This is a genomic window from Lysinibacillus fusiformis, from assembly GCF_003049525.1.
GTDB classification, from domain to species: domain Bacteria; phylum Bacillota; class Bacilli; order Bacillales_A; family Planococcaceae; genus Lysinibacillus; species Lysinibacillus fusiformis.
Map to the genome: position 1 here is coordinate 1 of NZ_PYWL01000019.1, position 55,051 is coordinate 55,051.

Here is a 55,051-nt window from a genome sequence, read left to right on the forward strand (position 1 = left end):
TCGCTCGACTTGCATGTATTAGGCACGCCGCCAGCGTTCGTCCTGAGCCAGGATCAAACTCTCCATAAAAGAAATTTGATTAGCTCAAATTGTTTTGCTGGCATCAATTTTGATGTCCAAAATTTTGCTTCGTTCACTAGCTAAGCTAGCTACTAAAAACTTTATTGATTACGTTTTGCTTGTTCAGTTTTCAAGGTTCATTTAGTTGCTACGTTTTTGATAGCAACTCTTAAATTATAATATACTCAGTTATCATTGTCAACAACTTTTTTCAAAAAGTTTTTCGTTTACAAGAGACAACTTTTAAATCTTACCACAACCACATTTCAGTGTCAACAACTTTTTCGTTTGTTGAATTTTTATGATGGTGTTGTTCTTACGTCGTTTTAACGACAAGTAATAATTTATCATGTTCGTAATTACTTCGCAAGTATTTTTTTCATAGAAAATGATATTATTGAAAAAACATGCATTAGTAAGCTATTTTCTACACTTATGAGAATGTAGATTTTATATCATTCTCTGTTCTAACTTAAATGATTTGTTTTACTATACATTGCTTTCTTTTAAAACTCAACAAATTAAAGACTAAAACATAGAAGCAGGAGTTAAAAGCATCTGCTTCATTTTCTCCTGCTTACTCAACTAAAAAACCTCATCGTTTGTTATTCAAGCTTCGCGCTACTACTTTAAGCCATCATCTTGTGGATCAACTATATTTAAACACCACAGGAAATTATCCCACGCGGAATACCAGCCACTAAAAATTTCAGAAGAATCATCCCAGCGAACATCAAACTTCTTATGTCCGTCTATCTCTACTAAATATAAAGTAAGATTCTCGTCTTTTTTGGCAACTACTAATTTCATTCCATGCTCAAGTTCTTCTTCTGTAAATGGAACATCCGATACAGAACGTAATTGAGCCTGTTCAAATACTTGTTTGTTAATAATTTTGTAATTCATTATATGCCCCCAATAAAAATACTTCTTTTTTATCTACTGTCGTTTATAAAAACATAGAACTATAAAAGTATAACCTAAATATAATCCACGTTTAAACAACTTAATTTTTTTAATACAAAAAAGAGGAGAATTGCCTTATCCAGCAAATTCTCCTCTTCATTCTATTCTTATCTTACTGTTAGAAAAGATGCTACGACTATTTAGTAATATGACGCATTGTCGGGAATAATAATACATCACGAATGGAAGGTGAGTTTGTTAATAGCATGATTAATCGGTCAATACCAATGCCTAGTCCACCTGTTGGAGGCATACCATATTCCAAAGCTTCAATGAAATCATTGTCCATTTCATGTGCCTCATCATTACCAGCTGCTTTCTCTGCTAATTGTGCTTCAAAGCGCTGACGTTGATCGATTGGGTCATTTAATTCTGTGAAGGCATTTGCATGCTCACGACGAACAATAAATAGCTCAAAGCGATCTGTGAAACGCTCGTCCTCTGGATTTTTCTTTGCAAGAGGCGAGATTTCCACTGGGTGCCCATATACAAATGTAGGTTGTACAAGTGTTTCTTCTATTTTTTGCTCAAAGAATTCATTAATAATATGACCTACTTCATGAACATCTTTCACTTCTACTCCATGTTCTTTAGCAAGAGCCTGAGCTTGCTCTTTTGTCATCGGCTGCCAGAAGTCTACACCAGTTGCTTCTTTTACGGCATCAACCATGTGAACTCGTCTCCAGCCCACTGCAAGGTTAATTTCATCTTCTCCATATTGAACTGTAGTCGTTCCAAGAACTTCTTGAGCAACGTGTGCTATAAGGTTTTCAGTAAGAGACATGATATCTTGATAGTCAGCGTATGCTTCATAGAGCTCAATCATTGTAAATTCAGGGTTATGTCGTGTCGAGATCCCTTCGTTTCGGAATACACGTCCAATCTCATAAACCTTTTCTAAACCACCCACAATTAAGCGTTTTAAATGCAGTTCGATTGCGATTCGCATATATAATTCCATATCAAGTGCATTATGATGAGTAATAAATGGACGAGCAGCCGCACCACCAGCAATTGTATGAAGCATTGGTGTTTCTACTTCTAAATATCCAGAGTTATCAAGATAGTTGCGGATAGCACGGATAATTTTAGAACGTGCTATAAATGTTAATTTGCTTTCTTCATTCGTCATAAGATCTAAGTAGCGTTGACGATAACGTTGCTCAACATCCTGTAAACCATGGAACTTCTCTGGCATAGGACGTAGCGCCTTTGTAAGGAATGTGAATTCCTCTGCCTTTACTGAGAGCTCGCCAACCTGTGTGCGGAATACATTCCCTCGGATACCTACGATATCTCCCAAATCAGCTTGTTTAAATAATTCATACGCTTCTTCACCTACATGGTCTTGACGAACGTAGATTTGAATTTGGCCACCCAAATCTTGAATATGTGCAAAGCCAGCTTTTCCTTTACCGCGCTTCGTCATTATACGACCCGCAATAATAACCTCTTGCAGATTTTCTTCTAGTTGCTCTTTTGTTTGATCTGCAAATTGTTCCTTTACTTCTGTTGACAAATGCGTACGTTCAAAACGGCTACCAAATGGATCTTGTCCGTTCTCTAATATAGTCGTCATTTTTTGGCGTCTCACCAAAAGCTGGTCATTTAATTCTTCTATGTTTGACACTTGTTTCACTCCTTAAATAAATAGCGTTTACGTCCATAATATTTCTATTGTACACAATTTTAATGCTGTAATCATCTGTTTCAGTTTATTTTCAATACAAGATAAGATAATTAATAATTCTAAAAATTAAAGCGCGCAAAAAAAGCGTCTCTGTCAAAACTTGAGACGCTCACGGTATCTTTATCTTAAATAATTAATTCTTTTGCTTCAGGGATCATGAGATTGGACTCGGATTCTGCATACTCTTGAACAAGGCCATTTAATAACGCGCGAAGCTCTGCTGCCGTTTCTGTTTGGTTAATAGCGTTACGTGCTTTACCATTACCTCTAATTCCCTTCAAATACCAAGATGCATGCTTACGCATTTCACGAACTGCTATACCTTCTCCTTTTAATTGGAGCAGACGTTCAAAGTGAAGTAGACAGACGTCCATTTTTTCACGTACACTCGGTTCTTCCTTTAATTCACCAGTTTCTAGGTATTGAACTGTACGATAAATCATCCATGGGTTACCCAAAGCGGCACGACCAATCATCACTGCATCTACACCTGTAGTTTCTAGCATACGTTTAGCGTCCTGCGGCGTTTCTACATCACCATTACCAAGAACAGGGATTTTCACATTTTCCTTTACCTGACGAATGATATCCCAATTCGCCTTCCCTTCGTACATTTGTACACGTGTACGACCATGAACCGCTACCGCTGACGCACCAGCACGTTCAACAGCCTGGGCATTTTCAATAGCGAAGATATGCTCATCATCCCAACCAATTCGCATTTTTACGCTAATAGGCTTTTTCACTGCATCCACCACAGCGGCTACCATTTCATACACTTTATTAGGATCTAAAAGCAAGCGAGCTCCCGCTTCACATTTAATGATTTTATTAACAGGGCACCCCATATTGATATCTATAATATCAGCGGATGTATTTTGATCTACATACTTAGCGGCCTCTACTAATGTTTCTTTATCTCCACCAAAAATTTGTAGTGACAGAGGATTTTCACGTTCATCGATATAAAGCATACCTAATGTTTTTTCGTTTTTTTGAACAATGCCCTTATCACTAATCATTTCAGCATATACAAGCCCTGCTCCGAACTCCTTAACGGTTAATCGGAAAGCAGAATTACAAATCCCTGCCATTGGAGCTAATACAACACGGTTGTCCATGACAATATCGCCAATTTGAAAGGGCTTCTCTGTTGTTTGACTCAACGTTGTCTTCCTCCTATATAGGCATGTACCTATTTATCCTTAATTTAAAATTATATAAAGCGCCTACCTAACTCACTATAAGAGGTTCGTTAGTTGGCTGCCACAAGTTTATACCTTCACGCTCACAGTCCATCTGTTGCAATAAATGATGTGCTTGTTGTAGCTGATCTCCGAAAGGTGCTGGAGTAATCTCTACCAGTGGCACTAAGACGAAAGCTCGCTCATACATTCTTGGATGAGGAACAAGTAGGTTCTCTGTTTCAATATTTTCTTGATTGTAAAGTAAAATGTCAAGGTCGATGATTCGTGGACCCCAACGAAATTCTCGCACACGCCCTAACTCTTGCTCAATCGATTGGCAAATCTTCAGCATTTCAGTAGATGATGCATCGGTTTTGAGATGAACAGCAATATTCAAAAAGTCTGCCTGATCTGTATAGCCTACAGCTGCCGTTTCATAAACAGATGAAACACGAACAACCTCAATGTTCTCCTTCTCTCTTAAAAGAGCAACAGCTTGTTGAAGGTTTTCATATCTCTCACCCATATTTGTTCCTATTGATAAATAGACATCCTTCATTAAAAATCACCTCTCGTTACCTCAACAGACACTTCTTTGTAATAGCCGTGGATTGGTGGGTCTGGCTTGATCAGCTCTACACGAACGCCCTTTATTTTTTCAGGGTATGTTGTTAAAATCACGTTTGCCATTTTCACAACAAGTGCCTCAATAAGCTTAAAAGGTTCTCCTTCTACAATATCACGACACAAAGCATAGACCTCTGCATAATTTACCGTATAAGCGAGGTCATCCGTTTCTCCAGCCTTTGTCATATCTACAGCCAGCGAAACATTTGCTCGAAAACGTTGACCAAGAGTTGTTTCTGCCGCTAATACACCGTGGTAACCATAAAACTGCATATCTTTTAAATGAATATAATCCATTATGCCTCCTCCTTATACAGTCGTTTCCCTACTAGTACATCAGCCATATGCGCTGCACGTGCCATTTCCTTTACATCATGAACGCGTATCATATTACAGCCCTTTTCAATTCCATAAACTACCGTTGCTCCCGTACCTTCAAGACGTTCATTAACTGGTAGCTTCAAGACATTGCCGATCATGGATTTACGTGATGTTGCTAAAAGCACAGGATAGCCCATCTCCACTAAATCCTTTAAGTGTTGCATCATGGCTATATTCTGCTCAGTGTTTTTAGCAAAGCCGATACCAGGATCTAGGATAATATGATGATCAGGAACCCCCGCTTGATGTACGATAGCAATACTTTCATCTAAATCCGCTTTCGCCGTTGACCAAAAATCAACACCATAATCCATATTTTCACGATTGTGCATTAAAATTATTGGAACATGTAAATCAGCTGCAACCTGTGCAATTTCCGGTTCAGCTTTTGCTCCCCAAATATCATTTATCACATGCGCCCCCGCCTCAATGGCAGCTCGCGCTACGTTTGCTTTATACGTATCAACCGAAATAATGGCATCTACTTCTTTCAATAATGCTTGTATAACAGGTACAATACGTGTAATTTCATCTTCATCTGAAATACGCTCATAACCAGGACGTGTAGACTCTCCGCCTACATCAATAATTTTAGCACCATCCGCTACCATTTTTTTCGCTTGAGCTACCGCAGCTTCGACACTGTTGAACTTTCCTCCATCAGAGAAGGAGTCTGGTGTAACATTTAAAATACCCATTACAAACGTTTCTTTTGTAAAGTCTAATGTAATACCATTAATGGTTAATGGTTTTATATATTTATCTAGCATACAAACGCTCCCTCTATCGTTGCTCCACTTCTTGAGCAAATGCATCATGTAAACACGAATAAACAGGTCCTTTATTACCTAATAATTGCTGGTTCTCTATATGAATGATCGGTACAAGCTCCTGCACGGAATTGGTAATAAAGCATTCCGTACTTTGTTGTAAGTCTTCCTTCATATAAAAGCCTTCTCTTACTTCAATACCAAGAGCATCGGCTTTTTTTATAACCCAAGCTCGAACAATGCCAGGTAGTATGCCTGTTTCCAAAGAAGGCGTATATAGTATATCATTTTTTACCCAAAAAACATTTGAGGTTACACCTTCTGCAACGTAGCCGGCTTCCGTTAAAAAGAAACCTTCTTGCTGTGCCAAAGACGGCAGCTCGAAACGGCCAAGCACATTGTTGCCATAATGATGTGATTTGACGCGCACCCCTTGTTCAGGCGAATTACGTGGTGTAGTAAGCCACTGAGCTGTCTTTTCAGTTCCACGAGGTGTATCCAGTAATTCTTTACGAAAGATAATGACATTGGGTTGCATGTATTCTGTTGGCTGCAAACCAATATTATGTTCACCTGCTGAAACATTAAGACGGAAATAGCCATCCTGACCACCAGCTTGCTGATTTAATTGTTGCACAACTTCAAATAAAACACTTTCAGGATAGGTTAAATGAATGCGATATTGTGATAAAGCCTGCTGTAATCTTTTCATATGTGCATCCCATTCAAATATCTGCCCTTCATATGTTCGGAACGTTTCAAAGAAGCCCAAACCATATAAAAAACCATGGTCAAAAGGGGAAATTCGCAAATCCTCGGCTGCCATATAGCTTCCATTCATCCAGCACTGCATCTATTTAACTCCTTCTACGTACATTTCTATAAATTGACGAAGGAGTTGTTTACCTTGCTCAGTCATAATAGATTCTGGGTGATATTGTACACCCTCTATTGGATACTCCTTGTGACGAAGCCCCATAATTTCTCCCTCTTCTGTCCAAGCGGTTACTTCTAGACAAGTCGGTAGTGTCTCTTTTTCTACAATGAGAGAATGATAGCGAGTAGCTTGAAATGGGTTTGGCATAGCTCTATGTAAACCAACTTCAGCATGTAATACAGGGGATATCTTCCCATGCATAAGGCGCTCAGCCCGTATTACCTGACCACCGAACACTTGCGCAATAGCCTGATGTCCAAGACAAACACCTAAAATTGGAATATTTCCCGCGAAATATCGGATAATATTCAGACTTTCACCCGCTTCATTTGGACTACACGGCCCCGGTGAAATAACTATCATATCTGGTGCAAGTTGCTCTATGTCCTCTATTGTTAATACATCATTTCGTTTTACTATTACTTCATGACCAAACTCACCCAAATATTGTACGATGTTATAAATAAATGAATCATAGTTATCGATCATTAAAATCATTTTGCTCGCCCCTCCGCCATGGCCTTTGCCTGCCACATGGCCTTCGCCTTATTTAAAGATTCCTGATATTCTCTTTCTGGAACAGAATCAATGACAATACCTGCTCCTGCCTGAATATGCGCGATCCCATCTTTTATAAATGCTGTACGAATCACAATATTAAACTCCATGTCCCCAGTATAGCCGAGCCAGCCAATAGAACCCGTGTATAAGCCACGTCTTACAGGCTCTAATTCTTCGATAATCTCCATTGTTCGTATCTTTGGTGCACCAGTAATAGTACCGCCTGGGAACATTGCACGGATAACATCAGCGTTTGTTTTGCCTTCCGCTATTTCTCCCCGAACATTAGATACAATGTGCATAACATGCGAATAGCGTTCAATGACCATGAACTCATCTACTTCTACTGTTCCATAGGTTGATACTCGCCCTAAATCATTACGCTCTAAATCTACTAACATCACATGCTCTGCGCGTTCTTTATCATTGTCAATTAATTCTTGAGCTAATGCTAAATCTTCCTCTTCAGATTTCCCTCTTGGACGCGTTCCCGCAATGGGTCTTGTTGATAATTCTTGACCCTGGCGTTTAACTAAAAGCTCAGGTGATCCAGAAACAACCGCAAAATCAGGGGCTTCCATATAAGCCATGTAAGGTGACGGATTAAAGGCTCTTAATGCCTCATATACATCCATCGCTGTCGTATTTAAGTTTTTAGATTGACGAACTGATAAATTCACCTGAAACACATCACCTTGTGCGATATAGGTTTGAATTTTCTGCACCGCCGCCTCAAAGTCAGTCCCTGCGAATGACACAAGCAATTCACTCTCGTCATTGACTACTTCTATAGCATTGGTCTTTTCAAATTTACGCGTAGCAAGTCCATCACGGGCTGCAACTTGCCAATTAGTAGCCCATTCTTCTAAGTCAACAACACAATCTTCTAGCTTCATTAACGTGACCGTATTGTGTTTCACATCATGTACTGCCCAGCTATCAAACAAATAAAAATAAATATCTGGTATTTGTAGATCGTCATTAGCTGTATTAGGAAGCACTTCAATATTGCGCGCATAATCATATGTTACAAATCCAATAGCTCCCCCCTGAAAAACTGGAAGTTCCGCATTATGGGGAACCTGGTATTCCGCCACGAGTTCTTCCAACAATGCAAGAGATTCACCTGGTAAAACTTCGCTTCTGCCATTTCTCCAATTTACTAAAAGTCCGTCCTCTACCGATTGTGCGGTTGCTAATGGATTCCAAGCAGCTATTGTAAAATGACCACCACGTCCACTTTCTAAAAAGACATGCGAATCTTGTGTCTCAGTTTGCTTTTTATAACTATAAAAAAATGAATCTGCATCCATCTCTACTGTTTTCGTCAAAATTGTCTTCAAGTTAGCTTTCCCCTTTTAAATCATTTGATGTGATTCCATCTTAACGTGAATATTACATAGATGCGAATATTTTTATAAGGCTCTATGAAATTCTAAGCGCACTAAAAAAGACTCCTTATCAGGAAGGAGTCTTTTTTCTATTAACTTAAATTAGTCTTCAAATTGATAGAGAGGTGTTGATAGATAACGTTCACCATTCGAAGGAACAATAGCAAGGACATTTGAACCCTTACCTAAACGTTTTGCGGCTTCAATTGCAGCATAGATCGCAGCGCCTGACGATATACCACATAAAATACCTTCTTCACGAGCTACTTTACGAGCTACTTCAAAAGCTACCTCGTTTTCAACAGGGAATACAGACGAATAAATCTCTGTATCTAAAACTGTTGGCACAAACCCTGCTCCAATCCCTTGAATTTTATGAGGGCCAGGCTGACCACCAGAAAGAACAGGCGAATCTTTTGGCTCTACAGCGATAATTTCAACATTGGGATACTTTTCTTTTAATACGGCACCTGCACCTGTAATAGTACCACCAGTACCAACTCCAGCTACAAATGCATCTAGTGTTAAGCCATCGAATGCTTCAACAATTTCAGGGCCTGTAGTTAGGCGGTGAATAACAGCATTCGCTGGGTTCGTGAATTGTTGTGGTAGGAAATAGCCATGCTCTGCAGATAATTCTTCTGCTTTAGCAATAGCGCCTTTCATACCCGCTGGTCCAGGAGTCAATACAAGATCCGCACCATAAGCACGAAGTAAGTTTCGTCGCTCTAAGCTCATTGTTTCTGGCATCACTAAAATTGCTTTATAGCCTTTAGCAGCAGCAATCATAGCAAGACCAATACCTGTATTACCAGATGTCGGCTCGATAATCGTACCACCTGGTTGTAATGTTCCATCTTTTTCTGCCGCTTCAATCATGGCTAACGCTAAACGGTCTTTCACTGAGCTTCCCGGATTAAAATATTCTAATTTTACATAAACAGTACCTTCATTTTCACTTGTTGCATGATTTAATTTAACGATTGGTGTTTTACCAACTAATTCAGCTATCGAGTTCGCTAATCTACTCATTTAATAATCCACTCCCAATCCCTACTATTTTTATAGGTTTTACTTATTTTGTATTTTATCAATTTTTCCATTCGATTGTCAATAAATAAAACTTGTATTTTCAGAATATTTATCTACTGTCAATGGATGGCGCCTTTGCTAGTCCATCAAACATCGCATAAAGACAAAAAGAATCTGCACCATTTGTCGGGTAAGTCCATTCTGATGACATCCACTGTCTGCAAGTTTTTTAGACTTATGCTACCCGCAAAGAACTTGCAGATTCTTTCATTTATTATTTTTCTTTTTTAGATTCTCCATAATACCATGTAGCATTAAATTCAGACCAAAACGCTTCAGGTGTAACAGATTGTGGCAACTGCTCTAAAGCTAATTCACGCTCGATATGTTCTTTCACATCGTCATATGTAAAGGATTGTCCCTCTAAAACCTCTTGCACCTGTACAATGCCATAATGACCATTATCTAACTTAAAGGCTTTACTTACCTCATTTGCCTTTGTAGATTTCACAGCATTAATAATGGCAGGATCCACGTTTTCCTGATTTTCCGTCAGGAAGCCAACGTCTCCCCCTAAACTCGCCGAAGCACTATCTAAGGAAATCTCACGGGCTAGCACTGAAAAATCAGAGCCATTTTTTAACTCACCCAGCGCCTCATCAGCCGCTTTCTTGGCGTCAACCTCAATAAAATTGGTACGATAGCTTGTTTTTGTATTGTATAGTCCTTGATTTTCCTCATAGTACTTTTCAATACTCTCTTCACTTATCACTACATCTTTTGTGAGTACCTTATCTAAAATAAGTTGTGAACGAATTTTTTGGCGTAGTTGCTCCGCTGAGAGATTTTGCATTGCTGTATCAAATTTATCTTGAGCAGAACGCATTAAGGCTAATTCGAGATCAATTTCTTGATCAGTAACTTTAATTTTATATGTCTTTGCTGCCTTTTCCATTACAGATTCATTGACTAAATTTTGTAGTGTTTCTTTGCCATATCGCTCTTCCATAGCAATCATCCACTCTTGGCGCGTGATAACATCCCCGTCAATGGCAGCGACTTGTTCATCGCTACCAATTTCCTGACTTTTATTTGGGATAGCCCATGCAATGAACCATAAAATATTACCTAATAACAATACCGCAATGACAGACAGAGCTGGTTTTGTTTTTAAACGGCGCTGTAGTAAAGGGGTTTGGTTTGGTGTTGTAGTGGCAGAAGGTCGTCTATTACGATTTGAGCTCATCAATAAACCCTTCTAACTCTTCTTTTGAAAAATGATAGGTCTCTAAGCAGAAATGACATTGTGCATCTGCACTGTCATCCTCTTCAATCATTTCTTTAATTTCAGCTATTCCTAGACCTAAAATTGCTGCACCAAACCGCTCTTTTGAACATTGACATTTAAATTCAACAGGCATGGAATCTAAAATTTGTAGATGGCCATTTCCTAATACAGCTTCTAAAATTTGCTCAGGTGTAAAGCCTTTTTCAATCATTTTCGAAACTGGCTCTATTGTAGCAAGATGCTGTTCGATTTCATTGATTGTTTCCTCTTCACAGCCTGGCATTAATTGCAGAATAAATCCTCCTGCAGCAAGAATTGTGTTGTCCGGATTAACTAATACGCCTAAACCAACTGATGAAGGTACTTGCTCAGACGTAGCGAAATAATAAGTAAAATCTTCAGCAATTTCACCTGAAACAATTGGTGTTTGGCCTGAAAACATATCTCGCAAACCAAGATCCTTAACAATTGTTAGAGCTCCTTCAGTCCCAACGCCTGCTCGCACATCTAGCTTACCTTGCTCGTTTAAATCGAAATGAACATGAGGATTCGTGACAAATCCACGTACTTCTCCACGTGCATTACTATCGATTACCATTGGACCAATCGGACCATTACCCTCAATCTTGATTGTAATCTTCTCTTCACCTTTTAACATAGCACCCATCATTACAGCCGCTGTCATAGAGCGCCCTAGAGCAGCTGATACAACTGGCCATGTATCGTGACGACGTTGTGCTTCTCCAACTGTTGCTGTTGTACGGGCTGCAAATACACGTACCTGTCCATTAAATCCTAAACCTCTAACTAAATAATCATTCATAAATGAAATGTCCCTCATTTCTTATTGGTTACGTTTATACAGTTTATATAAACCCTTTAACGTTAAAAACGGATCCACAACATCAATAATTTGCGTTTCCCCTGCAATTAGATTTGCTAATCCACCTGTAGCAATTACTAATGGCTCCTCTTTACTTTGTCCCTTCATCCGATTAACAATGCCCTCAACTTGTCCTACGAAGCCATAAAAAATTCCGGCCTGCATGGCGGAAACGGTTGTTTTTCCTACAATATGTGTAGGTCTTAATATTTCAATACGCGGCAATCTAGCAGCCTGAGTATAAAGAGCCTCTGTCGAAATGGTTATACCTGGCGCAATCGCACCACCCATATAGTCGCCTTTTTCATTTAAATAACAATAAGTTGTTGCTGTACCAAAATCAACTATAATACAAGGTGCTTTATATAAGTCTAAAGCTGCTATAGCGTTAACAATACGGTCTGAACCAACCTCTCGAGGATTTTCGTATTTAATATTCAAACCCGTTTTAACACCAGGACCCACTACTAGAGGTTTTTTTCGAAAATACTTCTGACACATTGCCTCTAATGAATACATAATTGGTGGCACAACTGAGGATATAATAATGCCCGTAATTTGTTCAAATGAAATACCTGCATGATTAAAAAACGAAAGAACTTGCATAGCATATTCATCTTCTGTTTTATAAAGGTCTGTCACCATACGCCAATGGAAGGCTAATTGTTCGTTGTCATCATAAACCCCTAACACAATATTAGAATTCCCTGCATCTAAAACTAAAATCATGGTTGACACCCCCATATCATCATTGTAACTTTCGCCAACCTACTGTTACAACTTACATTATCCATCTAACTTAAAGTTAAAACACTTTAGAAAATGATACCATACTTTTTATGCTAGGAAATAGTATTCCAACCTTCTAAAAAAAGAGCATCCTCAGCTAGGACGCTCCTTAAAAAAATTATTTGAAATTAAATTTTTCCGGATCTGGACCACAGCGTAGACCATCATTTAAAGCATCCAGTTGAGCCATTTCACCATCTGTTAATGTAAAGTCAAAAACATCAAGATTCTCCACCATACGAGTGGCTGTCATCGTTTTTGGGATAGTTACAACGTTGTGCTGTACATCGTAGCGTAATACGATTTGAGCAGGCGTTTTGCCATATTTAGATGCTAACTCTTGAATCAATGCTTCCTCCAATAAGGCGCCGTTCATTAAAGGAGACCAAGCCTCTACTTGGATGTCCTTGTCTGTACAATAAGCACGTACTTCCACTTGCGTTAAATGTGGATGGAATTCGATTTGATTAATAACAGGAATAACCGTAGTTTCATTCAAAAGTTTTTCTAAATGTTGTACATGGAAGTTACTAACACCAATTGAACGCACACGACCATCTTGATAAATCTTTTCCAGTGCCTTATAGACATCTACATAATTTGTATCAATGCCTGGCCAATGTACTAAATATAGATCCAAATAGTCTAATCCTATTTTCTCTAAACTACTATCATAAGCGGCAAGTGTTTCTTCATAGGAAAGTCCATCGTTCCAAACTTTAGATGTTATAAATAGTTCTTCACGCGTAACCAAACCTTCTTCTATGGCTGCTCGTATCCCTCGTCCAACACTTTCTTCATTACGATATACTTGTGCCGTATCGATGCTTCGATAACCTTTCGCAATAGCCATTTTTACGGCTTCAGCTAGGTCTTCTCCTTCTGGAACACGAAATACACCGTAACCAACCAAAGGCATTTTAAGTCCATTATTCAACGTTACAGTTCCCATGCGAAAACACTCCTATCCATTTGTCTTTACAAATACATCTTGTCTCCACCATTTGTGCGAAGTCATATGTAGCTGTCTTCCACTAATATCCTAATGCTTTTTCATAATAAAAGGCAAAGAAAAAGACTGTTTACTCATTTTGCAGTAAACAGTCTTTCCAATTTATTCACGTTTTTCGTCGATACCCTTAGGTGGTTCATTTGATTCCTTGCCTTCTTTTGCAAGGTCTAAAGTTGTTGGGTTTGGCTCTTTACTTAATAGCTCTTTTTCAACAACTGGCTCACCAATCGTATCTAATGTTGGCTTCGTTTCCACTTTCGGAGTGTTATTCCCCTCAATTTTTTCGACAGCCTCTGGTGCTGGTAAAACACCATGATCACGTAAATGCTCGATTTCCTGCGCATTTAATGTTTCTTTCTCCATTAACGTGTTAGCAATTAAATCAAGTAACTCACGATTCTCTGTTAGGATACGTTTCGTACGCTCATATTGCGTATCAATAATTTTTTGCATTTCTTTATCAATTTCATAAGCTATAGAATCAGAGTAATTTTGGTCCGAATTAAAGTCGCGGCCAAGGAATACATTTCCACCCTGACTTGAACCGAATTGCATTGCACCAAGATTTTCACTCATTCCATATTCAGTAACCATAGCTCGTGCGATACTTGTAACCTTTTGGAAGTCGTTATGTGCCCCCGTAGAGACTTCACCAAGAACGATTTCTTCAGCTACGCGACCACCAAGCAGTCCAGCAATACGGTCTAAAAGCTCTTGTCTTGTTGTAAAGAAACGTTCTTCCTTCGGTAACATAATAGCATATCCACCCGCTTGACCACGTGGAACAATTGTTACTTTGTGAACTGTATCCGCTTCATCAAGTTCTAGACCAACAACTACGTGACCAGCTTCGTGGAAGGATACAAGTTTTTTCTCTTTGGCTGAATATACTCGGCTCGCTTTAGCTGGACCAGCGATTACACGGTCAGAAGCTTCATCGATATCTGCCATATTGATGGTACGTTTACTTTTACGAGCGGCTACAAGAGCAGCTTCATTTAGTAAATTTTCTAAATCGGCACCTGAGAAACCTGGCGTACGTTGTGCAACTGCTGCTAAATCAACTGTATCTGCTAAAGGCTTGTTACGTGCATGTACCTTAAGAATCGCCTCACGTCCTTTTACATCAGAATGTCCTACTGTAATTTGACGGTCAAAACGACCTGGACGTAATAATGCTTTATCTAAAATATCTGGTCTGTTTGTTGCAGCGATGATAATAATACCCTCGTTTGCCCCGAAACCATCCATTTCAACTAGCAACTGGTTCAGTGTTTGTTCACGCTCGTCATGACCCCCGCCTAGACCAGCGCCACGTTGACGACCAACTGCATCAATCTCATCTATAAAGATAATACATGGTGCGTTTTTCTTTGCATTTTCGAATAGATCTCGGACACGTGATGCACCGACACCGACAAACATTTCTACAAAGTCAGAACCTGAAATTGAGAAGAATGGAACGCCTGCTTCGCCTGCCACAGCACGTGCAAGTAATGTTTTACCTGTACCTGGAGGACCTACAAGTAAGATACCTTTTGGAATACGTGCACCAATCTCTGTGAATTTACGATGGTCTTTTAAGAAGTCTACAACTTCTACAAGCTCTGCTTTCTCTTCATCAGCACCCGCTACATCTGTAAAACGAACCTTTTTCTTTTGGTCATCATAAAGTTTAGCTTTACTCTTACCAAAGCTCATCACTTTATTACCGCCACCTTGAGATTGGCTCATTAGGAAGAAGAACAAGAAAATGATGATAATGAAAGGGATGATTCCTGTAAAGAATTGAATCCATCCACTCGTTTCTGGCGCTGCTAAATATTTAATATTACTATTTTTTTCCTTAGCAGCCTCATCGATGCGATCCATTAATGATTGGTTATCTCGAGGGATGTTCACTGTAAAGCTTTGACCCTTTTCATAACCTTTTAATGTACCTTCTACGACATAAACTGATTTATCAGGTTGAATTGTAGCACTTGTTATTTCTTTCTTATCTAGAGCTTGTTGGAACTCATGATAAGTTAACTCTTTCGTTGGTGAATTGCCACCGTTGAAAGTACCAAAAATACCGATAATCACTAGGAAAATCAGTAGATAGAATATGGTATATCGAAATATTCGATTCATCTCCAGCCTCCTCATTACAAACAGAAAAATTATAAGTAAAATCTTAACATATCATGATTTCATCATACAACGAAAAGCCCTACTTAAAAAATGTTTCGTTCATTTTTTGCTATTATCAAAACAGTTTTTAGGCCATCTTAATACATCCCAGCGTAATTGTACCTGTTCCATGGGCTCGAAATAGCTGAACATTGTGTCAAGATTTCGAATTATGTTAACCATAATGAAAAACACTTGACTGCGCTGGAGGCCATAACTTTTAAAGCTGGTCGTTTTATATCTTAAAATGAATAAACTTCAGGTTTCAAGATACCAATATAAGGTAGGTTACGATATTTTTCAGCGTAATCTAAACCATATCCAACCACAAAGCCGTCTGGAACTTTAAAACCAACATAATCAGCCGATAGGTTCACTTTTCGACCTGATGGTTTATCAAGTAATGTAACAATTTTAATGGATTTGGCTTTACGATATTTAAATAAGTCTACTAAATAGCTTAACGTTAAACCACTATCGATGATGTCCTCGATAATTAATACGTCACGTCCTTCAACGCTCGTATTTAAATCCTTTAAAATCTTTACTTCTCCAGATGACACGGTAGCATTGCCATAGCTAGAAACATCCATAAAATCTAGCTCAATGAAAGAATCGAAACGTTTCATGAGATCTGTCATAAATGGCATTGCTCCTTTAAGTACACCAACAGCTAATGGGAATGCATCTTTGTATTCCTCTGTTAATTGTGCACCTAGATCTGCAATTCTTTCTTGCAATTGTTCTTCTGTAATCATTACTTTTTCGATGTCATTTTGTAACATATCGATTCCTCCTCGTGATGTATCAACAAATCTTCAACCAATTACGGTGAAATATTTTACAAAGACCTTAGTCTACGATGAGCACTGTATCATCGTTTGGTTGCGGAGTGGTTGAAAAAAACATTCCCATACGCACACCAATTACCGCTACCACCTCATCAGACTGAGAAATCAGTAACGGCCAGCTATTCCGCTCATTTAAAGGAATCTTTTCATCTATAAAAAGGCGAGATAAGCGTTTTGGCTGATCCATTCCTTTTAACAGCATTCTGTCTCCATCCTTGCGTGCTCGAATAGAGAGCGGAAGGTGGAGTTTGCTAGCGTTAAAATAAAAAAGTTGTGCAGTATCCGTCATCAATTCGGACGATAAATCGTGCAACTTGACTACGCATAAGCGTTTACCATTCGTCAGTGTTGTCCACCCATTAGCAGCCGAAATAATTATTTTTTCAGAAGAAGGGTAGTCCTCTGTTGAACTATTCTTCTGAATCATTAATTTTCCGTAACGGCGAACTGCAAGGAAATCTTCAGGCAAGTGAATTTCAGCATACCCTGCTGTCGTATCACAAAGCTTTAAAATTGAAGTCAATAAAGCATAACTTTGTATCGTATTTGAATCTTTGTAAAGATAGTTTAATAGTATTAAAATGAGCCTCCTTTGTAAAGCAAGTGGTACCAATTGAAAAGCCTCAATTTCCATGCTATATGTATTTTCATTACTTCTTTTAATGGTTTTGGAAAATACATCTTCGGCTAATGTCATTAAAAAGGTATTGTCTTCTTGCAATTGCGATGTAAAATGGGTCACTTGTTCGGTCACTCTCGGATTTTCAGCCTCCAGTAAAGGCACGACATGATGTCTGAAACGATTTCGTACATAAGTGTCTTTGGAGTTACTGACATCCTCCCGATAATTTAAACCTTTTCTAAGTAAATATTCCCCTATTTCAGTCTTTGTAACCGTTAAAAACGGACGAATTAATGATTTTCCTTCAAAATATCGCTGAGGGCGTATGCCTTGCATGCTATTCATCGTCGCATTTTTTGTCAGGGCCATTAATACTGACTCCAGTTGGTCATCCGCATGATGTGCAGTTACAAGCTTATTCGCATTCGTTTTGTACAAAACCTCTTTAAAATATCGATACCTTTCTCTACGACATATTAGCTGGGTATTTCCATTCTCCTGTGCCAGTATTGTTGGTATGGAGATCGCTGTGGCATGTAAATAAACGTCATTTTCATCACAATACTTTTGTACAAATGCCCTATCTTCAGCAGAAGCTTCTCCCCTAAGCATATGGTCGACATGTACTGCTTCCACCCGAATGTTCCAGTGCTCTTGTGTTTGAACAAAATAATGGAGTAAAGCCATAGAATCTACTCCACCCGAAACGGCGATGAGAAGATGGTCGTCTTGCTGTAATAATTGCTCTTTTTCAATAAATGTCTTAACCTTTAATTCAAATGACAAACGCTTCTCCTCCCCTTTCGATAATACAAAAAATGATTAGCTCATAGAATATTGTGCTGGTCTAAATACAGCCCATGTCGGAACAACATGTGTCACTTCTAACATGAGTACAGTACAATCATCTTCTATATCAAAGTAATCTTGGAATGACTGCATTATCGTTGTTAGCTTTTCTTGGATAGTATTATTTGTACTGGCTACCTGCTGTGCATAAGCTAAAAACGTCTCCTCTTGCTCATCCCAATCGGCAACACTAGAAAACAGTCCATCTGAATGCATTAAAATGACATCCCCTGCTTTCAGCTTTCTTTTTTCAGCCTCTACCGCAGAAATCGATAGGAAACCTACAGGTGCTGCATTACTCTCAACCTTTATGACTTCCTTTCCACGCAAAATATAGGTCGACATTCCCCCAGCCTTCCATGACCATAAATCACCATGCTGTAAATCCACTAGTGCGAAATCAAGGGTTGCATACATATCATCCTGTTGTTTTAATGACATGACATAATGCAATGTATGCATTGCAGTTTCAGGATTCATATTATAATTAAGGCACTCTCGCATTAAATGTATTAATTTTCTACTTTCATGTTGCGCTTCTTTACTTTGCCCCATACCATCCGATAATAAAATGGCAAATAGACCTGGATGTAATTGGAAAAGTGCGTGTGAATCCCCAGAATACAATGTCGCATCTTTAGACATGCTATATATATCATACTCTACTTCAAAGCTAATAGCTGATCTAAAGCATATTTGTATATGACGAAACGGCATTTCACAGGCCACTACTTTTTCAATTTCAAATGGCTCATTAAAAATTTCGTAAAGAATAGGCAAAATCATCCGTTCAGCTAATGTTGTATCTTTCTCCCAGTCGACACGGGCTGGCGCCAAAGCACAAACTATCTTTCTAGCCCCTGGTTTATTGTTAAGTACATCTAGCTGAAAGCATTCAATATGAGCATCCTTTAAACGTTCAATGATATCCTTTTCAACACTTACAAAAGAAATCGTATCCTCCTTCATCTCAGCAATTAATTGGTTTAAATGATTACTCATATCGCGGAGCTGTAGTGCAATCATTTTTTTACCATGAAAGTACTGCCCGTTAATACGTTCCCTGTATAATTCCGTATCCAACTCTTCAAAAATCTTTGTCGATTTTACGCATTTATAGCGGATTTGTTCTTCTACACGATGAATAGCCGATTCTTTACCTACTCCCTTCATATGAAACCAATCTGTCATCAGCTTGTCCATCCCATTATTTTGAGCTCCCCAGCAATGATCATGACGGAAACAGCTTAAACATGTATTCATCGGGGATACTTCCTTCGCCTCTTCAACTGGCGCGGTCATAAAACGATCAAATACCAGCTCCTTCATAAATTGCACGAAATGCTGAAAATGTTCTAATTTGTATGTGACATGTTCAGTTAACCAATTTTGTCTTGCGAGTAAAATTTCCTCCCGTTGTGGGAAGAGCTTGTCCCTCACCTTATCTGAATATTTTCTAGGGATCGTTAGGAAAAGAACGCTTCCAATGGCAATAGAAGTGAAATACACACTATCTAATGGCAATGTTGCATCATAAAATAAAAAAAACACACTAGGCAAGATACTTCCGATTGCAACCCCGAATCTACCACCTTTAGCCCCCATACCTGCACATAGTCCTGTTAAGGTGGCAACAGATAGCATACCGGTAAAGGAGAGCTTAGCAACACCAATGAGCGTTCCTAATACCGCTCCGATTACCGTTGCTAACGGTACACTTCCGACTAATGCACCAAAACAAATAAAAAGCTGCAATAAAAATATAGGGAGCGAAAAATAGCTAAACACAACTGCTTGCATCCCTGTAAGCATAGCAGCAAACACTACTAACCCTGACCCAAGCTTCTCGTAAGTCCAATGACTCGTAAACCATTCATATGAATTGACGAAAAGCACTTGCATAAATAGGGTCATAATTAGAGCTAGTGCCGCTTCACAGCCTACATAAAATTGTACAAGCACTGGTGGTAAGCCTTGATACATCGCCCCTTGCCACATAATTTGCACCAATAAAACAGCTAAAGAGACGGCAATACTTTGAGGAAGTCGCCAGTAACGGAAACGCATAATACATTCATACATAATGATTTGTAATGCTAAAATCACAACTTGTCCAAAGCCTAGGAAAAAACAGCCGACCAAGCTTCCAAATAAAACGAATTTGGCGTACTCCCTATACTTTGTTCGAATAATTGCCCAAAAAGGAACTGAGAACGGTACTGCTGCTTCAAATACAACGGATTGAGCCAAAAAAAAGGATGTTAAAAAAAATAGGGTGCCTATGAAGACTTGCTTCTTTTTTATCCCTAATTTTCGGTCTTCTACATTTGCTGTATTATACCATTCAATACTTGTCATTTAATTATCCCCTTTCCCGCACTTTTGGCTATTATAAAGAATTATGCATGGAAAGATTGTCTGACGTTGGCATTAAAAAATATAAACATTTCGACGAATACGTATACATAAATACGCAAATTGGCAATAATTTCTTTTGTAATTGTTGGTCATTGTGATCCTATATGAAGTTTTCTGTTCCAGACAATATATCAGATATCGCCTCCCCTTTAACATGGAATCTTCTAAATTGGCGTGCTATCAACTATTCCCCTCTCTTTTCAATGATTACAGCAAGACAATTCTACTTAAGAACAAAAAATCCGCTAAAATATCTTTATATAGCTGACTCTGTCTCATCTTGTTTAAAGAATTTTATTGTAAAATATATTTTTTGATATTTTTTTATTAATCTTCTTGACACTAAGACCAATGGCTTGTATTATTTAACTTGTTGCTTAAGCGACATGCGGAAGTAGTTCAGTGGTAGAACACCACCTTGCCAAGGTGGGGGTCGCGAGTTCGAACCTCGTCTTCCGCTCCATAAAAAATTGGCGGCCTAGCTCAGCTGGCTAGAGCGTACGGTTCATACCCGTAAGGTCGGGGGTTCGATCCCCTCGGCCGCCACCATAGTAGGCCCCTTGGTCAAGTGGTTAAGACACCGCCCTTTCACGGCGGTAACACGGGTTCGAATCCCGTAGGGGTCATCTCAAATAGGCGTCTCAGAATGATATTCTGAGACGCCTATTTTTTATTCTACAATATGATATGTATAAGGTTCGACTATGTGACTACATATAAAATATGGCATACTACATATAAGATTGTATTTTTAGGAGGTTTATTTTCCTTGAGCGCATTAACTAAAGCTGCTTTAATTTGTGGAAGTGGCTCAATGATTATTCTTGTTTCAATACTTATTAATTTACCATTTGTTGTTCAAATAATGTTACTACTTTGCGGGCTTGCTGTAAGCATATATGGCGTCTTTTTACTTGTTAAAATGGTTATTCGTCCAGCAGAAAAAGCACCCATTACTCCTGCTGATGAAAAAGTAGCCACACCTATCAAAAAGAAAAAGGGACCTTCCTCAACTTTATAGGTCAGTCCACAAAAAAGGGATTAGCTTTTTTCAAAGCTAATCCCAGCACTATATCATACACTTTTTCTACGATTAAAACAGTCAGCAAACTACCCTCTTCTAGCTCCGCGACCTCCGCGTTTTGACTCTGTAGCACGTTTAAGTGTTGCTAGACGTTCATCACTATCTTTTAAGAAGCGTGCCATTTTTTGCTCAAAATTTTCTTTTGGCTGGTGGCGGTCGTTACGATCGTTAGAGCGATTATCGCGACGTGGACGCGCTGGACGCTCTGGACGCTCTGGTCTCTCAGCTTGAGGCTTTGCTTTACGGATTGAAAGACCGATCTTTCCGTCCGCTTCAACATTCATCACTTTTACTTCAACTTCATCTCCAACTTTTAGATGCTCATTGATATCTTTTACATAATTGTCAGCAACTTCACTAATGTGAACTAAGCCTGTTTTGCCATCTGGCAGCTCAACGAATGCTCCAAAATTTGTGATTCCTGTTACTTTACCTTGTACCTTGCTGCCTACTTCAATTGACATAAAAAAAATGCTCCTCCTTAAAAATTAAGCGACTCTTTTGAGCCATGTAATCATTTAATTAAACTTTTTACTGCAATAAGCTTCTCTTTTCATTATATATAACTAAAAAAGAGTGTCAACAATACATAGCTTTTCAGTCGTCTTTTTTATCTTCCTTATCTGGAATTATAAAAATAACCTCACCTTTTTCAGACAAGTAATACTCTTTTCTTAATAGTTTTGCGATATATTCATCATCCTGTAATTGTTTGATTTTCAGATTTAGAGAATCCTGTTCCTCTTTCAATTCAGAGAGATGCTGTTTCGCTTCTTCCTTGGATTTCTCTTTAATCGCTAATGTTTCCTGTTGGTTAGATAGCACATTTAAGAGAAGGGCGATAATAATGACTGGTACAATCGCAAAAAAGACGATACGGCGCCATTTACGTTTCCGTGCCTGCTGCTTGCGATTTATAGCTTTATCCGTGTTACGGACATAGTCATTATCAAGCTTTGTAAAGTTCTGTTGTTCATCATTTGATGAATGACGTCTAGTCATGCCCGCACCTCCGAAAATTATTGTTGCTTTTTATTATACTTCAAATATCGTAACTTTTTTAAAAAAGTGTAGGACAAATACGAATAAATTTTGACAAAAGGTCTTATAACAAACATTACTATATTTAATAAAAACTGCAAAATATGTCGAATAACTGAGACGATGAAGCGCACAATGAACCAGAAGGGCCTCCATGTAATATTCACCAAAACTCTAGCTATGAAACGTAAAATAGTTTGAAAAAATGATTGATACAAAAAAATTCCGGCTATTTGCGCAAGCGGGTCGTATGCCCGCCATGCGCCGTCTTTTAGCCAAAATAATAAATAATATGTCAGCCCTCCAAGTAGAATCCATGTTAGTAATTCAAAAACCATCATCCACTTTCGAAGGCTTGACCTTTTTGGAGTTGAGAAAACAATAAGCCTTACACTATCAATAATGAAACCAACTGCTATACCGCTCAAAACCATGACAATTAATTGAAAGAATTGTTCACTAACAATCATCCAAATAACTTATGAAGGAAACCCTTCGAGAAGCCACTTTCCTCCTCGTCGTACTGTAAAGTTTTCACAGTTCCTTCAAGTGTCAATAATCCTTTGTCAACATCTAAATGAACGATATGCAGTTCCTCTCCACGGATTAACAAATGCCCTTGGGACGTCTTAATGAAAAACTCTTCCTGATCAAAGCGTTCAATTGATTTTACAGAAGTCATGTCCATTCTTTTACGATTACGAATCGTTAAAATATGCTCTCCAGATGGAATTGTGTAACGATTACTTTCTTGATGTAGCGTCATTTTTTTCCTCCTTTAGTCGTCCTAGCTTCTGTTCACTTTATGCGGACAACCATCAAAGCATGACAACTTTATTTAAGTTGTCTATTACTTTCATCCATAAATGGAAGCAGGAACAACATTAGGTGGCTAAAAAAGAAATTTATTCTTCATCATCTATAAATTCAGGCTCAATTTTTTCTAGTCTCTCTTCTTTCAAAATGGTAAACATTTTGGCTGCATCTTCTTTTTTCACTGTCTCACGTATTTCTTCTACACGTGCTGTTACTATTTTTTGACCAAATCGGATGGCCAGTTCATCCCCAGCTTTTACTGAGCTACTAGCTTTCGCTACCTTCTCATTGATAGTAATACGACCCTGATCTGCCACCTCTTTAGCTAAAGTACGACGTTTGATTAAACGTGAAACTTTTAAAAATTTATCTAATCTCATAGTTCTTTCTCCCTTTCTAGTTGCTTCGCTTCATTCCAGAACCTATCTAATTGATCTAAAGTAAAGTCAGCAAATAATTTTCCACTTGCCTTTACTTGAGCTTCCACATAGCCAAATCGTCTAGCAAACTTTTCATTGGCATGCAGGATTGCCTCTTCTGGAGATAATTTATAGAAACGTGCTAAGTTCACTAATGTAAATAATACGTCTCCCAATTCATCAAGTCTGGATATACTAGAGCCATTCGTCACCTCATGGCGAAATTCCTGCCACTCCTCCGCAAACTTATCCCATGCACCTTCTACATCCGGCCAGTCAAAACCTACTTTGGCAGCTCTATTTTGATAGTTAAAGGCTGTCTGTAGCGCCGAGGATGCCCTATATTCCCCGTCTAATAGTGGTTTATCAGAATTGCCCTTTTCTTCAGCCTTTATAGCCTCCCAATTGGCTACAACACCATCAGCATCTTCCACTGCGACATCTCCAAAGACATGTGGATGGCGACGAATCATTTTCTCACTAACAGAAGCTAAAACATCTTCAAGCGTAAAGTATCCTTGATCTTCTCCTATTTGTGCATGTAAGAACACTTGTAAAAGCACATCTCCAAGTTCTTCAATCATTGCAAAATCATCTTCAGCATCTACAGCAGCTAAATATTCATGAGCTTCTTCGAGTAAATACTTTTTCAAGGACTCATGAGTTTGCTTTTGATCCCATGGACAGCCATTTGGACCTCTTAATGTTGCAATTATTGTACGGAATGTTGTCCAATCTCTTAAGGCCTCTTCCTGTGAATTTACAGGTGGCACATAGACGGTTGTTAAATTATTAACCTCCACACTTTGATCGAGTTCATAGAGTGGCACAGTAACAATTTTTTCTTGTGAAGATCCCGCAGCCGTAACTACGGTCACTGGGTACTCGTCCTCATATTTTTCCATCAATGTTAGCTTCACTTCTGAAGCACTAAATGTATCGTACACTTGGGCGATTAAGATATGCTGACGCATGTTGATGTCATGCATGGAAAAGCTAGTACCATCCAGCAATTGAAAACCTTCAATCGGATCAATTTTCAATGCACCAAATATCGGATCCAAGAAACTTTGTCCACCTTCTATGACAAGATTGAAAGTTCCCTCATCCGCTGCTTTTATAAGCAATTGCACTGTTTGTTCTGCAACCAATGGATGACCTGGTACCGCGTACATACTATCCTCTATAGCGGTAACTGCTATAAGTGATTCTGCAATTTCTGCATATACTGGCTGAAATGCGTCGTGTTTTTCATAAATTTTGTCAAAGCTTTCGAACGTTATACCTTCTGCCGCTAATTCCTCTAGTACTGGATGATCGATTGTACGAACAAATAATTTTTTAGCAGCTTTCAATTTTTTATAAACGCCCATTTGCAGCTGATTAAAATCCCCTGCGCCTAGACCAATAATAGTTAAAGTATTCATAATTTCCACCTACTTCTTTGAATTTAGCCATAGTTGGTAAACGGCCATTCTACGTCCGAACGGTAATAAATACCACTCTTTTTCTACTAACACTCGTTTCTTCGCAATCATTGTAAGCATAACAAACGCTCCCAAGCCTACTGCAGTGAATCCTGCGATCACCGCTACTGAACGTGATGACAATAAATGGCCTAAAAAGGCAGATACCATCTGTGGCCATACCAATACGACCACTGCCATACTTATTGATGCGAGCCCCACTTTTTTATAAAATTCGGTGGGTGCTAATTGAATACCTGTCATTGTTTTTAAATAAACAATAAGCAAGAATGCTGTTAATAGTAAGCCTATATCATTTGCAATAGCTGCTCCTAATACACCAAGCCAGCCTATCAAACGAACATTTAATATTATTTTTAACACAAACCCTATCATTAAGAATAATGCTGGCTTCTTTAATTTTCCATAGCCTTGTAAAATGGCTGTAAATGTAAGAATAATCGACAAAGGCACGATTTGGAATACATACACAATTAATACTTCGGATAATGTATTGGTTTTAAAAAGCATTTCATTTAAATAGGGCATCACAAGCATTAATCCGAGTGAAGCAGCCCAGCCAAACAAAATAGACGCTTTGTATGTTAATTGGATAAATGGAATGGCACTTCGCCCTTCTTGTTTTTTCGATAAATGAGCAACAAGTGGAACAATTGCAAGGGATAGCGAGGATGCGATAACAACGCCTAGTTGTACGAGCGGCTGTCCACGATCATAAATCCCCTTGGTTTCTTTAGCAACAGTAGAGTCCATACCGTGATCGATTAATAACGAATAGATCGTAAAGGAATCAACTAATTGATAGCCTAGTAACAAAAGGCCACTCATACTTACACTTAAGCTAAGCCATGTAACCTCTTTAATAATCGGTAAGCTTTTAGCCTTGTGTAGACGTAAGTGCACACGGAATAACCCAAAGCGTTTAGAAAAAATATAGGCAAGTAATAATAATGCAGTTATTTCCCCTATGACTGTACCAATAACGGCCATTTTCCCCGCAGCATATAGTGATTTTGTGGTAGTCATAATGACAAAGGTTCCTGTTAAAATAACGGTTACCCTAATCGCTTGTTCAACGACTTGAGCATAAGCAATAGGCTCCATAATCCCTCTAGATTGAAAACCGCCCTTCAAAATAGCAAGCGCTGGCATTACCAATACTACGAGGGAGCCCGTGCGTATCAACGGTGCCAGTTGAATATCACCCATCAACTGGGCTATTTTTTCAGCACCTCCAAATAGGACAGAAAAAAACAATAATGAGAGTATCGTCAAATAACGGAAAACGACACGCATGATCATGCTTCTTTTTTCATTACGTTCTATTGTATCAACTATGCAATCATTATCTGCAAGCATTTTTGAAATGGCTACAGCAAAGCCACTAGATGTCCAAACAACGAAAATTGAAATGACTGGATATACCTGTTGATAAATATAAAAACCTTCATCACCAACTAGATTTTGAAAAGGTACACGGTAAAAGGCACTAAGTACTTTTACGATAAGGGCAGCGATTGTTAATAAGGCCGCTCCCTTCATGTAGCTTTTCATACCAAAACGTTGCGACATAAATTGCCCTCTTTCCTTCTTAACAATGCCAATAGTATAGCATATCTAAAAAGTTTGACGCGCCAGGCGACAATACTGTTCCTAATTTGGCCCATATTTATGTACGCAAAAAAAGTTATTACACGGCCTAAAAGGTCATCGCAATAACTTTTACATGCATCAGCTATTCATTTGTTTCGCTAAGAAGTTTGCAGCCGTTTCCACTACTTTCACTTCTACCTCACCAACAAAATGCACTTTAGACAATACTATAATGCAGCCAATTGGGTCACCGTTCACCATAATAGGTGATGCACAATATGATTTTACTTGCTCATATTGTCCAGGAACAATTTCAATGGATGTCTCCATTTTTTCAATCTTAGTAGAGCGCTCTTCCATGAAGCCTTCTGCAAAGGACGTAATACGACGATTGATATACTCTTTTTTACCAATCCCTGCTACGGCAATTACTTCATCACGGTCTGTAACAAATGCTGGTGTTCCTAATGTTTCATATAATGTTTCAACATATTCTCTTGCAAATTCTCCTAAATCATTAATTGGAGAATATTTTTTTAATATGACTTCACCTTCACGGTCCGTATAAATTTCAAGCGGGTCGCCTTCACGAATACGTAGCGTCCTACGAATTTCTTTTGGAATAACTACACGCCCTAAATCATCAATACGACGAACAATTCCTGTTGCCTTCATTCTAATGCCTCGCTTTCGCTACAATAAAATTTTTTATTCAACTATAGTATGGTTTTTATTTAAGCAATCTATGCAAAAACTGAAGAAAAAGGATTTCACAACCATCAATTTTTTTCAAAAAAATTGCATTACATCAATCAACTCATTATTAGAGTACCCAAGGAATACGTTTCTATAATAAATTGATTAAAATTATCATGAAAAAAGGCAGTCTTATCTTTTCTTCAAAAGATAGGACTGCCTCTTTATTATAGCTTCTTTGCTTGATCAATAATTTTCATCAGCTCTTCCAAAATGTCAAAGGGTTGATGTTTTCCGCACTTCCGCTCATCAATAGTTAGTTTTAATTGCATGCCATCCATACCAAAACCAACAGCACGTTCAAATTTCATAGACTCTTCAATAATTTTACTACCATCAACATTTGCTGTTCCCTGTTCGGATAGCATAATTGTAATAAGTTTCTGCTTATCCTTTACAGAGACTACTCCCGCACCTAATCCCCATACTTTCATTCGTGCCACACGAAGTAGACGCTCTGTTTCAATTGGAAGATCACCAAATCGATCTTCTAATTCCTCCATGATTTCACCATACTCCTCCACCTGATCCATCGCTTTAATGCGTTTATACATTTGAATTTTTTGGTATCCATCAGGGATATACGCATCAGGGATATACGCATCGACACTTAATAAAATTTCAATCTCAGGTTTTTCTTCTTTTTTCACACCTGTTTGACGCTCTTCAATTGCCTCTTGGAGCATCTGTGAATATAAATCAAAACCAACTGAATCAATAAAGCCGTGCTGTTGCGCTCCAAGTAAATTTCCGGCGCCTCGAATAGATAAATCTCTCATAGCAATTTTAAAGCCTGAACCCAGCTCCGTAAATTCTTTAATAGCCTGCAATCTTTGCTCAGCAACATCTGTCAATACTTTATCACGCTGGTACATAAAATAGGCATAGGCTACCCGGTTAGAGCGCCCAACGCGTCCACGCAATTGATAAAGCTGAGCTAAGCCCATTCGATCAGCATCGTGGACAATTAAAGTATTAACATTGGGAATATCTACACCGGTCTCAATAATAGTCGTTGTCACAAGTACATCATAGTCTCCTTCTAAAAAGGATAATATGACTGATTCTAATTCAGACTCTGACATTTTCCCATGTGCATGACCTATTCGTGCCTCTGGAACGAGCACTTGAATTTCCTCAACTTTTCTAGCCATATCTTCTACTCGGTTATATAAGTAAAACACTTGTCCGCCACGTGCCATCTCTCTTTCGATTGCCTCTCGAACTAGTGCCCCACTATGTTCCATCACATATGTTTGAACCGGGAATCGATTGGCTGGTGGTGTTTCAATAACAGACAAATCTCGGACCCCTACCATTGACATATGGAGTGTTCTCGGAATAGGGGTGGCTGTTAACGTTAACACATCGACATTTGTTTTTAACTGCTTAATTTTTTCTTTATGCGTTACCCCGAAACGTTGTTCTTCATCAACAATTAATAAGCCAAGGTCTTGGAATAATAAATCCTTCGATAAGATTCTGTGTGTTCCGATAACAATATCGACTTGCCCTTCTTTTAACCCTTTTAATGTAGCTGTTTGCTCTTTCTTTGACCTGAAGCGTGATAGCAACCCTACATTAATAGCAAAGTCCTGAAAGCGTTCACGAATGGTCTCATAATGTTGCTGAGCTAAAATGGTTGTAGGAACAAGGAAGGCAACCTGTTTGCCATCTTGAATAGCTTTAAATGCGGCACGAATAGCCACTTCTGTTTTACCATAGCCTACGTCACCGCAAACTAGGCGATCCATAGGACGTTCACGTTCCATATCTCTTTTTACTTCAACAATAGAACGTAGCTGATCCTCGGTTTCTTCATAGGCGAACATTGCCTCGAAGTTACGCTGATCATCATTATCAGGTGTAAAAGCATGCCCCTTTTCAGCTTCTCGCTTCGCATAAAGCTTAATTAAATCATCTGCAATATCCTGTACAGCTGATGATACCTTAGCTTTAGCTTTTTTCCACTCTGCGCCACCTAATTTATGTAGCTTCGGTTCTCGGTCCTCTGATGCCACATACTTTTGGATTAAGTCTATTTGCTCGACAGGTACATATAATTTATCGTCTGCACGATATCGAATATGCAAGTAATCCTTATGTGTTCCATTTACCTCTAATGTTTCTACACCAATATATTTCCCTATTCCGTGGTGAACATGAACAACATAATCACCAGGTTTAATTTCCGTATAGCTTTTAATGCGTTCAGCATTCGTCATTTTTTGCGTACGTGCTTTTTTCTTAGCCTGCTGCTTAAATAGTTCATCCTCTGTTACAATGGCCAAACGTTGGAGCGGTAATTCGAAACCACTCGACAATACTCCATCGACAATATAAATTCCAGCATCTGTAGGCTCACCTATAGCTGCATGGATATCATACTCTTCTAGCATTTGCTGAACACGTTTCACACGCTCTTTATCTCTAGCTACGATGAGTACTGTAAATTTGCCAAGTAGCCAGCGTTCAATCTCACTTTGTAGCAATGCCATTTGTCCGTGAAATTGTTGCATTGGCTTGCAAGAAAAGTTAGTCGTCTTATTAAACATTATTCCCGAAAATGTACGTGAAAATAATGAAAAGGACAGCTTTTGTTGCGACAACATTGCCACTATTTCCTTTAATGTGAAGGCGGGTTTAACATCATGAACCATTTTCCCTTCTTCAATTAAAGATAAAAACCATTCCTCTTCTTCACGTTCCCAAGCATCCATAACTTCTTGAATACGTCCAAGCTCATCAAATAGAACAATTCCATCTTGCGCAAAATAGTCGCCTAAAAAAGCCGTTTTATCATATAGTAATGACCCATATTTATTGACATAGTCAGGAAGATTTCCTTGTTGTAGCAATTCAATATCATACTGAATATGCTGATAAAGGAGTTCTTTTGTTTCCTGCTTTTTAACTTTCTTTAAACTTGCGGCTAAGGCTTTTTCTAAACGATCTGCCAAGTTCTGTCTTTCTGATTTTGTCAGAATAACCTCAGAAGCAGGAAGTATACGAATTTTTTGTAATTTATCAATAGAACGTTGGTCATCTGCCGAAAATGTTCTTATAGAATCTACTTCTGTATCAAATAATTCAATCCGAATAGGTGATTCTAAATACGGTGGATAAATATCAAGTATGCCTCCACGTAAGGCAAATTCGCCAGGTGTAGTCACCATGGAATTTCGGACATAGCCCATTTCAACTAATGTTTGTAGCCATGCATCTACTTCAATTTCATCGCCCACAGTTGTTTGTAAAAAATAGTGTAGCCAATGTTCCTTCGGCTGCATGATCTTCCTTAAACCTGCAACAGGGATCACGTAAACAGCCTTCTCCCCCCTGGCTAAGCAATCAAGCGTGGCGATTCTCTCCGCTCGTAATTCTGGAGAGGCCACAGAAAGGTCTGCAGCAATAAATTCGTCCGCTGGGTAATAGTGCACATTTTCTTCACCTAATAGCCCAGCAAGCTCATCCACCATTCTTTGTGCCTGCAGTAGATTAGGAGACACAATGTATATCGGCTTCTTTACATATTCAAATAACGCATCGACCATAACGGGACGTGCGCTTCCAGTTAAACCTGTAATAAGCTGTGATGCAGTTTGACCGCTCTGAATCTCCTGTAAAAATGATGTAATATGTTTATCCCTCGACACAAGCTGTCGTAAAACTTCCACAGTCAAAAGCTCCTTTCAGCAAAAAATTCTATTTGTCATTACTAGCATTCTAGTGCTAGTTTGTATATATTTATTAGCCATTTTACAAAATGGAAAAAGCCTTGAACACACATGAAGTGTGTCAAAGCATCCTTCCAATTATTGAATCCATTTATTGAGTGCATGATAATCTGGATATTGTCTCAGCGAATCCTCACATTGCTCACAAATACAGTGTACAGTCGTATGACCATGCTGATCTTTCTCAACATAATCATCGGCTTCTCCCAATTCGAAAATATGTAGTTTTCGAATTGTATCATCTGCATCAAATGGTAGTGTCCCTATTTCTACTTCACAATGCCGACATCGATAGCGAACTGACATCTCCAAATCATCCTCCTTTAAGCAACTTTCTACTTAAAGTATAGACATTTATAAATTAGATTATGCACTATCTTCGTGTCTTCAGTAATGTATGAACGTAAAAATGGGAGAATTAATTCTTGCTTATAGGCAAGACTTATCCATATAAGCATGAGTTTAACTTAGACTTCTGTATCCAAAAATTTCAACTAAATTCACGACTTTACTTGTTAAAATGATTCATCACATCAAGAAATGGCTTTGAAAGAGATACTTCTACAGCATTTACAGACTTTTCAATGGCTTCTTTCATATAAACCTGATCTTCCTTTGAAAACTTTGCTAATACATAGTCTGCAACCTTCATGCCAGCTGGTGGGCGACTAATGCCTACTCGGATTCGATTAAATTCCTGCGTACCTAAATGTTGAATTAAGGATTTAATGCCATTATGGCCACCCGCACTTCCTTTTTGGCGCAAGCGTAATTTTCCAGTTTCCAAATCTAGATCATCGTATATAACAATTAGATCTTCCACATCAATATCAAAATAATCCATTAAGGGACCTACACATTCCCCTGATAAATTCATATATGTTAAAGGCTTAACAAGTAGAACCTTCCCCTCAGGTCGATGAACAGTTGTGTACATACCATTAAATTTTGAATTTGTTAAAGGTGCCCCCCATTTTTCTGCTAACGCATCAATTACATCAAAACCAATATTATGTCTAGTGTGCTCATACGGTTTACCCGGGTTTCCTAAACCAACGATAATTTTCATAAGTACCTCTCTTCTTTCAAATCTAATAGTCATTATTTTACCATACCACAGGACTAGAAAGCATTTTGAACAATTGCTAAATGCCATTTTAACGCTACAAAAAAAGCTAGCAAGAAAGTTTTTAGCTTTCTTACTAGCCAGATAAATAATTTATTTTACATTTGCTCTTCTTCTACGCTAGCAGTAACTTCTTCTTGCTCTGCCGAAACAGGAGCAACAATTGTTACTAATAGATAATCATCTTCACTAATAACTTCTACAGGCGTTTGATTTCGAATCTCTGCCACAGTCAGGGATTCCCCTACTTTCAGTGATGAAATATCAACTTCAATGGAATCAGGTAGTTCAGCTGGTTTCACCTTCACTTTTAATTCTAAGTTAGGCTGCATTAAAATGCCGCCCTCACTCACTCCAACTGACTGACCAACTAATTTAATTGGCACATCGACCTCTAATTCCTCCGCCATATTAATCGCTAAAAAGTCTACATGATTAACTTCATCTTTTAATGAACATTGCTGTACTTCTGATACAACTACATTCACTTTTTTCCCCTCTAAATCTAGTGAAAACACACTGTTTTGCCCATTTTTTTGAATGGATTTCTTAAATTCTTTTGCAGAAATAGAAATTGGGGTTGAATCTAACTTATAGCCGTAAATAACTGCAGGAATGGCTCCCCCTTTTCTAAGTTGGGTTAATGTCGAACGATGCCCAGTTTCGCGCTTTGTAACACTTAATACTGTACTCATATCTCTTTATTCCCCTTCCAAGAAAATTATTTACGCCTTATCAACAATCAGCCACTCAGCATTTTAGTGACTATCTTGTTTAAGGCTATAATAATATTTACCTCTATTTTTTAAAGTAGTGTAAATATTATGAAGACACATTTACTATTATACCCCTTTATTAGGAGATTCACACATAATATACTCTTTCCCTTGATTAAATAAAAAGAAAAAGGACAAATCCATCTAAAAAGATAGATTTGCCCTTTATACAACATCTTTATAATTAATCGAATAGAGTACTTACAGATTTGTTTTCGTACACGCGAGAAATTGCATCAGCCATTAATTTAGCTACAGAAAGCTCTGTAATTTTTGGAGATTTTTTATCATCCGCAAGCTGAATTGTATTTGTCACCACTAATTCTTTAATAGAAGAGTTTTCGATACGCTCAATTGCTGGCCCAGATAGTACAGGGTGAGAACAGCAAGCATAAACTTCTTTTGCACCGGCTGCACGTAATGCATCTGCACCGATCGTAATTGTACCTGCAGTGTCAATAATATCATCAATCAAGATTGCCACTTTACCATCAACATTACCCACAATGTTCATAACTTCCGCAACATTTGGTTTTGGACGTCGCTTGTCAATAATTGCAATTGGTGCTTTTAAACGTTCCGCCATTTTACGAGCACGTGTTACCCCACCATGGTCTGGTGAAACAACAACGATTTGATCTTCTGGAATACCTTTAGATTTAAAGTAATCTGATAATAACGGTACTGCCATTAAGTGGTCGATTAAGATATCGAAGAAACCTTGAATTTGAGGTGCATGTAAATCTAATACGATCACTCGTGTTGCACCAGCTGTTTCAAGTAGGTTTGCCACTAATTTAGCTGTAATTGGTTCGCGCGCTTTTGCTTTACGATCTTGGCGTGCATAACCATAATAAGGCATTACGACGTTTACTGTACGAGCAGATGCACGTTTAACTGCATCTACCATAATTAAAAGCTCCATTAAATGTTCGTTTACTGGTGCAGAAGTTGACTGCACGATAAACACATCACAACCACGAATACTTTCTTCAATGCTAATTTGAACTTCTCCATCGCTGAAGTGCTTAACAGAAGATTTCCCTAATTCTACACCCATTTCTTGCGCAATTTCTTGAGCTAACGGGTTATTTGAATTTAGAGAAAATATTTTTAATTGTGAGTTTGCATAATGATACGGCATGATGGCCTCCTGTTTAGTTGATAATTATTTTAAATTTAATTTGCTTACATAATTAGGTTTGTTTTCTTGTCTTGCACGAGCAATTGCAAGTGCATCTTCAGGTACTTCTTTTGTAATTGTAGAACCTGCTGCAATAAATGAACCTTTTCCAACTTTCACTGGCGCTACTAAGTTAGTATTACATCCTACAAATACATCATCTTCAATAATTGTTTTGTACTTATTTTTTCCATCATAGTTAACTGTAATGGAACCGCAGCCAACATTGACGTTACTGCCAATTTCAGCGTCACCAATATAGCTTAAATGCGATACTTTTGTGTCATTACCTAGCTTGCTTTTCTTCACTTCTACAAAGTTACCAATTTTCACATGGCTACCGATGTCTGAAAGTGGTCGAATATGAGCAAATGGTCCAACGGCTACATCTTCCGCAATAGCGCTTTCACGCACAACTGAAGAATGCACCGTTGTACGATCTCCAATTCGGCTATCTGCAATTTGAGTATTTGGGCCAATATTGCAATCTTCTCCGATTACAGTGGCTCCTTCTATCATACAACCAGGTTGAATGACAGTATCACTTCCAATAACAGATTCCGCGCTAATATATGTCGTTTCAGGGTGAATAATTGTCACACCGTTACGCATATGCTTTTCATTAATTCTCGCACGCATTAATGTCTCTGCCTGTGATAAAGCAACACGGTCATTGACACCAAGCGTTTCTTCAAAATCATCTGTCACATATGCTTCTACAATATCACCTTGCTTTTGTAGAATTTCAATAACATCTGGTAAATAGTATTCACCTTGAGCGTTGTCATTTTTCACTAATTTTAATGTTTCAAATAACAACTTGTTATCAAAGCAATATGTGCCCGTGTTTATTTCTTTTACTAATTGCTGTGCTGCTGAAGCATCCTTTTGTTCAACAATTTGCTCTACTTGCCCGTTCTCGCTACGTAAAATACGACCATAGCCAGTTGGATTTTCCGCAATGGCAGTTAAAATTGTTGCTTTAGCATTCTTTGCCTGATGATGCTCAAATAGAGCCTGCATAGTTTCGGGACGAATTAGCGGTGTGTCACCACAAACAACTAAAGTTGTTCCTTCTTCATTCCCTAGAATTCCCTCAGCTTGTTGAACAGCATGTGCTGTCCCTAACTGTTCGGCTTGAAGAACATACTCACTTTTATCTCCCAGCTGATGTTGCACTTTTTCTGCACCGTGTCCAACAACCGTTACAATGCGATTCACATCTAACGTTTGAATATGATCCACCACATGTTGTACCATCGGTTTCCCACAAACTGGATGGAGCACTTTATATAATTTGGACTTCATACGTGTACCTTGACCTGCAGCCAAAATGACAGCAAAAATATTGCTCATCTGTAAGTCCTCCAATACGCTCATTTTCTCTTATGACTATATAGCATAATTCATCTATTTTCAAGGCATGTAGAGTTGACAAAAAGATGAATTCCAAAAACCACTGCACCTTCTGCTCGAATGTCATGAAGTATATCCTAAAACTGCTGGTTTTCTCTTTTTATCAAAATAAAAAGAACTCTTCAAATTTGAAGAGTTCTTAAAATTTTTGACTAATAAAATCAACTTTAAATTGTAACTACTTCTTGAATAGTTAGTTATTACCTTTTAACTATACACCAATGCCCTCTAATTCTACTTCTTCGCCCGTTTCTTCTAATTCACTAGAGTTGTGATAGGCGTTTAAAATAATCTCTTGAATTTTATTACGAGTGTCCGAATTGATTGGATGAGCGATATCCCTAAATTCGCCATCTGGTGTTCGTTTACTTGGCATTGCTACGAACAATCCAGTATTTCCATCAATTACACGAATATCGTGAACAACAAACTCATTGTCAAGTGTAATGGAAGCAATCGCACGCATGCGACCATCCGTCTGTACCCGACGTAATCTCACATCAGTAACTTCCATTTTCTCACCACCTCTCTCTTAGATGCCTAAATAAAATTATCATATTCTTAATTACCGAATATTTTCCTTTTTATAGTCTATCAAATTTTCTAAAAAATTTGAATACTTTCGAGAATAATATTTTTTCTTATTTACGGAATTTTTGACAATTGTTTGTCAACAATAAAAAAAGCCCCCTAAACAGAACGAATGCTCTTAATAGTGGGCTTCATTAATCGATTCTTTATTTAACAATAGCAATAACTTCGATTTCTACTTTTACGTCTTTAGGAAGTCGAGCTACCTCTACAGCAGAACGTGCAGGCTTATGCTCCCCAAAGTGGCTTGCATAGACTTCATTCATTGCGACAAAGTCGTTCATATCCTTCATAAACACTGTAGTCTTTACAACATTTTCTAAAGATGATCCCGCTGCCTCTAATACTGCTTTTACATTGGCGAATACCTGATTTGTTTGCACAGTAATATCGCCTTCCACTAATTCACCTGTAGCTGTTAATGGAATTTGTCCTGAGCTATAAAATATACCATTCACAATAATCCCTTGTGAATATGGTCCAATTGCTGCTGGTGCATTTGATGTTGCTACTACTTTCATTTGTCATGTCCCCTTTTAGAAAAATAGTTACCTTCACTTAATGCAATTGTTCGATCTTTTTCATTCACTTCATGAAGCTTTACAAGTGAATAGTAATCGTCTACTAACGTTTCGTCCGCATGTTCAGCCTCAACAAGAACTGCAATGCCAGCTAATTTACAATCAAATTCTTCTAATAAATTTTTCATGCCATTCATAGTACCGCCAACTTTCATAAAATCATCGGTAATCAAGACACGTTGTCCACTCTTCATGCTTCTTTTTGATAATACCATTGTCTGAATTCTTCTGGAAGAACCAGACACATAATTAATACTTACTGTAGAACCTTCTGTTACCTTACTATCTCTTCGCACAACAACTACTGGCACATTTAAATGTCTAGCAATAGCATGTGCTATAGATATACCCTTCGTTGCTACTGTCATTATGACATCGATCTGTTGATCTGCAAAAGCAGAAGCAAAAACCTTCCCTACGCGGTTAATTAAATCTGGGTTCCCTAGTAAATCTGTCATAAACAAGTAACCACCAGGCAATAAGCGATCTGAATGCTCCAGCTCTGCCTTTAAATCCTGAATAACTGAACGCACCTCTGGCTCGGACATTTTAGGAATATATTTCACTCCTCCTGCAGCACCCGGCACTGTCATCAATAACCCGATTCCTTTTTCTTCGAAAGTTTCTTTTACAATCGTTAAATCCTCACTAATGGATGACTTCGCAGATTGATATAGTTCTGAAAAATAAGTTAGCGGGATCAGCTGATGTGGATGTTCTAGTAAATAGTACGTCATATCAACTAGTCGTTCACTACGTTTCCATTTCATGCGACCCTCTCCTAAACACGAATATTTATAGGTAAAATTAACACAAATTTGCGTTTCTAAGCAAGCGTATTTCGCTCACCTAATATTCTTACTGCATAAACTTCCTCACAAAACCCACGTAAACCATTATAAATACGACTGACACGAGCTTCACTATCCACTAGCCCAAAAACAGTCGGACCGCTTCCGCTCATTAACGTAGCATCTGCTCCAAAGCGTTTCATTTGTTCCTTTAACATGACGACCTCTGGATGTAGCTTAAATGTTACAGTTTCCAAAACATTTCCTAATGAAGAACATAATAGCTCATAATCCTTCGTTTCAATAGCCTTTATCATCTGCTTCGTATTGGGATGCTCCAGTCCTTTAACTTTGAGACCACCATATACTTCAGCAGTGGATACGCCGATTTTAGGTTTTGCTAATACTACCCAGCAGTTAGGCGGGGCAGGGATTTCCTTTATTATTTCTCCGCGTCCTGTGGCAAGTGCTGTGCCACCATAGACACAAAATGATACATCTGAACCTATTTTAGCACCTAGTTCAGCCAATTCATCTATCGATAACCCTAAATTCCAAAGTTCATTAAGGCCCTTAAGTGTAGCAGCTGCATCACTACTACCTCCAGCAAGGCCGGCAGCAATAGGGATTTCTTTTTCAATAGTAATGGATACACCTTGTTTAATGCCATATGTATCTTTAATGAGACGCGCTGCCTGATAAGCAAAATTACGATGATCGTTCGGTACAAAATTATCCGTTGAAATTATTTGGATCACACCATCTTCTCGAGATTCAAGACTGATACGATCAGCTAAATCGACGGTTGTCATAACCATCTCTACTTCGTGAAAATTATCAGGTCTTTTATAAAGTACATCTAAAGTTAAATTAATTTTTGCAGGCGCCTTTACATAAAGCATTTTTCTTCCTCCCTTATAGCAACACATATAAACAATTCCTTTTTCGCACAAGATTATTCATTTTATTTTACCATACTGAGATTACGAAAATGGAAAAAAAGAACCGTATACCCTGTTCGGAGTAACGGTTCTCTCTCGTCAGCTGTATTTGTTGTGTCAGTAAGGATTTTCATCCTTACTGAATGAAACTTAATAAGTCGTCTATTTTATTAGAAATAGTCTACTTACGCTCTTGCTCATTACTTGCTCGTTCAGCCATTTCAATGGCACGTTTGACCATATTACCAGCATCTCGAGCTTTTATGCCGCCCCAGCCTTCCTTTTGCACAACATCATAAAATCCAAGTTCTTTTGCGATCTCTTCTTTTAATCGAGGTGACATGATACCCTTTCTAGGCATATAAACTCCTCCTTTAACAACTGACCACATTAGTATGCCCCGGGAAAACGCAAAACACTCATGTAGTTTTTAACATACATGAGTGTTTCAAAAATATAGAAATAAGTACTAGAAACTATTTTGCGACAGCAGCCTTTGCTTCGTCTAAAAATGTAATCTCTACTGCTTCAGTTAAAATATCTGTGTAACTATACGATACGCGCTTACACGTATTGTCTTCTTGGTCAAGTTCAACTACAAAGATGGCGCGATATGTCTCGCGTAATATCCCTGCACACTCAACCGTTTTCTTGCGACCACCGTTTGCTTTTAATTGCAAACGTTTACCCAAATGACAATCCAACGACTTTTTAATGTCCGCTAAAGTTTTTGGCATTTTCGCTTACACCTCACTAATAACTAGTATAAGCGAATCGCCCAAAAATGTCAACAAAATATAATATTTTATCAGCACCTCATAAATCTTGTCAACTTATTTTTTATAAAAAACATATATTTTTTTACATCTAAGAAAAAATGTTAACAAAATTTTTTACTTTGCAAATACAGGATATAGCGCATCGGCTAATTTTCCAAACTCTTGAATCGTTAAAGTTTCACCACGACGGGTTGGTTCGATACTAGCAGCAGTTAAAGCCTCTAGAATGAAGTCCTTTTGTGCTTTACCATTCGGCAAACCAGATTGTAGGTTATTATATATCGTTTTTCTACGCTGTACGAAAGAGGCACGCGTCACGACAAAAAGGAAATCCTCATTAATAACCTTTACTGGAGGCTCATCGTACTTAATAAGGCGAATGACTGCTGAGTCGACGTTAGGCTGTGGCATGAAAACCGTCTTAGGGACTGTCATAGCAATTTCTGCCTTTACGTAATACTGGATGGCAATCGACAATGAACCATATTCCTTTGTCCCTGGTTTAGCCGTTATACGATCTGCCACTTCTTTTTGCATCATGACAACAAAGCCACGAATTGGTAATCGATCATTCAATAATTTCATTAAAATTGGTGTAGTTACGTAATACGGTAAATTGGCCACAACCATTATATCTTCAATTCCTGGCATTTCCTCTGCAATCACTTTAGCAACATCAGCCTTTAGAATGTCAGAGTGGACAATAGACACATTATTGTAGGGGCTAAGTGTATCCTCTAATACAGGTAATAGTCGTTGGTCAATTTCAAAGGAAACGACCTTTTTAGCACTTCTCGCTAAATGTTCGGTTAATGCCCCAATGCCTGGGCCAACTTCAATCGCCCCACTATTTTCTGTTAAGTCGGCATGACTAACTATATTTCTTAATATATTTGGATCAATCAAAAAGTTCTGTCCTAAGCTTTTTTTAAATGAGAATCCGTATTTTTTTAAAATTTCCTGCGTTCGAATTGGTGTTGCAATATCCTTATGCATCATTTTCCTCCTGATCTAGCTGTGCAACTGCGGCACCAAATTGTTTTTCTGTAATTTGAAACATTTTCAATCTTTTATGGAGCTGCTTACCATTTGTAGCACCTATATTTAATAATTCACCAAGACGATCACGACGATGCTTTGCCTGCGGATGACCAATTAAACGAGCTGTCATTAAATCCTCTAGTGTTATATCATCTTCTTTTGGTACATCAAAATTGGGGGTATAGACAAGTCGTAGCGCTTCACGAATATCGTCGTCTGCTGCATGCTCAATCCCTAATCCCTTGCCATTCTTCGCAATTGTCTTTGCTTTCGGTAAAAAAGCGTGCTTGACCCCTTGAACGCGCTCCTCAATAATGGCACGTATGCGGCGTCCTGGATAATCAGGATCGGTAAATACAATAACTCCACGCTTCTCCTGCGCATGCTGAATTCGTTTCAACGTCTCTTCAGATATAGCAGATCCATTTGTTTCTATAGTATCTGCTTGTACGGCACGCTTAATAGCTGTCGTATCATCTTTTCCTTCAACCACGATAATTTCTTTTATTTGCAAAAAGGCTCCTCTTTTCTACCTTATCTTCTGACCATTTTACAACTGCATGATACTGTTTGTACAGGAATACAAGACTTATACGTACCTATACATATACTATTGCTTGGCCGCTAAAAATAAAAAAAGAAGCTTTCCTGCCAGTCAAAACAGGAAAGCCCTTAGTGAAAAACATTTTGATTTATTTTACAATTTTTTTAATTTAATACTTTAATACGCACTTTCTTACGTCCCCAGTTGCGTGCTTGGGTATCTGTTTGTACAAGTATATCGATCTTATTACCCTTAATTGCGCCACCAGTATCTCCAGCAATAGCTGTACCATACCCTTCAACCCAAACTTTTGAGCCTAGCTTAATAACAGAAGGGTCTACTGCTACAACCTTCAAGTTGGAATTTGAACGCAAGTTTATACCAGTTGCCGATGTACCTGAGCAACCGTTGCAATATGGCGTATAGGCTGTTGCTGTTACATAGAACTCTTTACCGCTTGATGGCTCTGCTGAACCACGCGATACAGTCGCTGCACTTGCAACTACAGTTTTAGTTCCGACTGCAACTACTTGCTTTTTCGGCTCTTTTAAAACTGCCTCAGATTGTAGATTCTTTGCTACAACCTTCCCATTTTCTTTGACAACTTCATACGTACGAGAAACAGAACCCTTCTGTCCTGTTGCTACTACCTTTTCTTTCCCCTTTTGCAATGAAGCATCTTGCTTCTTTTCAACTGCGAAATCTAAAGAGTCTTCCACTACATCGATAACCTTTTCTACGCGAACTACTGTGATTTTACTCGCCGGAGTAAGAACGTCCTCCAGGTTATTTTCGACACGATCGAATTCATTTAACTGAATTCCTTGTTGTTTTAAAAAGTTAGCGACCGTAGTCGAAGTGGACCATACTTGTCTTTTGTTTACGCCATCGACAAGCGTTAATTGAAACGCTCTTTGAATATCGATTTTGTTTTCTGCGCCTAGCTCAGTATCTAGACCTTGTGCTAAAGAGTCATGTTCAGATACTTTAATATTCGCTTCCTTCAAAATGTCTTTCACTAGTGTTTCAGTTGTCCATACTTTTGACTGATTTCCATCAACTGAAATTGTTACTTCTTTTGCCTGTTCCCATTGAATTGCTAAGCCATTAACAATTTTGGTGTTCAGAGAGGGTGATATTTTATCATGCGCTGCTACATCTATATTTTGATCTTGTAATAATTGTTCTACAGTTTTGGCATGTGTGGATACTTCGATTGTTTCTCCATTTGCTTCAAGCTTTACGGCTTTTTTCGTACCTTGATAAAGCACGAAAGAGATTACAGATACAAACAGGACAAGTGAAATAATTCTTATCACTGTTTGCTTACTCCTCAATGATCCTAAGAACAAGTTTTTCATGGAATTATTTGACATGAAAAAACGCCTCCTTAATACAAGGTTGGATTATACGGACTAGTTTTGACACTGTCAACCCGAAAGTATTTCTTTGAAAATTGACTTCTTTGTTTTTGCCAACCGTAAACCCTGTATTGGAGGCATCTTAGCTAGTTAACTGTCAATCCCAAAAAATTTTTTCGCATTGTCGGTAGTTGCTTGTGCAATTTCCTCGATTGTCAACCCTTTCAAACGTGCAATTTCTTCCGCCACTAATGGCACAAAAGCGGGTTCATTGCGCTTTCCACGGTAAGGATGTGGCGCTAAATAAGGGGCATCAGTTTCAATCATTAAGTGCTCAAGAGGGATATCCGTAGCCACTTCTTTTGGCAAACGTGCATTTTTGAATGTCACAGGTCCCCCAAGACTAATCATAAAATTCATAGCAATACATTCACGTGCTGTCTCTACACTCCCACTAAAGCAGTGCATAACACCCCCTACAGATGCTGCATTTTCTTCACGTAAAATATTTACAACATCCCCTGTTGCATCCCTATTATGAATGATAATTGGTAAATCAATCTTTTGCGCTAACTGTATTTGTTTGCGGAAAAGTGCCTGCTGAACATCCTTTGGTGATTTATCCCAATAGTAGTCCAACCCAGTTTCACCAATACCGACTATTTTTGGATGTGCTGCTAATTCCTCAATCCACTCTAAATCTTCCTGCGTGCAATCAATGGCGTCGACCGGATGCCATCCAATAACACCGTAAACAAAATCATATTGCTCTATTAGCTCCATAGTTCTTTCAATGGTTTTACGATCAAAACCTATAACCACCATTTTTTCTACTTTAGCTTCTAAAGCTCTATTGATTACATCTTGAAGGTCTTCCTCGTATTGATCTGCGTTTAAATGTACATGTGTATCAATAAACATCTTCATTCTCCTAACATAGATTTTATTAAAATTTATTATTTCATATTTTTCGTAAGCATTACAAATTTGTTACAAACGATTCGAGTTTGTGACAATCCACTTAATCGACAAAGCTCGAGTTGGTCCTATATACCTAAAAATCCATTAATTTTACAGTATATAAATTATTTCAAAATAACAATAAGACTAATTCTACTAGCAGATTTGAAAAGCCTGCTGAATAATATCTATTCAGCAGGCCATTCTTCGTTTGTTACTTTACTTTTGCACCATTTTCAAGTTTTGAATCTACAGATGCTAATTTTAAAATCCCATCTTTTTCCCCAGCTAGGATCATACCTTGTGATAATTCACCACGTAATTTAACTGGTTTTAAGTTTGCTACGACAATCACTTTTTGACCAACTAATTCATCTGGAGAATAGAATTTTGCAATGCCTGAAACTACTTGGCGTTGCTCGTATCCTAGGTCGACTTGAAGCTTTAATAATTTATCAGCTTTAGGCACCGTTTCACATGCGGTTACAGTCGCAACACGCAAATCAATTTTCATGAAATCATCAATAGTAATTTCAGGAATTTCTGGGTTCCCATCACTCTTTGTCTCACTTTTAACTTCTTCTTCTTGTGAAGTTTTTACTGAACCACGCATTTCTTCACGGATATAAGCAATTTCAACTTCATTTTCCAAACGAGGGAAAATAGGTATCCCTTTTTCTACCACTTTAATGTTTGCTGGAATAGTATTGCCGAATGTTTCAATTGTATCCCATGCTAAGAATTTGTCATCCAAACCAAGCTGTTCCATCATACGTTTAGGTATTGTTGTCATAAATGGTTGTAACATGACAGCAATTTGATGTAAGCTTTCTGCCAAATTTCGCATTACTGAACCTAATTTTGGTTTATCCGCTTCTTCTTTTGCTAATACCCATGGTTGTGTTTCATCTATATACTTATTCGTGCGTGATACTAATGTCCATAAGTCTGCCAATACCACACTGAATTGCATTTTTTCCATACTTTCTTCATATTTAATACGTACCGACTCAGCCTGCTCTTTTAATGCTGCATCAAATTCTGTCGATTGAAGATTCTCTGAAGGAATTATGCCATCGTAATATTTGTTAATCATGGAAATAGTACGGTTTAATAAATTACCTAAATCATTTGCAAGATCAAAGTTTGTGCGTTCAATAAATGATTCTGGAGAGAATACTCCATCTGAACCAAAAGGTAATTCGCGTAAAAGGAAATAACGAGTCGCATCAAGGCCATAACGTTCGATTAACATTTCTGGATAAATGACATTACCTTTTGATTTAGACATTTTCCCGTCTTTCATCATAATAAAGCCGTGTGCAAAAACCTTTTTCGGTAATGGTAAATCTAAAGCCATTAAGAAAATTGGCCAATATATTGTATGGAAGCGAACGATATCTTTCCCTACTACATGCACATCTGCTGGCCAATATTTGTTGAATAATGTTTCATCATCTGAAAGATATCCTAATGATGTAATATAATTCGTTAATGCATCTACCCATACATAGATAACATGTTTGGGATCCCCAGGTACTTTAATACCCCAGTCAAAGGAAGTTCTCGATACTGATAAATCTTCTAACCCCGGTTTAATAAAGTTATTAATCATTTCATTTTTTCGAGACTCCGGTTCAATAAACCCAAGGTTTTCCTCATAATAAGATAATAAACGATCCGCGTATTTCTTCATATTAAAGAAGTACGATTCCTCTTTTACTTTATGGACGGGGCGACCACAGTCTGGACAATTGCCATCAACTAGTTGAGTCTCTGTAAAGAATGATTCACAAGGCGTACAATACCAGCCTTCATACTCACCTTTATATATATCTCCATTATCTAAAAACTTTTGGAAAATCTTTTCGACAGCTTTTGTATGTCGTTCTTGCGTTGTTTGAATAAAATCATCGTAAGAAATATCCATTAACGCCCAAAGCTTTTTCGCAGCCTCTGCAATTTCATTGACATAATCCTGAGGATGTTTGCCCGCTTCTGCTGCCTTCTCTTGAATTTTTTGTCCATGCTCGTCCATACCTGTCAAAAAACGAACATCATAACCACGTAAACGTTTATAACGTGCTATCGCATCTGATGCAACTGTTGTATATGCCGTACCAATATGAAACTTCCCACTTGGATAGTAAATGGGTGTTGTTATATAGAATGTTTTCTTTTGTTCACTCACAAGAACTGCCTCCATTGTTTTACAATATACTTTCTATTCTAACCAAGTCCGAAATTCGTTTCAATGAAAGTTTATTATTTGCGAAAATTGTCGAATAATATATTTAATCCATTTACTGACTTAAATAAGAACCTTTTATACTATAATCAAAAATATTTATTAAAAACCTTTTAAAAAAACAGAAAAAACAGCATTCTTCTCAAAAAAATTTTTAAAAAACCATAATATTAGTGCATTAATTAATTGACGTTTATGGCATTACTTGGTATGATAACTATCAGACAAAGAAATGATGTCGAAATTTGACGAAATGCCAATATAACTTTTATAAATTAGGAGGAAAACTATTATGAAATCAACAGGAATTGTTCGTAAAGTCGATGAGTTAGGTCGTGTAGTAATACCTATCGAATTACGCCGTACACTAGGTATCGCTGAAAAGGATGCTTTAGAAATCTATGTGGATGATGATAAAATCATCTTAAAAAAATATATGCCTAATATGACATGTGCTGTTACTGGCGAAGTTTCAGATGATAACTTCCGTCTAGTTGGAGGCAAATTAATTTTAAGTCCAGAAGGCGCTGAAATGTTAGTAAAAGAAATTCAATCAAACTTAAAAAAATAATGCTTACACACCTAAATCAAGACAGTGATTTAGGTGTTTTTAATATAAACGTATACTATCTACTATACCCAAATTGTGAACCCCTTATAATGTCCATGTCAGACCTTTATATGTAAGGTTACTATTATTTACATTTGTATTCAATCCAAAAAATTAAGAGCTACCCTAAGGTAACTCTTAATCGTCATTGATTATGATATTCGTTATAGACATCTCTCTTCGCTAGTTGTCGTTCCTTGGCTACTTCTTTAATGGCTTCTTTAGAACTTACATCGTTTTGTTGAAGGATATAATCCACGTGCTCGATAATAGACAGTGTATGCCAATAAGCCTTTTCAGAATCTTCCACTTCAACTTCCTGATTCCCCTCAAGGACTATACAAAATTCACCACGTATTTCTTCTGTTTGTGACCATTCTATAGCTTCTGCTAGGGTGCCACGCAAAAATTCCTCAAATTTTTTAGTCAGCTCTCGTGCTAAAACAATACGACGATTTCCGAGAATAGCTTCCATATCTTTTAATGTTTCCTTTAAGCGATGAGGTGCTTCATATAATAAAATCGTTTCTTGTCGTTTTTTTAATTGTTCTAATTGTTGGCGACGATCTTTTTTTCCACGATTTAAAAAACCATAAAAGAAAAATGGCTGAGGTGTTAATCCTGAAGCGATTAATGCAGTTATTGCTGCATTTGGACCTGGTATAGGCACAACCGGAAAGTTTTGAGCAATTGCTTTTTCAACTATATCTGCACCAGGATCAGAAATACAAGGTAAACCTGCATCACTCACTAATGCGATGGTCTTCCCTTCCTGTAGAAAAGTTAATAATTTTTCTCCACCTACAGCTAGATTATGTTCATGGTAACTCATTAAAGGTGTGTCAATTTCAAAGTAGTTACATAATTTCTTTGTATTTCTAGTATCCTCTGCTGCAATAATATCAGCTTCTTTTAAAATACGGAGCGCCCGTACACTAATATCCTCTAGATTTCCGATAGGTGTCCCTACAAGATATAAACAGCCTGTCTGATCGTGTATTGTACTTTTTTGTGATTTCACGATTCACCCCTCCTTATATACATTATTTTTTGAGTTCTTGTTAGTTGCTTAAAAGCATATTCTGCGCGCATTGCCTCTTCCTTTGTTTCAAATTCTTCCTTATAAATACACTTTACTGGCCCTCTAGCTCTTGTATATTTTGCCCCTTTGCCAGCATTATGTACAGCTACACGCTTTTCTAAATTATTTGTATAGCCTGCGTAAAGTGATTGATCCACACACTCTAGCACGTAAAAATAGTGACTATTGCTCTTTTCCATAAAGAATCTCTCTCACTTCTGCTGTGTATTCATTATTCTCATTATAGACATACAATGGTGGTAATATTTTTAAATCAGGCTTCCCATCCTTTATTCCTTCTATTAATAATGTATTGGCCTCTTTTCCTTCTTTCGGATAAATAAGCTGCATTCGTTTTGGCTCTAAACGATTTGCACGCATTGCCGTAACTATATCTAATAATCGACCTGGTCGATGTACAAATGCTGCTTTCCCACCTTGCTTTAATAATTTGCTTGCTGATTGAATGGCCTCTTCTAAAGTTAAATAGAGTTCATGTCGTGCAATAGCATGATGCTCACTAAGATTTTTATCACTAGCTTCATGCGCTAAAAAATAAGGGGGATTGCACGTAACAACATCATATTTTTCAATGCCCAGTTGTTTCGGTATTTCTTTTACATCTCCAAGAATCATTTGAATTTGATTTTCTAATTGGTTATAGCGGACACTTCTCTCTGCCATATCTAGCAGGCGTGGCTGAAGCTCAACTCCTGTTATTTGCCCCTTCGTTCGTGCACTTAAAAAGAGAGGGATTACACCATTTCCCGAGCATAAATCTACAATACTTCCTTTATGAGAGGGAATACTGACAAACTTTGAAAGCAATACCGCATCCAATGAGAATGAAAAGACAGATGGACTTTGAATAATACGTAAATTCTCAGCCAATAAATAGTCTAGACGTTCATCACCTTTTAGCCATTTTTCCATGCTAATTCCTCCTATGCTACAAAAGAAAAGACTGATACCACCATGGTGGGAATCAGCCTTCTATTATACATTTTGTTTATTTAAAAATGATAGACAAAACAGACAATCTTCACCTTTTCGAGAGCTTCCAAAATGAACATGACAAACATGGAAACCTTCCTGGTATAGACGAGCTAGGTTATCATAGCCTTCACCTATATCTAGCGGACTCTCTTTCTTTACTTCAGCAGCTTGTACGGAGTGTGTATTTGAAAGTAGTTCTTCTAGACGTGTGCGAAGATGATGATTTTCTGTTTCGAGTGCCTTATGCTCTTCCATCATTAACGCTACAAATTGTTTCAATGCACTAAATTGCTCCTGCATTGCTTCGAGCTGTTGTTCGAACTCCATAACGGTATCTAAGAAATTACGGTCCTTCACCCAAGCCACCTCGTTAAATTCTCTATCTTATATAAGATTTTTTTCGCATGCTAGCAGTTCTTCTAGTGTATACTCAACTGTGCGCTCCTGCTCTTGTAAATATACTTGAATAAGTCTTTCAAGCACATTTAAACCTACAACTTTACCGCGGCCATCTGGTGTCATAGCTACTTCACCTAAATCTGGCATACCTTCTTTTGCCTCTTCATACTCATCATTCTCATACTTTAAGCAACACATTAAACGTCCGCAAAGTCCTGATATTTTTGAAGGATTTAAAGATAAGTTTTGATCTTTAGCCATTTTTATAGAAACTGGCTCAAAATCTCCTAAAAATGTAGAGCAACATAGCATACGACCACAAGGCCCAATGCCTCCTAATAATTTTGCTTCATCACGAACACCGATTTGGCGAAGTTCGATACGTGTTCTAAATACCGAAGCTAAATCTTTTACAAGATCCCTGAAGTCAACTCGTCCTTCAGCTGTAAAATAAAAAATGATTTTATTACGATCAAATGTATACTCAACATCTACAAGCTTCATTTCTAGATTATGTTCTATAATTTTAGTACTCGCAAGTTCAAATGCTCGTTTTGACTCAGCAGCGTTTTCTTCTACTTGTATACGATCACGATCATCCGCCGGTCGAAGTACTTGTTTAAGTGGTAATACAACATCATTATCACCTACTACTTTTTGAGGGACAACCACTTTACCATATTCGACGCCACGCGCTGTCTCAACAATAACATATTGACTATCTTCTAATAGAAATGATGCTGGATCAAAATAATATATTTTACCCGCTTTTTTAAAGCGGACTCCTACTACATTATACAAATGTATATCCCTCCTGCAGATTTAGCATTAACTGCTCCATCAATAACGTCCTATTCATGTTACGCTGTAAAGATGCACGCGCCTGTAAAATAGATTCCATTTGCTTAGACAATTGCTCATAAGTGGAATATAACGCGACTTCTTTGAATAGTGGTAACATGTCTGGATAAGTACAAGCTGCCTCGGGATTAGCTTTTATTGACACTATATCACGGTAAGCAAATAGTAGTAAATCCATTGCTTGCTCTATTTCGCTTTTTTCTTTAAAGTGTGGTAGCCACTCCTCGTGCACAATAAGCATGGCCTCATGTACATTTTGCCGAATAGCTTCTACTAATTTTAACACTGTTTTTCGAGCAAGTGCAAACTGCTCATCACTTGCTAAAAATATCGCCATTTCGAGCTCGTTCGTCATCATACTTACGGTTGAAGCCATCGAATGCGAAATATTATTTTCCTGTAAATGCTGTAATAAAACATGACGGGGCATTTTTTGGAATTTTATGTGTTGGCAACGCGAGCGGATCGTTGGTAGTATCGATTGCATTTGCTCTGTTAATAAAATAGCAGTAACCTCACCATCCGGCTCCTCTAAAAATTTAAGTATCATATTGGCAGAAGCAGTGTTGAGACGATCTGCATGATGAAGAACATAGATTTTGCGTCCCTCTTCTACGCCCATCATTTTCATTTCACCAATTAATTCACGCATTTGATCAATCTTAATAAATTGACCCTCTGGATAAATTTGATGAATATTTGGATGATTTCCCGAATCCACACGTCTGCAATTTCGACATGTTTCACATGGAACATTTTCATTTGGGTGCTCACATAGCATTAGTTTGACAAAAAAATGCATAATATCTGCTTTGCCTGTCCCTTTTTCACCGTCAAAAATGTACGCATGTGCTAATCTATTTTTGTCAAAAATCGTTTGAAGTTGCTTCATTACAACTGGTTGTAGCGCGAATAGCTCTTCAACATTCTTGGCCATATATTTAAAATTCCTTCCTGTTTCTATTGTAAAGATGGGACTGTTCCACTCTTAACTTTCCATAGAAACATTGCAGTAGTTCTTTATTGGCGATTGCGTTTTGCGTAAAATTGCCACTGTCACCTCACACATTTGGGAAGATAATCACAGCGTTCTTTATTAACAGATATTCTTGATTCAAAAATGAAATGATAAGTATTTAAACGCTATTGGTTTTCAATTGATCATGGGTCTACTATTGAATGAAGGTAAATATTCGAAAAAAGCCCGCGCCTATAGGAGAATGAGACACGGGTTTTACATATATAAGTTAATTAGTAAGCCTTTAATCTCACCGATTTTATCAAGGAGGTCAATCGCTTCTTTCTCTTCGTCTAAAAGATCTTGCGCAAGTTCAACCAGACGTGTATCAATAGTATCAATGATTTTTAAACGTCTTCCTTCACCAAAACGATTCCAAGTATGAGATTGCTTTAATTCCATACCATGTTCTACTGTCTCTTGTAGAAATCGTTTAACTAGCATTTTAAACCTAGCAAGTTCTCGTAAATTACGCGATCTCGCAACTCGGTCACCTGCAGTAGATATATCCCCTAACAACCTTGTCAATTGCTCAGTTTGCAACTTTGTTCCTTGCTTGACGACCATATCCCCAAATCGGTTATTTTGATTATTATTTTGTAGTGGCTCTTTACGATTTGTATTTAACCCGACGCGTATATCTTGATTAATTTTCAAGCTTGTTTCGCCCCCACGATCTTTATCTATTTCTCCTCAGCATGATTGCTTTAGGATAACAATAGGCTAAATCCTAGTCATGATTCTGCCTTTCAAACAGTGAACCCTAATGTTTATGAGGAGGCTCTTTTTTAAAAATGATGGAATTGTTCAATTGGTAAAACAAAGACAGTGGCTCCTCCTACCTCAACCTCTACAGGATAAGGAATATAGGAATCAGCATTTCCCCCTAGTGGAGAAACTGGCGCAACCATCTGCTCCCGAGCACGACAATTATCCCGAATAATATCTAAAAGTTTGGGTATGAGAGAGTCTTCAGTTCCTATAAGAAACGTCGTATTTCCTGAACGTAAAAATCCTCCTGTGCTCGCTAATTTAGTTGCGCGAAACTGATTTTTCGTTAAAGCATTTGATAAGCGGCTGCTATCCTGATCCTGCACTACAGCTACGACTAACTTCATTCGCACTCACCCCTTTTATAAAATTAACCTAAATAGGTTTCAATATTATTCCTAAACTTTTAATACTCCCACTATTAATAATCTAATTGAAGATAAAATAATGGATAGTATCATTATATCACATTGTTATAGACAACTTCATGTATTTACTGTATTGCGTCCAATAATAATGACCATACATCTTCAACAACGCTATCAATATCTTGGTCAGCATTCACAATACGTATACGTTCTGGATAACGCTCAACTAGTAGTAAATACCCTTCATGCACCTTTTGATGAAACGGTAAACTTTCAACATCTAAACGATTTACTTCGCGATTTCCCGTTGCATAAATACGTGCTAACCCTACTTCTGGTGCAATATCAAATAATATCGTCATATCAGGTAATTTCTTTCCGATAGCGAATTCATTAATGGAAAGCACCTCATCAATACCTATACCTCTTGCATAACCTTGATAGGCTAAAGATGAATCGATAAAACGATCACATATTACCAACTTCCCAGCATCTAAAGCAGGTTGAACCTTTTCAAAATAATGCTGGCTTCTTGCTGCGGCATATAACAATGCTTCAGTTCGTTCATCCATTGCTGTATGTGCAGGATTTAAAATAATCGTTCTTATTTTTTCTGCAATTTCAATTCCACCAGGTTCTCTTGTTGCTAGAACATCAATATTTATTTCTGCTAACCGCTCTGCAATCTTTTGAATGACTGTTGTTTTCCCTGCTCCTTCTGGACCTTCAAATGTTATAAATAAATTGCTCTTCATGCTGTTAATTGCCTCCAACTATTTAATGACCTGAATCAATTTTTCTGTTAAACGATGAATTCCTTGAAATGTTGCACCTGCTGCTAGTAATTCTTCTAATTGACTTAGTTTTGCTACTGTTATTCTTTCTCCTGGCACTAGTAATGGAATGCCGGGTGGATAAGGAATAATCATACTTGCTGATATTCGTCCCATTGTTCGCATATATGGTAACCATTCTTTATTTAAAGATGCAATCTCATTGAAAGTATAAATAGGCTCAGTTATCTGAACAAACTTATAAGCTGCTTGAGAAGCCTGGCTGCTATCAGTTTTTGCTGTTTCTAATAGCAATGTCACAGCTTCCTTTATTCGGACTCTTATTTCAGCAAACGGATAGGTATGTCCTTGCTTGAGTAATGGTAATATGAATAAAACTTGATTCCTATCAGCTAACTCCCCATAGATATGCTCTGCCTCTAGCGCCTTCTGTAATTGAAAGCCACTATAACCTTTGACACGTAAAAGTAATTTGAGAGGGTCATCTACTTCAATAACTTCCAAAGAGCCAATTGTTCGTAATGCTTCAACCCATTGATTCCTTTTTTCTATTATATATGCCCCATCACTCTCCATATATGTCTGTACATAATAACGAGCATCATCTAATGAAGCTAATAGCACATAAGATGGGCTACTAGATTGTAGCATACGTAAATAGTGATGGATTTTGTCAGCTTCTATTAACTCCGATCTCACATGCATAAAGGATGCCATCGTCATCGCAGGTAGAGTTTTATGCGCTGATTGTACGACAACATCTGCCCCAAGAGACAAAGCTGATGGTTGAAATAATGAACATGCATGAAAGTGAGCGCCATGTGCTTCATCCACCAATACAGGGATCCCCTTTTCATGGCAATAAGCAATTTGTTGCTGTATTTCACTAGAGGTTACCCCATAATAAGTAGGATATGTTAAAACAACCGCTTTCGCCTCTGAATAATTTTCTACAGCTTCCTTTAAATCCTGAAACGTAACATGTGTTGCCGTTAATGTTCGTTCATCCCATATCGGTGACACGAAAATAGGCTTGGCTCCAACAAGTTCAATGGCATGAAATATAGACTTATGCGCATTCCTTTGAACAATAATGGTATCGCCTTTTTGACAAGTAGCGTAAATCATTGCTAAATTTCCAACGGTAGAGCCACCTACCAAAAAGAAACTTTTCATCGCTCCATATGTATCCGCTAATAAATGTTCTGCTTCTAAGATCATTTCCTCAGGATAATGCAAATCATCCAGTCCTGATAATTCAGTTACATCATAACGCATAACATCCTTAAATGCTTGCGGAAGGTGAGACAGTTCGCCATGCTTATGGCCAGGGACATGAAAAGAAATATTTTGTTGTTGTCGAAAACGTTCTAATCCCTCGATAATCGGCTTTTTCTTTTGCAAAACAAACACCTATTTTCGTTATATTCTCACCTAATTATACGAGATTATAACGCGATAAAAAAGTCATCCCTCAGCAAGCTGCTCTATATTTATAGGAAAAGTTATAATTTTTCAATAAAATGCCTTACTATTATAAAAACCGACCATTGCCTCCTTCTGCAATAGTCGGTTCTCCACCCTTTATAAATGAAACTATTAATCTTTTGCTACCGTCAAAGCCATTTGACTAACAAGTTGCTCCACCAATTGTGGAACAAATTTTTCTAATACGGGATTCATCATTCCTGCTAAAAAGCCACTAGCCTTCATAGTTAAGCTACCAGTAAGTAGGAGTGATTCATCTTGATGCTTAATTTCAAATGACCCATCACCATTTATCGGATCCGATAGGCCAACTAAATCAAATAAGACTTGATGTGGTTCTGAAGATTTCAATTGAAGCTCCACCTTCACAGCCTTTTGAATGATGCCGAAGTCACCTTGAAAAACCCAAATCATATTATTTGCATTTAGCAACTCATGATGCAAATAACCTGGTATTAAAACAGCCCACTTTTCTCTATTTTGAATAAAGCTCTCTACCTTTTCTCTCTGTATATAAATTGCGTCACTCGTATATAGTCCTGTAGCCACTGTATTTCATCCCCTTTGTCCAATCTTTACCATTAGATTTTACCATTTTTGATGCTTACAAAGACAGACAAAAATAAAAACCGCCGAGATATATCTCAGCGGTTACAATTGCCTAGCGACGTCCTACTCTCACAGGGGGAAGCCCCCAACTACCATCGGCGCTAAAGAGCTTAACTTCCGTGTTCGGTATGGGAACGGGTGTGACCTCTTTGCCATCATCACTAGACTATTTTCGGCTTTCAATATACATCGCATTTCTTCGTCAGCTGCTGTCGTTCAGTCAGTCACGTACTTGAGTACGCTCCTTCCCTCTCTCTATTGCTTCCTCGAACTACTCGTATCTTGAAACCCTTCATAAA

General features: G+C 38.0%; 56 protein-coding genes, 3 tRNA genes and 2 rRNA genes. 5 read left to right on the top strand and 56 right to left on the bottom strand.

Translation table 11 applies throughout. From position 1 onward, the window contains the following. From C9J29_RS22350 to C9J29_RS22440, 19 genes are all read right to left on the bottom strand, one after another. Window positions 1-69, bottom strand: a 16S ribosomal RNA gene (locus tag C9J29_RS22350); the annotation flags it as partial. 615 nt (window positions 70-684) lie between these two features. Further along, on the bottom strand, window positions 685-966 hold the full coding sequence (locus C9J29_RS22355) for a hypothetical protein (protein ID WP_008180315.1): 282 nt from the start codon (window positions 964-966) through the stop codon (window positions 685-687). A 196-nt stretch (window positions 967-1,162) separates the two neighbouring features. Then, window positions 1,163-2,665: a lysine--tRNA ligase gene (gene lysS / locus C9J29_RS22360; protein WP_008180313.1), complete on the bottom strand. Its 1,503-nt coding sequence runs from the start codon at window positions 2,663-2,665 to the stop codon at window positions 1,163-1,165. A gap of 176 nt (window positions 2,666-2,841) precedes the next feature. Next, window positions 2,842-3,882 (bottom strand): tRNA dihydrouridine synthase DusB, encoded by a 1,041-nt coding sequence (dusB, locus tag C9J29_RS22365; protein WP_089987423.1) that lies wholly within the window; start codon window positions 3,880-3,882, stop codon window positions 2,842-2,844. Window positions 3,883-3,949: 67 nt separating this feature from the next. Continuing rightward, entirely contained in the window at window positions 3,950-4,462 is a 513-nt protein-coding gene (folK, locus tag C9J29_RS22370) for a 2-amino-4-hydroxy-6-hydroxymethyldihydropteridine diphosphokinase (protein WP_008180310.1), read from the bottom strand. Beyond that, complete coding sequence (gene folB, locus C9J29_RS22375) at window positions 4,462-4,827, bottom strand: dihydroneopterin aldolase (RefSeq protein WP_008180308.1); 366 nt, start codon at window positions 4,825-4,827, stop codon at window positions 4,462-4,464. Before folB ends, folK begins: the two co-directional genes overlap by 1 nt. Further along, entirely contained in the window at window positions 4,827-5,681 is an 855-nt protein-coding gene (gene folP / locus C9J29_RS22380) for a dihydropteroate synthase (RefSeq protein ID WP_107922831.1), read from the bottom strand. Before folP ends, folB begins: the two co-directional genes overlap by 1 nt. 13 nt (window positions 5,682-5,694) lie before the next feature. Next, on the bottom strand, window positions 5,695-6,534 hold the full coding sequence (pabC, locus tag C9J29_RS22385) for an aminodeoxychorismate lyase (RefSeq protein ID WP_008180304.1): 840 nt from the start codon (window positions 6,532-6,534) through the stop codon (window positions 5,695-5,697). After that, window positions 6,535-7,116 (bottom strand): aminodeoxychorismate/anthranilate synthase component II, encoded by a 582-nt coding sequence (gene pabA, locus C9J29_RS22390; RefSeq protein ID WP_008180302.1) that lies wholly within the window; start codon window positions 7,114-7,116, stop codon window positions 6,535-6,537. It abuts the gene before it with no gap. After that, window positions 7,113-8,522, bottom strand: a complete 1,410-nt coding sequence (locus tag C9J29_RS22395) for an anthranilate synthase component I family protein (RefSeq protein ID WP_371861942.1) — start codon at window positions 8,520-8,522, stop codon at window positions 7,113-7,115. The genes pabA and C9J29_RS22395 overlap by 4 nt, the downstream gene beginning before the upstream one ends. 150 nt (window positions 8,523-8,672) lie before the next feature. Continuing rightward, on the bottom strand, window positions 8,673-9,602 hold the full coding sequence (gene cysK / locus C9J29_RS22400; RefSeq protein WP_107922832.1) for a cysteine synthase A: 930 nt from the start codon (window positions 9,600-9,602) through the stop codon (window positions 8,673-8,675). A gap of 274 nt (window positions 9,603-9,876) precedes the next feature. Then, complete coding sequence (locus C9J29_RS22405) at window positions 9,877-10,848, bottom strand: peptidyl-prolyl cis-trans isomerase (protein ID WP_008180297.1); 972 nt, start codon at window positions 10,846-10,848, stop codon at window positions 9,877-9,879. Continuing rightward, window positions 10,832-11,713, bottom strand: a complete 882-nt coding sequence (hslO, locus tag C9J29_RS22410) for an Hsp33 family molecular chaperone HslO (protein WP_008180295.1) — start codon at window positions 11,711-11,713, stop codon at window positions 10,832-10,834. Before hslO ends, C9J29_RS22405 begins: the two co-directional genes overlap by 17 nt. Window positions 11,714-11,734: 21 nt before the next feature. Then, the gene (locus C9J29_RS22415; protein WP_025116969.1) at window positions 11,735-12,502 is read right to left on the bottom strand and encodes a type III pantothenate kinase; all 768 of its coding nucleotides are present in this window, start codon (window positions 12,500-12,502) and stop codon (window positions 11,735-11,737) included. Window positions 12,503-12,680: 178 nt separating this feature from the next. Beyond that, entirely contained in the window at window positions 12,681-13,514 is an 834-nt protein-coding gene (locus C9J29_RS22420; RefSeq protein WP_008180292.1) for an aldo/keto reductase, read from the bottom strand. Window positions 13,515-13,676: 162 nt separating this feature from the next. Then, window positions 13,677-15,707, bottom strand: coding sequence for an ATP-dependent zinc metalloprotease FtsH (ftsH, locus tag C9J29_RS22425; protein WP_107922833.1), 2,031 nt, complete (start codon window positions 15,705-15,707; stop codon window positions 13,677-13,679). Window positions 15,708-15,988: 281 nt separating this feature from the next. Further along, a complete protein-coding gene (gene hpt / locus C9J29_RS22430) occupies window positions 15,989-16,531 on the bottom strand; it encodes a hypoxanthine phosphoribosyltransferase (RefSeq protein WP_008180288.1) in 543 nt (180 codons plus the stop codon). 67 nt (window positions 16,532-16,598) lie between these two features. Next, a complete protein-coding gene (gene tilS / locus C9J29_RS22435) occupies window positions 16,599-18,005 on the bottom strand; it encodes a tRNA lysidine(34) synthetase TilS (RefSeq protein ID WP_090003276.1) in 1,407 nt (468 codons plus the stop codon). A 36-nt stretch (window positions 18,006-18,041) separates the two neighbouring features. Further along, on the bottom strand, window positions 18,042-20,426 hold the full coding sequence (locus C9J29_RS22440; protein ID WP_107922834.1) for a SpoIIE family protein phosphatase: 2,385 nt from the start codon (window positions 20,424-20,426) through the stop codon (window positions 18,042-18,044). Window positions 20,427-20,874: 448 nt separating this feature from the next. On the opposite strand from C9J29_RS22440, the gene C9J29_RS22445 reads away from it, so the two are divergent. The 4 genes from C9J29_RS22445 to C9J29_RS22460 all read left to right on the top strand — a co-directional run bounded on the left by C9J29_RS22445 (window position 20,875) and on the right by C9J29_RS22460 (window position 21,507). Next, a tRNA-Gly gene (locus tag C9J29_RS22445) sits at window positions 20,875-20,949 on the top strand. 9 nt (window positions 20,950-20,958) lie between these two features. Next, window positions 20,959-21,035, top strand: a tRNA-Met gene (locus C9J29_RS22450). 5 nt (window positions 21,036-21,040) lie between these two features. Further along, window positions 21,041-21,112, top strand: a tRNA-Glu gene (locus C9J29_RS22455). A 143-nt stretch (window positions 21,113-21,255) separates the two neighbouring features. Further along, on the top strand, window positions 21,256-21,507 hold the full coding sequence (locus C9J29_RS22460) for a hypothetical protein (RefSeq protein ID WP_043990716.1): 252 nt from the start codon (window positions 21,256-21,258) through the stop codon (window positions 21,505-21,507). 89 nt (window positions 21,508-21,596) lie between these two features. Here C9J29_RS22460 and C9J29_RS22465 read toward each other — a convergent pair whose 3' ends face one another. The 25 genes from C9J29_RS22465 to metG all read right to left on the bottom strand — a co-directional run bounded on the left by C9J29_RS22465 (window position 21,597) and on the right by metG (window position 45,715). Next, window positions 21,597-22,034 carry a S1 domain-containing RNA-binding protein gene (locus tag C9J29_RS22465; protein WP_008180281.1) on the bottom strand — a complete coding sequence of 146 codons (438 nt, stop codon included), beginning with the start codon at window positions 22,032-22,034 and terminating at the stop codon, window positions 21,597-21,599. 133 nt (window positions 22,035-22,167) lie between these two features. After that, window positions 22,168-22,572: an FtsB family cell division protein gene (locus tag C9J29_RS22470; RefSeq protein WP_107922835.1), complete on the bottom strand. Its 405-nt coding sequence runs from the start codon at window positions 22,570-22,572 to the stop codon at window positions 22,168-22,170. A 17-nt stretch (window positions 22,573-22,589) separates the two neighbouring features. Next, window positions 22,590-23,081 carry a spore cortex biosynthesis protein YabQ gene (gene yabQ, locus C9J29_RS22475; protein WP_008180277.1) on the bottom strand — a complete coding sequence of 164 codons (492 nt, stop codon included), beginning with the start codon at window positions 23,079-23,081 and terminating at the stop codon, window positions 22,590-22,592. Beyond that, a complete protein-coding gene (yabP, locus tag C9J29_RS22480; protein ID WP_004229167.1) occupies window positions 23,078-23,377 on the bottom strand; it encodes a sporulation protein YabP in 300 nt (99 codons plus the stop codon). The genes yabQ and yabP overlap by 4 nt, the downstream gene beginning before the upstream one ends. Before the next feature lie 139 nt (window positions 23,378-23,516). Then, window positions 23,517-23,807 (bottom strand): RNA-binding S4 domain-containing protein, encoded by a 291-nt coding sequence (locus C9J29_RS22485; RefSeq protein ID WP_008180273.1) that lies wholly within the window; start codon window positions 23,805-23,807, stop codon window positions 23,517-23,519. After that, the gene (gene yabN / locus C9J29_RS22490; RefSeq protein WP_107922836.1) at window positions 23,804-25,273 is read right to left on the bottom strand and encodes a bifunctional methyltransferase/pyrophosphohydrolase YabN; all 1,470 of its coding nucleotides are present in this window, start codon (window positions 25,271-25,273) and stop codon (window positions 23,804-23,806) included. The genes C9J29_RS22485 and yabN overlap by 4 nt, the downstream gene beginning before the upstream one ends. A 9-nt stretch (window positions 25,274-25,282) precedes the next feature. Further along, entirely contained in the window at window positions 25,283-26,905 is a 1,623-nt protein-coding gene (locus C9J29_RS22495; protein ID WP_107922837.1) for a putative polysaccharide biosynthesis protein, read from the bottom strand. A 159-nt stretch (window positions 26,906-27,064) separates the two neighbouring features. Then, window positions 27,065-27,601: a stage V sporulation protein T gene (gene spoVT / locus C9J29_RS22500; RefSeq protein WP_008180268.1), complete on the bottom strand. Its 537-nt coding sequence runs from the start codon at window positions 27,599-27,601 to the stop codon at window positions 27,065-27,067. A gap of 248 nt (window positions 27,602-27,849) precedes the next feature. Then, window positions 27,850-31,359 carry a transcription-repair coupling factor gene (mfd, locus tag C9J29_RS22505; RefSeq protein WP_107922838.1) on the bottom strand — a complete coding sequence of 1,170 codons (3,510 nt, stop codon included), beginning with the start codon at window positions 31,357-31,359 and terminating at the stop codon, window positions 27,850-27,852. Between the two features lie 138 nt (window positions 31,360-31,497). Continuing rightward, window positions 31,498-31,725, bottom strand: coding sequence for an anti-sigma-F factor Fin (locus C9J29_RS22510; RefSeq protein ID WP_008180264.1), 228 nt, complete (start codon window positions 31,723-31,725; stop codon window positions 31,498-31,500). Between the two features lie 202 nt (window positions 31,726-31,927). Next, window positions 31,928-32,488, bottom strand: coding sequence for an aminoacyl-tRNA hydrolase (gene pth, locus C9J29_RS22515; RefSeq protein ID WP_008180262.1), 561 nt, complete (start codon window positions 32,486-32,488; stop codon window positions 31,928-31,930). 155 nt (window positions 32,489-32,643) lie between these two features. Next, window positions 32,644-33,240 carry a 50S ribosomal protein L25/general stress protein Ctc gene (locus C9J29_RS22520; protein WP_090003279.1) on the bottom strand — a complete coding sequence of 199 codons (597 nt, stop codon included), beginning with the start codon at window positions 33,238-33,240 and terminating at the stop codon, window positions 32,644-32,646. A 265-nt stretch (window positions 33,241-33,505) separates the two neighbouring features. Further along, window positions 33,506-34,465, bottom strand: coding sequence for a ribose-phosphate diphosphokinase (locus C9J29_RS22525; RefSeq protein ID WP_008180258.1), 960 nt, complete (start codon window positions 34,463-34,465; stop codon window positions 33,506-33,508). A 24-nt stretch (window positions 34,466-34,489) separates the two neighbouring features. Beyond that, window positions 34,490-35,860 (bottom strand): bifunctional UDP-N-acetylglucosamine diphosphorylase/glucosamine-1-phosphate N-acetyltransferase GlmU, encoded by a 1,371-nt coding sequence (glmU, locus tag C9J29_RS22530; protein ID WP_043990714.1) that lies wholly within the window; start codon window positions 35,858-35,860, stop codon window positions 34,490-34,492. A 271-nt stretch (window positions 35,861-36,131) separates the two neighbouring features. Continuing rightward, window positions 36,132-36,434, bottom strand: coding sequence for a septation regulator SpoVG (spoVG, locus tag C9J29_RS22535; RefSeq protein ID WP_025116955.1), 303 nt, complete (start codon window positions 36,432-36,434; stop codon window positions 36,132-36,134). Between the two features lie 223 nt (window positions 36,435-36,657). Next, window positions 36,658-37,032 (bottom strand): RidA family protein, encoded by a 375-nt coding sequence (locus tag C9J29_RS22540; RefSeq protein ID WP_008181603.1) that lies wholly within the window; start codon window positions 37,030-37,032, stop codon window positions 36,658-36,660. Next, window positions 37,029-37,862, bottom strand: a complete 834-nt coding sequence (gene purR, locus C9J29_RS22545) for a pur operon repressor (protein ID WP_008181605.1) — start codon at window positions 37,860-37,862, stop codon at window positions 37,029-37,031. The genes C9J29_RS22540 and purR overlap by 4 nt, the downstream gene beginning before the upstream one ends. Window positions 37,863-37,918: 56 nt before the next feature. Then, a complete protein-coding gene (ispE, locus tag C9J29_RS22550; RefSeq protein WP_089987305.1) occupies window positions 37,919-38,785 on the bottom strand; it encodes a 4-(cytidine 5'-diphospho)-2-C-methyl-D-erythritol kinase in 867 nt (288 codons plus the stop codon). Window positions 38,786-39,005: 220 nt separating this feature from the next. Further along, entirely contained in the window at window positions 39,006-39,185 is a 180-nt protein-coding gene (locus tag C9J29_RS22555) for a small, acid-soluble spore protein, alpha/beta type (RefSeq protein WP_025116349.1), read from the bottom strand. Between the two features lie 115 nt (window positions 39,186-39,300). Then, window positions 39,301-39,561, bottom strand: a complete 261-nt coding sequence (gene veg, locus C9J29_RS22560) for a biofilm formation stimulator Veg (protein ID WP_004229199.1) — start codon at window positions 39,559-39,561, stop codon at window positions 39,301-39,303. A 156-nt stretch (window positions 39,562-39,717) separates the two neighbouring features. Continuing rightward, a complete protein-coding gene (rsmA, locus tag C9J29_RS22565; RefSeq protein WP_107922839.1) occupies window positions 39,718-40,599 on the bottom strand; it encodes a 16S rRNA (adenine(1518)-N(6)/adenine(1519)-N(6))-dimethyltransferase RsmA in 882 nt (293 codons plus the stop codon). Beyond that, a complete protein-coding gene (gene rnmV / locus C9J29_RS22570; protein ID WP_090003281.1) occupies window positions 40,592-41,158 on the bottom strand; it encodes a ribonuclease M5 in 567 nt (188 codons plus the stop codon). The genes rsmA and rnmV overlap by 8 nt, the downstream gene beginning before the upstream one ends. Before the next feature lie 194 nt (window positions 41,159-41,352). Next, entirely contained in the window at window positions 41,353-42,564 is a 1,212-nt protein-coding gene (locus C9J29_RS22575) for a G5 and 3D domain-containing protein (protein ID WP_008181616.1), read from the bottom strand. A gap of 135 nt (window positions 42,565-42,699) precedes the next feature. Then, window positions 42,700-43,470, bottom strand: a complete 771-nt coding sequence (locus tag C9J29_RS22580; RefSeq protein WP_008181618.1) for a TatD family hydrolase — start codon at window positions 43,468-43,470, stop codon at window positions 42,700-42,702. A 253-nt stretch (window positions 43,471-43,723) separates the two neighbouring features. Further along, complete coding sequence (metG, locus tag C9J29_RS22585; RefSeq protein ID WP_216604831.1) at window positions 43,724-45,715, bottom strand: methionine--tRNA ligase; 1,992 nt, start codon at window positions 45,713-45,715, stop codon at window positions 43,724-43,726. Window positions 45,716-46,049: 334 nt separating this feature from the next. Here metG and C9J29_RS22590 point away from each other — a divergent pair, with 334 nt between their 5' ends. Then, on the top strand, window positions 46,050-46,328 hold the full coding sequence (locus C9J29_RS22590; protein WP_004229214.1) for an AbrB/MazE/SpoVT family DNA-binding domain-containing protein: 279 nt from the start codon (window positions 46,050-46,052) through the stop codon (window positions 46,326-46,328). Window positions 46,329-46,512: 184 nt separating this feature from the next. On the opposite strand, the gene rsmI is transcribed toward C9J29_RS22590, so the two are convergent. From rsmI to rrf, 12 genes are all read right to left on the bottom strand, one after another. After that, the gene (gene rsmI / locus C9J29_RS22595; RefSeq protein ID WP_089987310.1) at window positions 46,513-47,388 is read right to left on the bottom strand and encodes a 16S rRNA (cytidine(1402)-2'-O)-methyltransferase; all 876 of its coding nucleotides are present in this window, start codon (window positions 47,386-47,388) and stop codon (window positions 46,513-46,515) included. Continuing rightward, on the bottom strand, window positions 47,385-47,648 hold the full coding sequence (locus tag C9J29_RS22600; RefSeq protein WP_107922840.1) for a GIY-YIG nuclease family protein: 264 nt from the start codon (window positions 47,646-47,648) through the stop codon (window positions 47,385-47,387). Before C9J29_RS22600 ends, rsmI begins: the two co-directional genes overlap by 4 nt. Further along, on the bottom strand, window positions 47,632-48,381 hold the full coding sequence (locus C9J29_RS22605; RefSeq protein ID WP_089987311.1) for a tRNA1(Val) (adenine(37)-N6)-methyltransferase: 750 nt from the start codon (window positions 48,379-48,381) through the stop codon (window positions 47,632-47,634). Before C9J29_RS22605 ends, C9J29_RS22600 begins: the two co-directional genes overlap by 17 nt. 63 nt (window positions 48,382-48,444) lie before the next feature. Next, complete coding sequence (yabA, locus tag C9J29_RS22610; RefSeq protein ID WP_043990641.1) at window positions 48,445-48,801, bottom strand: DNA replication initiation control protein YabA; 357 nt, start codon at window positions 48,799-48,801, stop codon at window positions 48,445-48,447. Between the two features lie 27 nt (window positions 48,802-48,828). Further along, window positions 48,829-49,644, bottom strand: a complete 816-nt coding sequence (locus tag C9J29_RS22615) for a PSP1 domain-containing protein (protein WP_008179715.1) — start codon at window positions 49,642-49,644, stop codon at window positions 48,829-48,831. Continuing rightward, complete coding sequence (gene holB, locus C9J29_RS22620) at window positions 49,637-50,641, bottom strand: DNA polymerase III subunit delta' (RefSeq protein ID WP_008179713.1); 1,005 nt, start codon at window positions 50,639-50,641, stop codon at window positions 49,637-49,639. The genes C9J29_RS22615 and holB overlap by 8 nt, the downstream gene beginning before the upstream one ends. Before the next feature lie 297 nt (window positions 50,642-50,938). Next, window positions 50,939-51,379 carry a YaaR family protein gene (locus C9J29_RS22625; protein WP_008179711.1) on the bottom strand — a complete coding sequence of 147 codons (441 nt, stop codon included), beginning with the start codon at window positions 51,377-51,379 and terminating at the stop codon, window positions 50,939-50,941. Window positions 51,380-51,510: 131 nt separating this feature from the next. Continuing rightward, the gene (locus tag C9J29_RS22630; RefSeq protein WP_004229230.1) at window positions 51,511-51,840 is read right to left on the bottom strand and encodes a cyclic-di-AMP receptor; all 330 of its coding nucleotides are present in this window, start codon (window positions 51,838-51,840) and stop codon (window positions 51,511-51,513) included. A 146-nt stretch (window positions 51,841-51,986) separates the two neighbouring features. Next, window positions 51,987-52,616 carry a dTMP kinase gene (tmk, locus tag C9J29_RS22635; RefSeq protein WP_043990640.1) on the bottom strand — a complete coding sequence of 210 codons (630 nt, stop codon included), beginning with the start codon at window positions 52,614-52,616 and terminating at the stop codon, window positions 51,987-51,989. Between the two features lie 18 nt (window positions 52,617-52,634). Next, complete coding sequence (locus C9J29_RS22640; RefSeq protein WP_459558897.1) at window positions 52,635-54,059, bottom strand: aminotransferase class I/II-fold pyridoxal phosphate-dependent enzyme; 1,425 nt, start codon at window positions 54,057-54,059, stop codon at window positions 52,635-52,637. Between the two features lie 195 nt (window positions 54,060-54,254). After that, a complete protein-coding gene (locus C9J29_RS22645) occupies window positions 54,255-54,692 on the bottom strand; it encodes an SRPBCC family protein (RefSeq protein ID WP_008179701.1) in 438 nt (145 codons plus the stop codon). Window positions 54,693-54,802: 110 nt separating this feature from the next. Then, window positions 54,803-54,918, bottom strand: a 5S ribosomal RNA gene (gene rrf, locus C9J29_RS22650). Window positions 54,919-55,051: the final 133 nt, after the last annotated feature.

What these genes read in the sequence shown, in the direction of transcription:
- C9J29_RS22355 (WP_008180315.1), bottom strand. Translation starts at nt 966, where the DNA reads ATGAATTACAAAATTATTAACAAACAAGTATTTGAACAGGCTCAATTA.
- folK (WP_008180310.1), bottom strand. Translation starts at nt 4,462, where the DNA reads ATGAAGGATGTCTATTTATCAATAGGAACAAATATGGGTGAGAGATAT.
- folB (WP_008180308.1), bottom strand. Translation starts at nt 4,827, where the DNA reads ATGGATTATATTCATTTAAAAGATATGCAGTTTTATGGTTACCACGGT.
- folP (WP_107922831.1), bottom strand. Translation starts at nt 5,681, where the DNA reads ATGCTAGATAAATATATAAAACCATTAACCATTAATGGTATTACATTA.
- pabC (WP_008180304.1), bottom strand. Translation starts at nt 6,534, where the DNA reads ATGCAGTGCTGGATGAATGGAAGCTATATGGCAGCCGAGGATTTGCGA.
- pabA (WP_008180302.1), bottom strand. Translation starts at nt 7,116, where the DNA reads ATGATTTTAATGATCGATAACTATGATTCATTTATTTATAACATCGTA.
- cysK (WP_107922832.1), bottom strand. Translation starts at nt 9,602, where the DNA reads ATGAGTAGATTAGCGAACTCGATAGCTGAATTAGTTGGTAAAACACCA.
- C9J29_RS22405 (WP_008180297.1), bottom strand. Translation starts at nt 10,848, where the DNA reads ATGAGCTCAAATCGTAATAGACGACCTTCTGCCACTACAACACCAAAC.
- hslO (WP_008180295.1), bottom strand. Translation starts at nt 11,713, where the DNA reads ATGAATGATTATTTAGTTAGAGGTTTAGGATTTAATGGACAGGTACGT.
- C9J29_RS22415 (WP_025116969.1), bottom strand. Translation starts at nt 12,502, where the DNA reads ATGATTTTAGTTTTAGATGCAGGGAATTCTAATATTGTGTTAGGGGTT.
- C9J29_RS22420 (WP_008180292.1), bottom strand. Translation starts at nt 13,514, where the DNA reads ATGGGAACTGTAACGTTGAATAATGGACTTAAAATGCCTTTGGTTGGT.
- ftsH (WP_107922833.1), bottom strand. Translation starts at nt 15,707, where the DNA reads ATGAATCGAATATTTCGATATACCATATTCTATCTACTGATTTTCCTA.
- hpt (WP_008180288.1), bottom strand. Translation starts at nt 16,531, where the DNA reads ATGTTACAAAATGACATCGAAAAAGTAATGATTACAGAAGAACAATTG.
- C9J29_RS22440 (WP_107922834.1), bottom strand. Translation starts at nt 20,426, where the DNA reads ATGACAAGTATTGAATGGTATAATACAGCAAATGTAGAAGACCGAAAA.
- C9J29_RS22465 (WP_008180281.1), bottom strand. Translation starts at nt 22,034, where the DNA reads ATGTCAATTGAAGTAGGCAGCAAGGTACAAGGTAAAGTAACAGGAATC.
- C9J29_RS22470 (WP_107922835.1), bottom strand. Translation starts at nt 22,572, where the DNA reads ATGACTAGACGTCATTCATCAAATGATGAACAACAGAACTTTACAAAG.
- yabQ (WP_008180277.1), bottom strand. Translation starts at nt 23,081, where the DNA reads ATGATTGTTAGTGAACAATTCTTTCAATTAATTGTCATGGTTTTGAGC.
- yabP (WP_004229167.1), bottom strand. Translation starts at nt 23,377, where the DNA reads ATGACGCTACATCAAGAAAGTAATCGTTACACAATTCCATCTGGAGAG.
- C9J29_RS22485 (WP_008180273.1), bottom strand. Translation starts at nt 23,807, where the DNA reads ATGAGATTAGATAAATTTTTAAAAGTTTCACGTTTAATCAAACGTCGT.
- yabN (WP_107922836.1), bottom strand. Translation starts at nt 25,273, where the DNA reads ATGAATACTTTAACTATTATTGGTCTAGGCGCAGGGGATTTTAATCAG.
- C9J29_RS22495 (WP_107922837.1), bottom strand. Translation starts at nt 26,905, where the DNA reads ATGTCGCAACGTTTTGGTATGAAAAGCTACATGAAGGGAGCGGCCTTA.
- spoVT (WP_008180268.1), bottom strand. Translation starts at nt 27,601, where the DNA reads ATGAAGGCAACAGGAATTGTTCGTCGTATTGATGATTTAGGGCGTGTA.
- C9J29_RS22510 (WP_008180264.1), bottom strand. Translation starts at nt 31,725, where the DNA reads ATGTCAGTTCGCTATCGATGTCGGCATTGTGAAGTAGAAATAGGGACA.
- pth (WP_008180262.1), bottom strand. Translation starts at nt 32,488, where the DNA reads ATGAAAATTATCGTTGGTTTAGGAAACCCGGGTAAACCGTATGAGCAC.
- C9J29_RS22520 (WP_090003279.1), bottom strand. Translation starts at nt 33,240, where the DNA reads ATGAGTACAGTATTAAGTGTTACAAAGCGCGAAACTGGGCATCGTTCG.
- C9J29_RS22525 (WP_008180258.1), bottom strand. Translation starts at nt 34,465, where the DNA reads ATGCCGTATCATTATGCAAACTCACAATTAAAAATATTTTCTCTAAAT.
- glmU (WP_043990714.1), bottom strand. Translation starts at nt 35,860, where the DNA reads ATGAGCAATATTTTTGCTGTCATTTTGGCTGCAGGTCAAGGTACACGT.
- spoVG (WP_025116955.1), bottom strand. Translation starts at nt 36,434, where the DNA reads ATGGAAGTTACTGATGTGAGATTACGTCGGGTACAGACGGATGGTCGC.
- C9J29_RS22540 (WP_008181603.1), bottom strand. Translation starts at nt 37,032, where the DNA reads ATGAAAGTAGTAGCAACATCAAATGCACCAGCAGCAATTGGACCATAT.
- purR (WP_008181605.1), bottom strand. Translation starts at nt 37,862, where the DNA reads ATGAAATGGAAACGTAGTGAACGACTAGTTGATATGACGTACTATTTA.
- ispE (WP_089987305.1), bottom strand. Translation starts at nt 38,785, where the DNA reads ATGCTTTATGTAAAGGCGCCTGCAAAAATTAATTTAACTTTAGATGTA.
- C9J29_RS22555 (WP_025116349.1), bottom strand. Translation starts at nt 39,185, where the DNA reads ATGCCTAGAAAGGGTATCATGTCACCTCGATTAAAAGAAGAGATCGCA.
- veg (WP_004229199.1), bottom strand. Translation starts at nt 39,561, where the DNA reads ATGCCAAAAACTTTAGCGGACATTAAAAAGTCGTTGGATTGTCATTTG.
- rsmA (WP_107922839.1), bottom strand. Translation starts at nt 40,599, where the DNA reads ATGCATAAGGATATTGCAACACCAATTCGAACGCAGGAAATTTTAAAA.
- C9J29_RS22575 (WP_008181616.1), bottom strand. Translation starts at nt 42,564, where the DNA reads ATGTCAAATAATTCCATGAAAAACTTGTTCTTAGGATCATTGAGGAGT.
- C9J29_RS22580 (WP_008181618.1), bottom strand. Translation starts at nt 43,470, where the DNA reads ATGTTTATTGATACACATGTACATTTAAACGCAGATCAATACGAGGAA.
- metG (WP_216604831.1), bottom strand. Translation starts at nt 45,715, where the DNA reads ATGGAGGCAGTTCTTGTGAGTGAACAAAAGAAAACATTCTATATAACA.
- C9J29_RS22590 (WP_004229214.1), top strand. Translation starts at nt 46,050, where the DNA reads ATGAAATCAACAGGAATTGTTCGTAAAGTCGATGAGTTAGGTCGTGTA.
- C9J29_RS22600 (WP_107922840.1), bottom strand. Translation starts at nt 47,648, where the DNA reads ATGGAAAAGAGCAATAGTCACTATTTTTACGTGCTAGAGTGTGTGGAT.
- C9J29_RS22605 (WP_089987311.1), bottom strand. Translation starts at nt 48,381, where the DNA reads ATGGAAAAATGGCTAAAAGGTGATGAACGTCTAGACTATTTATTGGCT.
- holB (WP_008179713.1), bottom strand. Translation starts at nt 50,641, where the DNA reads ATGGCCAAGAATGTTGAAGAGCTATTCGCGCTACAACCAGTTGTAATG.
- C9J29_RS22630 (WP_004229230.1), bottom strand. Translation starts at nt 51,840, where the DNA reads ATGAAGTTAGTCGTAGCTGTAGTGCAGGATCAGGATAGCAGCCGCTTA.
- tmk (WP_043990640.1), bottom strand. Translation starts at nt 52,616, where the DNA reads ATGAAGAGCAATTTATTTATAACATTTGAAGGTCCAGAAGGAGCAGGG.